47 protein-coding genes (2 of these 47 running past the window's edge) are annotated in these 57,671 nt (G+C 39.3%); 30 read left to right on the forward strand and 17 right to left on the reverse strand.

Features of this window, described 5'->3' with window-relative positions; genetic code table 11:
* Both astD and astA read right to left on the reverse strand, forming a co-directional pair.
* On the reverse strand, positions 1–110 hold the 5' portion of the coding sequence (astD, locus tag ACMZOO_RS18805; RefSeq protein WP_440906424.1) for a succinylglutamate-semialdehyde dehydrogenase. The gene continues 1,375 nt to the left of window position 1, outside the view; 110 of the gene's 1,485 nt are visible here — the first part of the coding sequence; the start codon lies at positions 108–110; its stop codon lies beyond the left edge, outside the window.
* A gap of 34 nt (positions 111–144) precedes the next feature.
* Positions 145–1,185 carry an arginine N-succinyltransferase gene (astA, locus tag ACMZOO_RS18810; RefSeq protein ID WP_440906425.1) on the reverse strand — a complete coding sequence of 347 codons (1,041 nt, stop codon included), beginning with the start codon at positions 1,183–1,185 and terminating at the stop codon, positions 145–147.
* A gap of 306 nt (positions 1,186–1,491) precedes the next feature.
* Between astA and rsgA the strand changes: the two genes are divergently transcribed.
* Positions 1,492–2,535 (forward strand): ribosome small subunit-dependent GTPase A, encoded by a 1,044-nt coding sequence (gene rsgA / locus ACMZOO_RS18815; protein ID WP_440906426.1) that lies wholly within the window; start codon positions 1,492–1,494, stop codon positions 2,533–2,535.
* A 51-nt stretch (positions 2,536–2,586) separates the two neighbouring features.
* On the opposite strand, the gene ACMZOO_RS18820 is transcribed toward rsgA, so the two are convergent.
* Positions 2,587–2,943 carry a DUF2845 domain-containing protein gene (locus ACMZOO_RS18820; protein WP_440906427.1) on the reverse strand — a complete coding sequence of 119 codons (357 nt, stop codon included), beginning with the start codon at positions 2,941–2,943 and terminating at the stop codon, positions 2,587–2,589.
* Between the two features lie 353 nt (positions 2,944–3,296).
* On the opposite strand from ACMZOO_RS18820, the gene nrdD reads away from it, so the two are divergent.
* Positions 3,297–5,120: an anaerobic ribonucleoside-triphosphate reductase gene (nrdD, locus tag ACMZOO_RS18825; protein WP_440906692.1), complete on the forward strand. Its 1,824-nt coding sequence runs from the start codon at positions 3,297–3,299 to the stop codon at positions 5,118–5,120.
* A 2-nt stretch (positions 5,121–5,122) separates the two neighbouring features.
* Here the strand turns inward: nrdD and ACMZOO_RS18830 are convergent, their stop codons facing one another.
* The 4 genes from ACMZOO_RS18830 to pdxH form a co-directional block, all read right to left on the reverse strand.
* On the reverse strand, positions 5,123–5,794 hold the full coding sequence (locus tag ACMZOO_RS18830; protein ID WP_440906428.1) for a penicillin-insensitive murein endopeptidase: 672 nt from the start codon (positions 5,792–5,794) through the stop codon (positions 5,123–5,125).
* Complete coding sequence (locus ACMZOO_RS18835; protein ID WP_440906429.1) at positions 5,791–6,468, reverse strand: alpha/beta fold hydrolase; 678 nt, start codon at positions 6,466–6,468, stop codon at positions 5,791–5,793. The genes ACMZOO_RS18830 and ACMZOO_RS18835 overlap by 4 nt, the downstream gene beginning before the upstream one ends.
* Before the next feature lie 11 nt (positions 6,469–6,479).
* Entirely contained in the window at positions 6,480–7,169 is a 690-nt protein-coding gene (locus tag ACMZOO_RS18840) for a VIT1/CCC1 transporter family protein (RefSeq protein ID WP_440906693.1), read from the reverse strand.
* Between the two features lie 85 nt (positions 7,170–7,254).
* A complete protein-coding gene (pdxH, locus tag ACMZOO_RS18845; protein WP_440906430.1) occupies positions 7,255–7,893 on the reverse strand; it encodes a pyridoxamine 5'-phosphate oxidase in 639 nt (212 codons plus the stop codon).
* Between the two features lie 175 nt (positions 7,894–8,068).
* Between pdxH and nrdG the strand changes: the two genes are divergently transcribed.
* On the forward strand, positions 8,069–8,539 hold the full coding sequence (gene nrdG, locus ACMZOO_RS18850; RefSeq protein WP_440906431.1) for an anaerobic ribonucleoside-triphosphate reductase activating protein: 471 nt from the start codon (positions 8,069–8,071) through the stop codon (positions 8,537–8,539).
* A gap of 204 nt (positions 8,540–8,743) precedes the next feature.
* On the opposite strand, the gene ACMZOO_RS18855 is transcribed toward nrdG, so the two are convergent.
* The gene (locus ACMZOO_RS18855) at positions 8,744–9,964 is read right to left on the reverse strand and encodes an aspartate aminotransferase family protein (protein WP_440906432.1); all 1,221 of its coding nucleotides are present in this window, start codon (positions 9,962–9,964) and stop codon (positions 8,744–8,746) included.
* A 445-nt stretch (positions 9,965–10,409) separates the two neighbouring features.
* On the opposite strand from ACMZOO_RS18855, the gene mfd reads away from it, so the two are divergent.
* From mfd to ACMZOO_RS18885, 6 genes are all read left to right on the forward strand, one after another.
* Positions 10,410–13,883 carry a transcription-repair coupling factor gene (gene mfd, locus ACMZOO_RS18860; protein WP_440906433.1) on the forward strand — a complete coding sequence of 1,158 codons (3,474 nt, stop codon included), beginning with the start codon at positions 10,410–10,412 and terminating at the stop codon, positions 13,881–13,883.
* Positions 13,884–13,909: 26 nt separating this feature from the next.
* The gene (locus tag ACMZOO_RS18865) at positions 13,910–15,367 is read left to right on the forward strand and encodes a CsiV family protein (RefSeq protein ID WP_440906434.1); all 1,458 of its coding nucleotides are present in this window, start codon (positions 13,910–13,912) and stop codon (positions 15,365–15,367) included.
* A 297-nt stretch (positions 15,368–15,664) separates the two neighbouring features.
* Positions 15,665–16,720, forward strand: coding sequence for an AI-2E family transporter (locus tag ACMZOO_RS18870; protein ID WP_440906435.1), 1,056 nt, complete (start codon positions 15,665–15,667; stop codon positions 16,718–16,720).
* On the forward strand, positions 16,720–17,727 hold the full coding sequence (locus tag ACMZOO_RS18875; protein ID WP_440906436.1) for an amidoligase family protein: 1,008 nt from the start codon (positions 16,720–16,722) through the stop codon (positions 17,725–17,727). The genes ACMZOO_RS18870 and ACMZOO_RS18875 overlap by 1 nt, the downstream gene beginning before the upstream one ends.
* Positions 17,679–18,365, forward strand: coding sequence for a gamma-glutamyl-gamma-aminobutyrate hydrolase family protein (locus tag ACMZOO_RS18880; protein WP_440906437.1), 687 nt, complete (start codon positions 17,679–17,681; stop codon positions 18,363–18,365). The genes ACMZOO_RS18875 and ACMZOO_RS18880 overlap by 49 nt, the downstream gene beginning before the upstream one ends.
* Before the next feature lie 9 nt (positions 18,366–18,374).
* The gene (locus ACMZOO_RS18885) at positions 18,375–18,812 is read left to right on the forward strand and encodes a YqaA family protein (protein ID WP_440906438.1); all 438 of its coding nucleotides are present in this window, start codon (positions 18,375–18,377) and stop codon (positions 18,810–18,812) included.
* Positions 18,813–18,980: 168 nt separating this feature from the next.
* On the opposite strand, the gene ACMZOO_RS18890 is transcribed toward ACMZOO_RS18885, so the two are convergent.
* On the reverse strand, positions 18,981–20,942 hold the full coding sequence (locus ACMZOO_RS18890) for a monovalent cation:proton antiporter-2 (CPA2) family protein (RefSeq protein ID WP_440906439.1): 1,962 nt from the start codon (positions 20,940–20,942) through the stop codon (positions 18,981–18,983).
* 266 nt (positions 20,943–21,208) lie between these two features.
* Between ACMZOO_RS18890 and ACMZOO_RS18895 the strand changes: the two genes are divergently transcribed.
* Positions 21,209–22,108: a GGDEF domain-containing protein gene (locus tag ACMZOO_RS18895; RefSeq protein WP_440906440.1), complete on the forward strand. Its 900-nt coding sequence runs from the start codon at positions 21,209–21,211 to the stop codon at positions 22,106–22,108.
* 59 nt (positions 22,109–22,167) lie between these two features.
* Positions 22,168–22,500 carry a hypothetical protein gene (locus ACMZOO_RS18900; RefSeq protein ID WP_440906441.1) on the forward strand — a complete coding sequence of 111 codons (333 nt, stop codon included), beginning with the start codon at positions 22,168–22,170 and terminating at the stop codon, positions 22,498–22,500.
* Here ACMZOO_RS18900 and syd read toward each other — a convergent pair.
* A complete protein-coding gene (syd, locus tag ACMZOO_RS18905; RefSeq protein WP_440906442.1) occupies positions 22,471–22,992 on the reverse strand; it encodes a SecY-interacting protein in 522 nt (173 codons plus the stop codon). The two genes, ACMZOO_RS18900 and syd, sit on opposite strands and share 30 nt — an antisense overlap.
* Positions 22,993–23,042: 50 nt before the next feature.
* Here syd and queF point away from each other — a divergent pair, with 50 nt between their 5' ends.
* From queF to ACMZOO_RS18945, 8 genes are all read left to right on the forward strand, one after another.
* Positions 23,043–23,891: an NADPH-dependent 7-cyano-7-deazaguanine reductase QueF gene (gene queF / locus ACMZOO_RS18910; protein ID WP_440906443.1), complete on the forward strand. Its 849-nt coding sequence runs from the start codon at positions 23,043–23,045 to the stop codon at positions 23,889–23,891.
* Positions 23,892–24,109: 218 nt separating this feature from the next.
* Positions 24,110–25,663: a GGDEF domain-containing protein gene (locus ACMZOO_RS18915; RefSeq protein WP_440906444.1), complete on the forward strand. Its 1,554-nt coding sequence runs from the start codon at positions 24,110–24,112 to the stop codon at positions 25,661–25,663.
* Positions 25,664–25,826: 163 nt separating this feature from the next.
* Positions 25,827–27,185, forward strand: coding sequence for a nucleotide 5'-monophosphate nucleosidase PpnN (gene ppnN, locus ACMZOO_RS18920; protein ID WP_440906445.1), 1,359 nt, complete (start codon positions 25,827–25,829; stop codon positions 27,183–27,185).
* 19 nt (positions 27,186–27,204) lie between these two features.
* A complete protein-coding gene (locus tag ACMZOO_RS18925; RefSeq protein WP_440906446.1) occupies positions 27,205–27,903 on the forward strand; it encodes an SDR family oxidoreductase in 699 nt (232 codons plus the stop codon).
* Positions 27,897–29,618: a hypothetical protein gene (locus tag ACMZOO_RS18930; protein WP_440906447.1), complete on the forward strand. Its 1,722-nt coding sequence runs from the start codon at positions 27,897–27,899 to the stop codon at positions 29,616–29,618. Before ACMZOO_RS18925 ends, ACMZOO_RS18930 begins: the two co-directional genes overlap by 7 nt.
* Before the next feature lie 73 nt (positions 29,619–29,691).
* The gene (locus ACMZOO_RS18935; protein WP_440906448.1) at positions 29,692–30,699 is read left to right on the forward strand and encodes an isocitrate dehydrogenase; all 1,008 of its coding nucleotides are present in this window, start codon (positions 29,692–29,694) and stop codon (positions 30,697–30,699) included.
* 265 nt (positions 30,700–30,964) lie between these two features.
* Positions 30,965–31,501, forward strand: a complete 537-nt coding sequence (locus ACMZOO_RS18940) for a DUF924 family protein (RefSeq protein WP_440906449.1) — start codon at positions 30,965–30,967, stop codon at positions 31,499–31,501.
* Between the two features lie 523 nt (positions 31,502–32,024).
* Positions 32,025–32,609, forward strand: a complete 585-nt coding sequence (locus tag ACMZOO_RS18945; protein ID WP_440906450.1) for a hypothetical protein — start codon at positions 32,025–32,027, stop codon at positions 32,607–32,609.
* A 3-nt stretch (positions 32,610–32,612) separates the two neighbouring features.
* On the opposite strand, the gene ACMZOO_RS18950 is transcribed toward ACMZOO_RS18945, so the two are convergent.
* The 3 genes from ACMZOO_RS18950 to ACMZOO_RS18960 form a co-directional block, all read right to left on the reverse strand.
* Complete coding sequence (locus tag ACMZOO_RS18950; RefSeq protein ID WP_440906451.1) at positions 32,613–33,506, reverse strand: DNA replication terminus site-binding protein; 894 nt, start codon at positions 33,504–33,506, stop codon at positions 32,613–32,615.
* Positions 33,507–33,515: 9 nt separating this feature from the next.
* Entirely contained in the window at positions 33,516–34,883 is a 1,368-nt protein-coding gene (locus ACMZOO_RS18955) for a replication initiation protein (protein ID WP_440906452.1), read from the reverse strand.
* Between the two features lie 897 nt (positions 34,884–35,780).
* Positions 35,781–36,872: a hypothetical protein gene (locus ACMZOO_RS18960; protein ID WP_440906453.1), complete on the reverse strand. Its 1,092-nt coding sequence runs from the start codon at positions 36,870–36,872 to the stop codon at positions 35,781–35,783.
* Positions 36,873–37,149: 277 nt separating this feature from the next.
* Here ACMZOO_RS18960 and ACMZOO_RS18965 point away from each other — a divergent pair, with 277 nt between their 5' ends.
* From ACMZOO_RS18965 to ACMZOO_RS18975, 3 genes are all read left to right on the forward strand, one after another.
* On the forward strand, positions 37,150–38,034 hold the full coding sequence (locus tag ACMZOO_RS18965; protein ID WP_016956689.1) for a ParA family protein: 885 nt from the start codon (positions 37,150–37,152) through the stop codon (positions 38,032–38,034).
* The gene (locus tag ACMZOO_RS18970; protein WP_440906454.1) at positions 38,034–39,266 is read left to right on the forward strand and encodes a hypothetical protein; all 1,233 of its coding nucleotides are present in this window, start codon (positions 38,034–38,036) and stop codon (positions 39,264–39,266) included. Before ACMZOO_RS18965 ends, ACMZOO_RS18970 begins: the two co-directional genes overlap by 1 nt.
* A gap of 1,434 nt (positions 39,267–40,700) precedes the next feature.
* Entirely contained in the window at positions 40,701–41,711 is a 1,011-nt protein-coding gene (locus tag ACMZOO_RS18975; protein WP_440906455.1) for a LacI family DNA-binding transcriptional regulator, read from the forward strand.
* A 55-nt stretch (positions 41,712–41,766) separates the two neighbouring features.
* On the opposite strand, the gene ACMZOO_RS18980 is transcribed toward ACMZOO_RS18975, so the two are convergent.
* Complete coding sequence (locus ACMZOO_RS18980; RefSeq protein WP_440906456.1) at positions 41,767–42,747, reverse strand: carbohydrate kinase family protein; 981 nt, start codon at positions 42,745–42,747, stop codon at positions 41,767–41,769.
* A complete protein-coding gene (locus ACMZOO_RS18985) occupies positions 42,734–43,996 on the reverse strand; it encodes an MFS transporter (protein ID WP_440906457.1) in 1,263 nt (420 codons plus the stop codon). Before ACMZOO_RS18985 ends, ACMZOO_RS18980 begins: the two co-directional genes overlap by 14 nt.
* Positions 43,997–44,290: 294 nt before the next feature.
* Between ACMZOO_RS18985 and ACMZOO_RS18990 the strand changes: the two genes are divergently transcribed.
* The 3 genes from ACMZOO_RS18990 to ACMZOO_RS19000 all read left to right on the forward strand — a co-directional run bounded on the left by ACMZOO_RS18990 (position 44,291) and on the right by ACMZOO_RS19000 (position 48,561).
* Positions 44,291–46,219, forward strand: coding sequence for an alpha-amylase family glycosyl hydrolase (locus ACMZOO_RS18990; protein ID WP_440906458.1), 1,929 nt, complete (start codon positions 44,291–44,293; stop codon positions 46,217–46,219).
* Between the two features lie 106 nt (positions 46,220–46,325).
* On the forward strand, positions 46,326–47,657 hold the full coding sequence (gene argA / locus ACMZOO_RS18995) for an amino-acid N-acetyltransferase (RefSeq protein ID WP_440906459.1): 1,332 nt from the start codon (positions 46,326–46,328) through the stop codon (positions 47,655–47,657).
* Between the two features lie 115 nt (positions 47,658–47,772).
* A complete protein-coding gene (locus ACMZOO_RS19000) occupies positions 47,773–48,561 on the forward strand; it encodes an acyl-homoserine-lactone synthase (protein ID WP_440906460.1) in 789 nt (262 codons plus the stop codon).
* Here the strand turns inward: ACMZOO_RS19000 and coaD are convergent.
* Positions 48,470–48,955, reverse strand: coding sequence for a pantetheine-phosphate adenylyltransferase (coaD, locus tag ACMZOO_RS19005; RefSeq protein ID WP_440906461.1), 486 nt, complete (start codon positions 48,953–48,955; stop codon positions 48,470–48,472). The genes ACMZOO_RS19000 and coaD overlap by 92 nt on opposite strands.
* Positions 48,956–49,177: 222 nt before the next feature.
* On the opposite strand from coaD, the gene ACMZOO_RS19010 reads away from it, so the two are divergent.
* The 4 genes from ACMZOO_RS19010 to ACMZOO_RS19025 all read left to right on the forward strand — a co-directional run bounded on the left by ACMZOO_RS19010 (position 49,178) and on the right by ACMZOO_RS19025 (position 53,530).
* Positions 49,178–49,555, forward strand: a complete 378-nt coding sequence (locus ACMZOO_RS19010; protein WP_440906462.1) for a hypothetical protein — start codon at positions 49,178–49,180, stop codon at positions 49,553–49,555.
* Between the two features lie 91 nt (positions 49,556–49,646).
* Positions 49,647–50,732, forward strand: a complete 1,086-nt coding sequence (locus tag ACMZOO_RS19015) for a transporter (RefSeq protein ID WP_440906463.1) — start codon at positions 49,647–49,649, stop codon at positions 50,730–50,732.
* Between the two features lie 94 nt (positions 50,733–50,826).
* Complete coding sequence (locus ACMZOO_RS19020) at positions 50,827–52,347, forward strand: tryptophan halogenase family protein (protein ID WP_440906464.1); 1,521 nt, start codon at positions 50,827–50,829, stop codon at positions 52,345–52,347.
* A 340-nt stretch (positions 52,348–52,687) separates the two neighbouring features.
* On the forward strand, positions 52,688–53,530 hold the full coding sequence (locus ACMZOO_RS19025; RefSeq protein ID WP_440906465.1) for a TIGR02391 family protein: 843 nt from the start codon (positions 52,688–52,690) through the stop codon (positions 53,528–53,530).
* A 198-nt stretch (positions 53,531–53,728) separates the two neighbouring features.
* Here the strand turns inward: ACMZOO_RS19025 and ACMZOO_RS19030 are convergent, their stop codons facing one another.
* The gene (locus tag ACMZOO_RS19030; protein WP_440906466.1) at positions 53,729–54,748 is read right to left on the reverse strand and encodes a LacI family DNA-binding transcriptional regulator; all 1,020 of its coding nucleotides are present in this window, start codon (positions 54,746–54,748) and stop codon (positions 53,729–53,731) included.
* Between the two features lie 349 nt (positions 54,749–55,097).
* Between ACMZOO_RS19030 and ACMZOO_RS19035 the strand changes: the two genes are divergently transcribed.
* Positions 55,098–57,671: the 5' portion of a TonB-dependent receptor gene (locus ACMZOO_RS19035; RefSeq protein ID WP_440906467.1), read on the forward strand. 117 nt of this gene lie beyond the right edge of the window; the window shows 2,574 of its 2,691 coding nt (coding positions 1–2,574); its start codon is at positions 55,098–55,100; the stop codon falls past the right edge of the window.

Raw genomic sequence — 57,671 nt, forward strand, 5'->3', positions numbered from 1 at the left:
GCGGCACTGCCATACCAAACTTGTTGACCTTTAGTTGGGTCTATTTTCTCAAACGCTCTACCATCACCGACAATCCATTGATGGTTAATACAATGCACTTTGTTTTGCATACCACCTCCGCGATCCACCTCTATCTTGATATTTTTACATTAGTAAAATTCTCACCGACTCATCTTGCTCTACATTCAAAGCTTTGGCTTGTTTAGCGGTTAACATTAACCGATTGGCAATTTCATCCACCCAACAATCAAGTTTTGCCGCGCGAAATTCACTGACTTTAGTATTGCAGACCAAAGCCGATTTAAGCGGCACAGATTCATCATCATTGCGGGTACAAATTGCCACCGATAATTTTTGACTGGCTTTTACACTGCGTATTTGTTTAAGCTCAGCCTCAACAGTAGGCCCAGCATCAAAAATATCGACATAACCTGTGTAGCGAAAACCTTCGCGTTTCAACATAGCAAGCGCTGGCTCTGTATTAGGGTGAACTTGGCCAATTACTTTGCGCGCTTGTTTGTCTAACAAGCATATATAAATTGGGAAGCGCGGCATTAATTCGGCAATAAAACTTTTTTTGCCTATGCCAGTGAGATAGTCGGCAGTGGGAAAGTCGAGCTGGAAAAAGTGTTTTTCTAACCAATGCCAAAACGGCGAATGGCCTTTATCGTCAGTTACCCCACGCATTTCGGCAAATATTCTGTCATTAAACCTATGCCTATTTTCAGCAATAAATAAAAATCTAAACTTGGATAAAATAATGCCAAGACCAGAGCCGCGAGCTTGCTCGGTTAAATACAAACTGCCAACCTCAGTTGCGCCTGTGTAGTCGTTACACAAGGTTAAAACTTCTTGTGGGTTATAAATGCCCAAAGTCGGCGAACTATGCACAACTTTACTGATGCGGTAATGGTAAAAAGAATCGTCTAACCCGACAGCTGATGTGATACCGCTGGTGCCGAGTATCTGTTTGGTCGATAAATCTTCCAATACAAACAAATAACTTTGATTTTGTTGACCAAAATGGTGATCAGCAGGCAATGCCATAGCAGTTATACTATTTTCAATGCGTTGCGTTAACACGGCTTTATTATTGGGCAGTGAGGTAAAACCATGCCCAGATGTTTGTGCTACTATCACCAATGAGTCTAAGTCTTCCATGCGAATTGGCCGAATTACCTGCATATCGCCTCCAGCAAAACCAGCTACTCTTTATATAATAGTTCAGATTATTAAAGTCATAATGTTTATCACTAAGCAATAAAGGTATAAACTGGCATTGTTTACGACATTTAGCAGATATTGAGTAAGGAGAAATTGATGATTGTAATTCACACCCACCCGGTAAAAGCTCAGAACTAAAAAATTACCTCGTTAGTTCTACCCTTTCCAAGCTCTTTACCCGGTGAAATTATCTACCGGGAGTCATGATATTCATTACTCCTGCTTTCTTGCATAACAGCAATGTGCTGTTTTGGTTAGAGAAAAATAATGAATACAAATATTTCTTTGCAACAACTAGGTTGGCAATCGTTTTATCAACAACAACTTTCTTTAGACGAATTTGAACAGTTACAGTGTGGGCGAATTGTTGCTCATCATAGAAGTGAATATCTTGTTCAGCTTGAACAGCAACAAATTAAATTACCGATTACAGCGAGCTTACCAATAATGACAGTCGGCGATTGGTTGCTACTAACGGCTGAGTATAGTTTCAGCCGATTATTAGAACGCAAATCGCTTATCAGCCGTAAAGCTGCGGGAACTAAGGTTAATGAACAATTTATTGCTGCCAATATTGATAGCTTGTTTATTGTTAGTTCACTGAATCAAGATTTTAATTTGAGCCGAATAGAACGTTACTTGGCACTCGCGCATCAAGCACAAATCACCCCAGTTATCATCTTAACTAAAGTGGATTTATGTGACGATGCAGCGCCATTAATTGCTCAAGTTCAAGCTCTAGAGCCTTATTTAGCCGTAGAGGCAGTTAATGGTTTAGATTCTTCTAGTTGTTCAGCACTGCAAACATACTGCCGCTTAGGCAATACAGTTTCTGTTGTTGGCTCATCAGGGGTTGGTAAGTCTAGCTTGATTAACACCTTATTGGGTGAATCAACTCAGGCAACTGCAGGTATTCGTGAAGACGATGCAAAAGGTCGACACACAACAACAGCTCGTTCAATTCATTTTATGCCATCGGGAGCTATATTGCTCGACACTCCAGGTATGCGTGAATTGCAGTTACCAGCGTGTGAAACCGGAGTAAAACAAACTTTTGCTGATATTGAAGAATTTGCCCAGCAGTGTCGATTTAGCAATTGCCAGCATGAGAATGAACCTGGCTGCGCTGTTGTTAAAGCAATAAACCAAGGTGATTTAGATACACGGCGATTGGAAAACTATCGCAAGTTATTACGCGAACAAGCGCACAATGCAGATAGTTTGCAGCAAAAACGCGCTAAAGATAAAGCCTTGAGTAAAATGTATCGACAGGTGCAAACTGGCGCCCGCCAGCAGAAAAAAGGTTTTTAAATTTTATAGCGGGGCTGTTGAAGCCCCGTTTTTTTAACAGCTTAGGACACCTTAGTTGGTTAATTTGATTTCTTCTAGTTGTCCAGATTCAAACGAAAAAATTAACTTCTTATGGGCTGGATATAGCTTAGCGTTATAAACCAGTAACTCCTTTTTATTCTGGCTGTCTCCCGAAATGACCTCGGTATGCAAAGGCTCGCCGCATTTAGCTATTACGTCCCATTTAGAATCACCAATGCGAACAAAATCTTGCCCGCACCCGTGTGCTCTGATTGTTTTCGCTTGAGTGTGAAGTGCTGCAAACAAAATAATTGTTAGCAATGCAAGTTTTCTAAAAGCCATATTATCTCCCTGAATATAGTTTAACCTAGCTTCAAAGTTAGCATGATTTGTTACTTGAGTAATCATAACTGTTTAGTCGAAATGATCTAGTTGTTAACTAGAGCTAAATCAATATAAATTGCGAGTATCAGAGCCATCACAGACAGTTCAATTCAAGGCGTATCATTGCAGGAATGTAGGCACCTTTCAAAATGATACAACACAGAAGTGGGCTGTCTGTGAGGCTCCTGAAAGGCTGGGCTAAAAGCTATTTATATTGATTTAGCTCAAACATGCCAATAAATCCCTAATTTTTATGTGAGAATTCATTAATAAAGTTTTGTTTGATTAGGGTCAACTGGCCGCTTATTTCAAATTGCAGCAACACTATATATGGATACATTAAAGGCTAATTTCACAACATATAGATAACGAGAAAAATAATGCGCCATATACCTACCCAGCTAGTGCAAGAAAAAGTCAGTTTTATTGAAAACTATTTAGCTGCAGATAATGCAGCCGATGGCTCAAAATACGATGCGAACGCAAATGTGTCAGTTAAAAATATTGCTACGCTCGAAAATGAGCTGCATAAAGACATTAATATTGCTGTTAACCGTGAGCTGTTGTGCCACAGTATTAAACAGCATTTTGACCAAACCACAGCAGAGCAATACCTACGAGATTTAAATGAACACTTAATTTACGCGCACGATGAAAGTTCACTTAAACCTTATTGTGTCAGTTTAAATTTGTACCCTTTGCTGCTAAATGGTTTAACTGAATTAGGAGGCGAATCAAAGGCACCACAACATTTAGCCTCCTTTTGTGGCACTTTTATCAACCTAGTATTTGCGGTAAGTGCACAATTTGCAGGGGCAGTCGCAACCGTTGAGTTTTTAACTTATTTTGATTATTTTGCACGTCGTGATTATGGCGACAACTACCTAACCAGCCATCCGCATGTCATTCAAGAACACTTGCAACATGTCGTCTACAGTTTAAATCAACCGGCCGCTGCGCGTGGTTATCAGTCAGTGTTTTGGAACATTAGTTTGTTTTCTGAAAATTTTGGCCAAGCCATGTTTGAAAATTTTGTATTTCCGCATGATGAAAACAAAAGTTATCAAACACAAGATCACTCTCCAAACTGGCCAAGCATTCAAGTACTACAAGCATTTTTTATGGACTGGTTTAATAGCGAGCGCAGCAAAGCCATATTGACCTACCCAGTAGTAACCGCCGCGCTGTTAACTAATAATGGCGAAATTGCCGATACAGAATTTGCCGCGTTTTGCGCAGAACAAAACGCCAAAGGAAACAGCTTTTTTGTCTATATGTCGGATAACCCAGATTCACTTGCTTCTTGTTGCCGATTACGTAATGAAATTAATGACAATACCTTTTCATACTCACTTGGCGCCGGTGGCGTCGCAACTGGCTCAATTAATGTAGTCACCATTAATATCAATCAACTTATTCAAAGAAAGTTAGATTTACACAGCGTGGTTGAACGTGTACATAAATACCAAGTAGCCTATCGAAAACTTATTGAACAATATTTAACTCATGGCCTATTGCCTGTTTACGATGCAGGCTTTATCCAACTAGATAAACAGTTTTTAACCATAGGCATTAACGGCATGGTGGAAGCGGCTGAGTCGTTAGGTTTAACCGCCAGCAATAATGCTGACTATATTGAGTTTGTGCAAAAGCAGCTAAAAATTATTTACCAATCCAATCGCCAAGCATCAACGCATTGGGGTTATAAATTTAATACCGAGTTTGTACCGGCAGAGAACTTAGGGGTTAAAAATTCAAAATGGGATAAAAAAGCAGGTCTGTCAGTTAATCGAGATTGTTACAACTCGTATTTTTATGCAGTTGAAGATAACAGCATAAATATTGCCGATAAGTTTATTTTACACGGCAAAAAGCTTAACCAATTTTTAGATGGAGGCAGTGCCCTACACCTTAATCTTGAAGAGTATCCAGACCAAGCACAATACTACCGAATTTACCAAATGGCCGCCCACGCAGGCTGTAATTATTGGACCACCAATATCAAAATTACCATTTGTAATACCTGCAACCACATAGACAAACGCACCCATCATAATTGCCCTAAATGCCATTCCAACAATGTAGACTGGGCAACACGTGTTATTGGTTATTTAAAACGCGTATCGAGTTTTAGTAGCCCAAGACAACAAGAGCATGCGCTTAGACATTACCATAAACAAGCAAGGGCAAAAGCAAGCTGAACTCAAGATTCACATTTAACCGCAAAGTCGACATGATAATGTTCGTCATGCCGAACCCATGAAGGCTTTGTCGAAAATTGAATATGAGTTTTCAGGTAACCGCCGTACTTAGTTTTGAATAAATTAGGTTGTAACTTGGGGTCGAAGATAACGCGCCAAATATCTACAGCGCGTTTTTTCGATTCTTTGTGTAGTTCCACAATATGCGCAGCTAACGCGACATAATCAATTTCATAATTCGCATAAAAACCGTCTGGGCTGAATTCAATGTTGTACCCAAATTTATTGAATGGATGTGTAGGTAAATGCACAGACTCTTTGTTGTTATTCAAAACTGGTGTCATAAAGTCGACAGACAAACCATTCTGATGTGTTTTGTGCGGCCTAAATTTCCCGCCATCAGCAAAGCCAGTTTCTGCATACTTGTATACTTTCTCTCGCTCTAATTTTTCTAAATTTTTATAAGCATTAACCACTATATCGTAAACCGTGGAATGCACATGTGTTCGGCCAGCTAAACGAGCTATATCACTGTAAACAATAAAATTGTTGCCACTTCGTGGTAGCTGCACTCCAGCTTTTAAACTGCCATTAGCTGTGGTTCCAAAACATACGCTCTGCTTAGCGTGAACCGGCAACACTAACCATAACAACATTGCAATTGTGTATCTCATTTGAATCTCTCTAAAACAGTCAACAAAGCCTCTGCACATCCTACCGGGTTAGATTGAACAATAAAGTGACCACCCGCTAAGTTTATGATTTCAATATTACTACAGTGCGCTGTTAGTTTGGCCACTGCTCGCTTTGAAACCAAAAAGTCACGGCTGGGTTGAATATAAGTGCACGGAATATCTATGTTGTCTTCTGGCACAGGTAAATTTGCCATATTTCGAATTCGTTCTTTTAAAACAGTTTCATTGGTCGTTTGTAACGATCGAGCCAGTAATTTAAATACATTCGCACTAGCTCTATTGGCAAAACACATGTGATTCAGTACTTTCTGCGGGGCCAATCTTAAAATTTGGTTTAAAGGCATGGCTGCTGCAATACTAGCTAATGGGTGTGGCCGCGTGATAAAGCTGGCAGCAAAAATGATATGAACAATATTATTGGGGTTTATGTTTTTGACTAGTTTTGCCAAATAACCTGAGTAAGACTCAGCAAACAAAATTAGCTTTTCATTACCTAGTGCATCCGCAATAAGTTGCGCTTGGGCAGCGTAGTTTTGGTTACCACTTTGTTCAAGCGCTATAACTTGATACGAACACTTACCTTCAATCAAATTTAGCAAGGGCTCATACATCAAGCCTGAGCCATCCATACCAGGCAAAAAAATAACTCGCATAACGTCCCTGGTTAAACCACCACTTCAAATAATTGCCCAACGGCTGCTGTACAGGCCATGGCAATTGCGCCCCAAAAAGCGACACGAAACGCGCCTATTTTAATAGGTGCACCACCAACATAAGCAGCGAGCATACCAAGCACTGCTAAAAATAATACTGAGCTTGCAGAAACGCTGGTTATTAACCAAGACAAAGGCACCAACCATGCCATTAACAGTGGTAAAAAAGCCCCAACCGAAAAAGTAATAGCCGAATAAGCTGCTGCGGCAAATGGCTGGGCACTGGATACTTCTGATATACCAATATCATCACGCGCATGAGCACCAAGTGCGTCGTGTTCCATTAATTGCCGAGCAACTTTTTTTGCTAGTTCAAACTCAACGCCGCGATCTTGATAAATTTTTGCAAGCTCTAACACTTCAAGCTCGTAATTTTCTTCTAATGATTGTTTTTCAATTGCTAAGTCAGCACGTTCAATATCTGATTGAGAACTTACAGAAACGTATTCACCCGCCGCCATTGACAAAGCACCAGCAACTAAGCCAGCAACACCTGCGAGCATAATATTTTCAATACTAGAGCCTGCAGCAGCAACACCAATGATCAAACTTGCGGTTGAAACAATACCGTCATTTGCGCCCATAACCGCCGCGCGCAACCAGCCCGACCTATGCGACCTATGTTCTTCTTCGTGTGGAATGTAATTCGTCATGCATCATCCATTTTTTCTCAAAAATCAAAACTAGCTCTATATATCAGTTATAGCAGATAAAGATTACCCTCGACTACAAAATGCGCTCACGCTGCCAGCTATCTAAATCTTTTTTAAAGTAAATAATGCGGTCGTGCAATCTACCTTTGCCTCCTTGCCAAAACTCAAAATGCTGCGGTTTAACTAGGTAACCGCCCCAACTATCTGGCATGGGTATTTGTTTATTTTTAAATTTTTGTTTAAGCACTTCAAATTGATGCAGCAAAGCTTGTTTAGTGGTAAACCTGCCTGCATCAGCCGTTGCCAACCAAGTGCTGATTTGGCTGTCACGTGGTCGCCCCATATGATAATTTTTTGCAACCTCTGCGGGTAAAGGCTCTGCTATACCCTGAATTTTTACTTGTCTGTCTAACACCAACCAATTAAACAACAAACACACCTTGTTGTTTAATTTAACCTCTTGCGCTTTTTGGCTGGCAAGGCTGGTAAAAAACACTAAACCTTCCGGCTCGATATTTTTTAATAACACGTTGCGCGCATTTGGCTGGCCATTCACATCGACTGTCGATAACACCATGGCTGTGGCATCTTGCGAACCTTGCTCAACGGAAAATTTGAGCCAGTTTTTAAATTGAGCGAGCGGCTCTGTTAGCATATCCGCTTCATTTAGCTCACCGCTGGAATATTCTCGGCGGTAATCAAATATTTTCATAATACAACTCCACTAATGGCCTTAGTTGTTATCCCGAGTTCAGGTTATTTACAGTCAGTGCTTGAGATAAGACATTGTAAAGCTCGCGATCATGGTTTTTATTGATTTAACACAACACTTTTAAAGTCCCAGCCGCTTAATCTTAGCATCACCAATTATTTATAAGTGCATTGTTATGTTTAACTACGTTACCCCACCAGAGATGGTTTTTCAGGAAGTGCCAAAGGAAATAGCTTTGTGTTTTACTATAACAGGCTGCCCACTGAATTGCCCTGGTTGCCATAGTGCCGACACGCACGACCCAACTGCAGGCACGCCATTAACACTAGAAGTATTTAAACAATGGCTGATTGACTACAAACAGTTTATTAGCTGTGTATTGTTTTTTGGTGGCGAATGGGAACAAAAATACCTAATAAAACTGCTGAAACTTGCGCACGAATTACAGTTAAAAACTTGCTTGTACACAGGTAAAAATAACTTACCTAAAACTGTGTTAGAACATTTGGACTATGTGAAATATGGCCCATGGATTGCGAATTTAGGTGGTTTGGAAAGTGAACAGACTAATCAAAAGCTTTGGAATTTACATACAGGTGAGTTGCTGAATCCTTTGATTAGGGCAACGCGACAGTTGGATGATTGAGGTGTGGGGGGGAAATCCGCAATCAACCGAGCATAATTTTCGCAAAAACGCTTTAAATACAATCCCTGTACGCTCGCAAACGTCATCCCAGACGTTTGAAGTTTTGCTCTAAATTATCGCTCGCTTGCTTGCCGATTATCGAGCTGTGGGAGCAACACAAGTTATGTCTAAAGACTTGCGCTGAAACTTAACCCGAAACCCAAATTAATCGCCAGCGATCACTCGCGCAACTGCTTTATCAAAACGTTTAAAACCTTCTTCAATATCTTGTTCTTCAACAATTAAAGATGGCGCAAAACGCACGACATTAGGGCCAGCAACTAAACACATAAAACCTTGTTCGATAGACGCTGCAATAAACTCTTTTGCACGACCTTCGTGCTCTTTATTCATTACTGCACCTAACAACAAACCTTGGCCACGAATGGTTGAGAAAACCTTGTATTTTTCATTAATTTGCTCAAGCTTTTCACGGAACATAGCTTCACGTTTAGCAATACCAGCTAAAACTTCAGGCGAATTAATAATATCAAACGCAGATTCTGCTACCGCACAAGCTAAGGGGTTTCCACCATAAGTTGTGCCATGTGTACCAAATTTTAAATGCTCAGCAATATGGTTTTTAGTTAAAATTGCGCCAATTGGGAAACCACCACCTAATGATTTAGCGGTTGATAAAATATCTGGTTCAACCCCATACGACTGATACATATATAAATAACCAGTACGACCAAAACCAGTTTGCACTTCATCTAAAATCATTAAAGCATTGTGTTTGTCACATAAGGCGCGTACACCTTGCATAAACTCAGGTGTAGCAGGCATCACGCCACCTTCACCTTGCATTGGCTCTAAAATAACCGCACAAGTTTTGTCAGAAATTAACGCTTCAAGCGATGCTAAGTCATTATAATCTGCATGGTCAATTGCCCCCGGTTTAGGGCCGAAACCATTTGAATAAATCTCTTGACCACCCGCAGTAACGGTAAAGAAAGTACGGCCGTGGAACGATTGTTTAAACGAGATAATTTGGTCTTTTTGCTCACCATAAACTTCAAGTGCATAACGACGCGCTAGTTTTAACGCAGCTTCGTTTGCCTCCGCACCTGAGTTACAGAAAAAGACTTTATCGGCAAAAGTGGCATCGACTAACTTAGTGGCTAAACGCAATGCTGGTTCATTCGTCCAAACATTACTAACATGCCATAATCTTTGACCTTGCTCTTGCAAAGCTTGCACTAACGCAGGATGACAATGACCCAAACAGTTCACCGCTATACCACCTGCAAAATCAATATATTCGCGACCATCTTGGTCCCACACATGCGAACCATCGCCACGTACAGGTACCATATTTTGTGGGGCATAGTTTGGTAACATCACTTCGTCAAAAGTAGCTCGATTGACCTGAAGCTGATCTGTCATTGAAATTCTCCATTGAATAATTTTCTTATAAGTATAGTGGCAATAATATTAGCCACAACCGTAAATTCATTGAATTAGAATTAAATTTTGTTTGTTATCAACTTAAGGTTTAGCGTAACAAGCTACAGCTATAAAACGGCTGTTGATCTTCACTTAACTTTATGTCGAAGCGTTGCAAATAATATACGAGATAAAAACGGCGAGAGGAAGATAATGATTCATATAAAATGAATTTTAATTCACCATTATTCCTGTTTTGATTGCTGACAAGTTGTATATTACCCACTAGTTAATTACATTGGCCTTGTTACACTCGTTAATGGCTCGGATTAGGGGGCTACCAATACAGGCAACAAACTTTCCTCCAGCAAATCACCTTTGCCCCTTCACCTCTCCCTGATATTTGATTAAACTTGCCGCAACATAAAACGATTAGTTCAAGTGAATGAATTTCTGCCAAATTACCAAACCTGCATTACCGAAAAATAGTTCAGACCATATTCAATGGGGCAATTTAAAAGGCAGCAGTGCTGCGTTTGCTATTAGCCAATTGAGCCAACAACAAAAGTCGCCTGTGTTGGTGGTTACGCCTGACACTGCGTCTGCGTTAAAAATGCATGCAGAAATTGATTCGCTATTAAAAGAACACAAACAAAACGCGCATTTTTTCCCTGATTGGGAAACTTTAGCCTACGACACCTTTTCACCACACCAAGATATTATTTCGCAGCGTTTGCACACTTTGCATAATTTGCAGCAGCGCAGCGGTGTTTATATTGTGTCTATTAATACGCTGATGATGCGTATGGCGCCAGTTGATTTTATTGGTCAATACAGCCTTATATTAAACCAAGGAGATAAGTTAGATATCGACTCTATGCGTGGTCGACTAGTCCAATCAGGTTATCGTTTGGTTGACCAAGTAATGGAACATGGCGAATTTAGTATTCGGGGTTCATTGCTCGACCTTTACCCTATGGGGAGCAATCAACCCTATCGTATCGACTTTTTTGATGATGAAGTCGACTCAATTCGAGTATTCGATCCAGAAACTCAGCGCAGTGGTGATACCATTAAAACGGTTGATTTATTACCCGCACACGAATTTCCAACTGATGATGCAGGCATAGAAAAGTTCCGCCAAAACTGGCGCGCACAATTTGAACCAAGCACAGATAAAGAATCGATTTATTATCAAGTCAGTAAAAAAATCATGCCGGCCGGCATAGAGTATTATTTACCACTGTTTTTTGAACAAACCAGTAGCTTGTTTGAGCATTTACCAGAGCAAACTACAATTTTGTTTACCGACAAAATACAGGGTGCCGCTACGCATTTTATCGACGAAGTTAATAAAAGATATGAAAATCGCCGCTACGATAAATCGCGTCCGTTATTAGAGCCGAAACAACTATTTTTATCGGTTGACCAATTATTTTCTGGCCTCAAACAATTCGCTCGAATTGAATTCACCAGCCAAAATTTAGATGAAAAATCGGGTCGTTTTAACTTTTTAATTGAAGCAATTGACGATATTGCAGTAGATGCAAAATTGGCAAAACCGTACGACAAGCTCAACCGCTACTTAGCACAAAATGCAGCACGCACTTTATATGTGGTGGAGTCACAAGGTCGTCGCGAAACTTTGTTAGAACTACTCAAACAAAATAAAATAAAACCAACTACCTATCAGTCGGTCAGTAACTTCTTAAAAAATACTGCAGAATCTGGCATTGTTGTTGCCGATTTAGAACACAGCTTTTTAGCCGAAATCGACGGCAAAAAAATTGCTTTTGTTACCGAAACTGAATTACTTGGTAATGTCGTTAGCCAAAGACGTCGCCGCTCAAGTGTACGTGGGCAAACAGGCAGTACAGACTCTGTTGTAAAAAACCTTGCAGAGTTATCCGTCGGCCAGCCAGTTGTGCATTTAGATCATGGTGTTGGTCGCTATTTAGGGTTACAAACAATTGATGCTGCGGGTGTACCAACTGAGTTTGTTACCATTGAATATGCAGATTCAAAACTATATGTACCAGTTTCGTCATTACATCTAATCGCCCGTTATACAGGTGGTGATGTTAACAACGCGCCGCTGAATAAACTCAGCAGTGACGCATGGGAAAAAGCCAAACGCAAAGCGTTAGAAAAAGTCCGCGACGTTGCCGCAGAGCTTTTAGATATCTATGCGCGCCGCAATGCTAAACCTGGTTATCCGTTTAAAATAGATGCAGACCAATACCGTCAATTCTCCGCAGGTTTTCCGTTTGAAGAAACTCAAGATCAATTAGATGCCATTCAAAATGTACTAGCTGACATGCAGCAACCTATAGCTATGGATAGACTAGTCTGTGGTGACGTTGGTTTTGGTAAAACTGAAGTGGCAATGCGTGCGGCTTTTGTTTCGGTAAACGAAGGCAAACAAGTTGCTGTATTAGTACCAACTACCCTACTTGCGCAGCAACATTATGAAAACTTTAAAGACAGATTTGCCGACTGGCCTGTACAGGTAGAAGTATTATCACGCTTTAAAAGTACTAAACAACAAAATGAAGCTTTGGCCAAATTAAAAGACGGTAAAGTCGACATTATTATTGGTACACACAAGTTACTTTCAAAAGACGTACAGTTTGCTGATTTAGGTTTATTAATTGTTGATGAAGAACATAGGTTTGGTGTTAAACAAAAAGAATTGATTAAATCGCGCCGCGCCGATGTGGATATTCTAACCCTTACCGCCACGCCAATTCCGCGAACGCTTAATATGGCCATGAGTGGCATGCGTGATTTATCTATTATCGCCACACCACCGAAAAAACGTTTATCAGTTAAAACCTTTGTGCGCCAGTCAGATGACAGCTTAATAAAAGAAGCGATTTCACGTGAAATTATGCGTGGTGGTCAGGTGTACTTTTTACACAACTCAGTAGAGACGATAGAAAAAACAGCACAAAGTGTACGTGAGCTGATTCCCGAAGCAAATGTAGTTGTGGCACATGGGCAAATGCGTGAACGTGAGCTTGAGCACGTAATGTCTGATTTTTATCACCAAAGATACAATGTGCTTGTCTGTACCACTATTATTGAAACAGGTATCGACATTCCAAGCGCCAATACCATAATTATTGACCGCGCCGACAACTTTGGTTTGGCTCAATTGCATCAATTACGTGGCCGTGTTGGCCGTTCGCACCATCAAGCTTATGCCTATTTAATGACACCACATGTTAAACGCATGACCAAAGATGCACTTAAGCGTTTAGAGGCAATTGAACAATTAGAAGATTTAGGTGCAGGTTTTGCCCTTGCAACACACGATTTAGAAATTCGTGGTGCCGGTGAATTGTTGGGCGAAGACCAAAGTGGTCAAATTACCTCTATTGGTTTCTCATTGTATATGGAAATGTTAGAGCAAGCGGTTAATGCATTAAAAGAAGGCAAAGAGCCATCGCTTGATTCAGTATTACAAAACCAAACTGAAATCGAGCTGCGTATTCCTGCGCTGTTGCCAGATGACTATATTACTGACGTCAATATGCGATTGTCCTTGTATAAACGTCTAGCAAGTTGCCAAAACAATGAAGAGTTAGACGACTTCCAAATTGAGTTAATCGACCGTTTTGGTTTATTGCCAGATGCGGCGAAAAACCTAATAAAAGTGAACCAATTAAAACTACTAGCAGCCAAAGCTGGTATCAAGAAAATTGATGTGGGGCCAAAAGGTGGTTTATTAGAATTTAGCCAGAATACCAAAGTAAGCCCAGCCTTTATTATTGGTTTAATTCAAGCGCAACCTAGGATTTACTCAATGTCAGGTGCAGACAAATTAAGATTCAATATTGAAACTGAAGATACCCGTGACCGCATCAAGCTGGTAGAATCTATGTTAAACGAATTTGCGCAACAATCTAAAGGCTAACAATAAAGATGGACAGGCTGTCTAAATTGAATTCACTCAAATTGAGCTTATTAATTGCAGGCCTTGGATTATTCTGCGGCAATTCGGCAGCCATAGCCGCCGATAATGAACGTTGGTTCGAAATAGAATTATTAATATTCGCCCACAACCCGTCGGACGAAAATATTAATGAAGAATATCAACCGCAGATAAAACCTATATTGGTGAATAAAGCGCGCGATTTAATTAGTCCTGTATTTCAGCCAGATCCACAGCAACTACGCAAATTCTTACCAGAATGTGCGGATGCTCTACCTTATTTATCCCCTTTGCAGTTGCCTGCAACAGCTGATTATCAAGGCCCGGCTGAGTCGTTCGCATCTAGCGAAAATGCTAGTTATTACGCGGGCATTTCGCAAAATGGCGCTAGTTTTTCTGACGACACAGCATTTACGCCGTCGCAAAACCAAACGGAAGAAAGCACAACTGGCAGCGTTAGTAGTGACTTAACAGACACAGCGGAAGGAGAATTAGCAATAGAGCAGCAGCCTAGCGTGCCTACTTTTGCTTTAACAATTGAGCGCCCTGTTGATATTCAGCAACTGACATTTCCTGTTGATGCACCAAGCTGGTTGTATCCGATACATTGTTATCAGCCAACAGCCAGTGTGTTAAACCCTGACAGAGAAATATTAGACGAAGCGGATAACAGTGTGTATTGGTCACAAATGCCAACACGCATTACTCAGCATGTAGACGAATATTCAACCGAGCCTTACTTGTTAAACTCTGAACATTTGGCCTTTACCGAGCTAGCGACTAAGTTTAGATGGCGTAAAGACATTCGCACACTCATGCATATGGCTTGGCGTCAGCCAGTTAAAGCAGAAAACCAAGAAATACCTTGGCGCATATACGCTGGCAACAATTATTCAAAAGAATACAGCTATTATGGCGAACCCATTATTGCTGAGAAGTTTGAAAGCGAACAACAAGTAACTGGCATCCAGCCGATTGAAGTGAATGAAAACGACCCGGTATTAAACTTGTCGTCTGAGCAGTCCCTTAAACACCAAAGCATTTTAAATAATATTCAACAGGTTTTAGATAAAGTCGACTCTAATACTTGGTCAATTGAAAATGCACTCAAAGACAAACAAGCATTGGAATGGCAACAACAGCAACAAATAGCTGGTACGCCCAAACAAACTTGGCAGTTAGATGGTTTATTTAAAATATACCTGCGCCACTATTTGTTTATTGAAACCGAGTTTAACATTAGAAAAGTTGGCCCTCATCCAGAAAAAGTATTGGCGGATGACACAATAAAAGCGACAGATAACCCAGCAGGGTTAGATTTAGCCGACACTTTTTTATACCCGTATTATTTTAAACAGAATAAACGTATTCGCTCGACTGAAATTCATTATTTTGATCACCCACATATGGGTATAGTTTTACAAGTAAGGCGCTATAGCCCACCAAACCAACCACAGGCAGATTAGCTTTTATTGGGGTTGATCCTAATCAAATCATCCCCAGTATTAATAACCTGAACTCGAGATAACAACTTGCTTTCTAGGGGCTATTTATCCTTATAACTGCGTTGAATTTGCTCGTAATAGCCAGCTATTACACACGCAAATTCGCCTTGCTCTAAGCATAAATTTCTCCCTAGAATACCGATAGAGAATATTTGTAAATAGGTACAAAGCTTTAGCTAACTTGTTATCCCGAGTTCAGGTTAATATAAACCAGAAAGGAAGGAGAAAGTTATTTGCCAACGGAATTCACCAACTGATTTGGGTTATGCCCAATATATACAATACCTAGTCCCCTGCCTGATAGTTTTTACGCTTGTCAGCAGCCTAGCGCTTGCTCGTGATTTATTTTTGCCACTGGTGTTGGCTAGTTTGCTGGCGCTATTGTTATCGCCATCCGTCAAATTCTTGCACAATATCGGTTTGCCGAAATTTTTAAGCAGTTTGATCATGACTCTTTTTTCAGCACTTGCGATGTTTTCAAGTGTTTGGGTGGCCGTACCGGCAATGGCTAAATGGATGCAAACCGCCCCTGAAAAAATAAAAGCAGCGATAGAAGCAGACAAACAAATTCAGTCAACTATAGATAAACTGCAAGAAACCTCTGAAAAAGTAGACGAAATGGTGGCTGATTTAGTCGAAAACTCAGCCGAAACCAGCATAGTGATAGATAATCAAGCTGGCTGGGTAGACCAAATATTTACTGGGTTACAAACAAGTTTTGGTGTACTCATTATTGTGTTAACACTCACCTTATTTATGCTCAATAACGGTGGTGAATTACTGCACAACTTAACCAAACTGTCGAACAACCGGCAAACTCGCCGCCGTGCAATCAAATTATTTAGAAGGTTACGCACAGAAGTTGGCCGCTATCTCGCTACGGTTTTAATAATCAATTTAATCTGTGGTTTGTTAACTAGTTTAATTGTGTGGTATTTCGATTTACCCATGCCTTGGGTTTGGCTAGTACTGGTTACTTTATTGCGTTTTATTCCCTACATAGGTGTCGCTGTAATTTGTGCGCTTATGTTTGCAATTAGTGTCAGCCAAATGCAGGCCGTGTTGCCTGCGCTCATGCCGGTTGGGGCATTTTTGTTATTAACCAATATTACTGGCATGTTAATCGACCCATATGTTCATGGTATTCGCTTGCGTATAAACCCAATTATTGTATTTGCAGCAGTTTTGTTTTGGGCTTGGTTATGGGGCATTGCTGGCGCGATTGTGGCAGTACCCATGTTAACCATATTGTCGGTAACCGCGAGAACACTTGAATGGCAATCAGTTAATCAAATTATGGAGGGACGTAAATAATGAATAACTCATATATTCAACCAGACAGATTAACCACGGAGCAACACGAGCGCCGAGTTGGTTTTGAACTTGAGTTTGCCAGTGTCACTATAGCTGAAGTCGCCAGTGCTATTGCCAATGTATTTCACAGCAAAACAGAATATGTAACGGATACTGATTACAAAATTAATGTTGAACAGCTTGGTAAATTCACCGTTGAACTCGACTGGCAATATGCACAAATTAAGGCGCAACAACGCGCATCTAACACCAATCACAACAAATCTGAATTAGATGTGGCGGGCGAAAAAATTCAACAATGGATCACAGAATTATCGACCAGTGTTGTTCCAACAGAAGTTGTTTGCCCACCTATACAGATTAGCCAATTACATCAGTTAAACAAAATGGTCAATGTACTACGCAAACTAGGCGCAAGTGGTACCAATGAATCGGCCATTTATGCGTTTGGCGTACATATCAACCCTGAGCTGCCAGACCTTTCAGCAAAAACAATTATTGCTTATCTGCAAGCTTTTTGTATTGCGCAAGATTGGTTAATTAAACAACATCAGGTGGACTTAAGCCGCAGGGTCATGCCGTATATTGAAAAATACAGCAAAAGTTATATCGACACAGTATTGCGATACAGCAGCGAAACGCCGTATCAAACACTTGTAGAGGATTATTTAACCTTTAATCCTAGCCGCAATAGAGCACTCGACTTACTGCCGCTATTTAAGCACATTGATGCGCAGCCTATTGATGCGAAATTACCACACGAAAAAATTAATACGCGGCCAACCTTTCATTATCGTTTGCCGAATTGCCAAATAAATGAAACTGATTGGCAACTATCTCGTTGCTGGAATATTTGGTGTGTTGTCGAGAAAATTGCTTCCACACCCGAGCTGTTACAGAGTTTAATCAACGAATATCAACAACAATCTGTCATTGATAAAGCAATAGGAAATAATCCATGTTTTGCACAGCTAAATCAAATTTATCAAGACCTGTTATCGGCGTAACAGGCAATGCCAAGCGTATTTCGCCATCGTGGCAGTGTATTCGCTTGTCGATATTTTTGGCTGGCGGCCGCGCGAAACGTATCAGCATTAAAACACCGCAAAAGCAGCGCAATTTTGCCGCTTTGGTGATCAGTGGCGGGGATGATATTCACCCCTCTTTATACGGCGGCGAAGTGATGGAAAAAGCCAGCTATGATCGCAAACGCGATGCGCTCGAAATGCATTACATTGAGTATGCTTTAAAAAACAATAAGCCTCTACTGGGTATTTGCCGCGGGTATCAACTTATAAATGTTGTTTGTGGTGGCAGCTTATATCCTGATATTAGGCCTATGCGTAGAAAAACGTCCAATAAAAGTATGTTATTAGCACGCAAACCGGTCAGACTTAAAGCGGATTCTAAACTGGCAAAAATTGTTGGTAAAACCCATCTAAAAGTAAATAGTTTGCATCATCAAGCAATTAATAACCTAGGTAACAATTTGGTCGCAACTGCTTTTGATGCGGATAACTTTATTCAAGCAATTGAAGCAGCCAACAATCAAGCTATATTGGGTGTACAATGGCATCCTGAATATTTGCTCTACAAAAAAAGCCAGCGCAGACTATTTCGTTGGTTGGTTAACACATCCAAATAAACTTAATTTATGCTTAGTTACCTCACTCTATTTTTTAGCTCATTTTTAGCCGCCACTATTTTGCCTTTCTATTCGGAAGTGTTTTTGTTTGCCATGGTGCAACAGGGGCTGCCAGGTTGGAGTTTAGTTGCCACTGCGTCTATAGGAAATACCTTAGGCTCAGTCGTTAACTGGTATTTAGGCCGCTATCTACTTAAATATCAGCATAAAAAGTGGTTTTATTTTAAGCAGTCTCAAATAGAAAAATCACAAAAGTGGTTTGAGCGTTATGGAAAATGGAGCTTATTATTCGCTTGGCTACCAGTCGGTGGAGACGTGTTAACTTTAATTGCCGGTATGCTTAGAATTCGCTTAAGCACTTTTATTATATTGGTTGGAATTGGCAAAACTTTGCGTTACATCAGCGTGCTGTATTTTGCGCAACTAGCACAATACATATTGAATTAACTTTCCCTAATTAAAAAAATGAAATCCCTTTCCAAATACATACAAACGAACTTAAACAAACAATAGATAATTTAGCTTGGTAGGCTTAAGTTATCTAAAGTTACCTGTCACAAGGCAGAAACAATATAACAACATTTAAATAGTAATACAATACCACTTTAGTGTTTTTTAAGCGCCTTCTAACAAAAACCTTTCTGCCCGTTCAACTCTGCGTGGTACACCCAATACAATCAACACATCTTGTGGTATTAATTCCATATCTGGCTCTGGGTTGTAATACTCTTTACCGTCGCGTCTAAGCGCTGTAACTTCAACACCTCTGAGTGGTAAATCCAATTCATTTAAATGTAAACCAACGGCAAAAGCATTATCAGTTAAGGTTACCGCATGTAAGTACTCAACTTCTCTTTCGTCCTGCTTGTACGAATCACCGCGGTAGAAACCATGTAAACCATTGTAGTGATTTTTGCGCTCGCGTCTTACCCGGCCAAATATGCGTTTAACAGGTACACCCGAATGAAGCATGACATGCGAAACTAGCATGAGGCTTCCTTCTAAAGTTTCGGGAATAACTTCGTCGGCTCCCGCTTCGATTAATGCTTCCAAATTATCGTCGTTACCGGTCCGAACCAGTATTTTTGCGTTCTCCGCGTATTTTTTGATTAAATCAATAACAGCTAAAGATTTATGTAAATCATCAAATGCAATGATGACTAATTTAGCTTTGTTGATACCGACTGCTTTGAGTACTTCGGTTTTACGCGCATCGCCAAAATGTACTGGCTCATAGGCGGCTTTAGCTTCATGCACACGTGTTGGATCTACATCTAACGCGACATATGGGATAGATTCTAACTTTAGAAAGCGGCTAACAATTTGCCCTACTCGACCAAAACCACAAATGATCACATGGTCATTTAGCTCTTCTTGTTGTGATTCAGTTGCGTCTTGTTCTTCCTCTTGGGTCTGTTTTGCTAAAAATTGCGCAAAACGAGACGAGTGATTTATTAAATAAGGGGTTATTCCCATGCTGATAACACCAACACCCACCAACATAGATGCAAGATGTTTACTTATTAAACCTTGATCAAGCGCAAGTGCGGCAATAACAAAACCAAACTCGCCCATCTGGCATAACATAATGCCACTTGCCCAAGCATCGGCTTTAGTCTGTTTAAACAAACGCGCTATCACTTGAATAATTAAAACTTTAATTGCCAAAACAATTGCGACAAACAGCAATAACCAATGGAGCGATTCAGCCAGAATAAATATGTCGAGCTGCATGCCAACACTGATAAAAAACAAACCCATTAATATATCGCGAAAGGGCCGTATATCTGCTTCTAATTGATGTTTATATTGGCTTTCACCTAACATCATGCCAGCTAAAAATGCGCCCAATGCCATGGATAAACCAAATAAATGCGTGATAGCGCCCGTAAGCAAAGCGACCAAAATGGTGGTCAAAACAAATAATTCGTCCGAACGTGCTTGGGCGATTTCATTAAATAAACGCGGTAACAACCATTTACCAACCGATATCAACAATACAAACACCAGCGCGCCGTTTAGTAACGCCATTAGCAGGCTTGAAGCCAAATCGGCCTGACTCGCCCCTGCAATTATTGGAATAACAATTAACATCGGCACTACAGCAAGGTCTTGAAATAACAAAATAGATACGGCTAATTGCCCACGTTTATTTTGTAACTTGCCGTTTTCAGTCAACTGTTTAATCACGATTGCGGTTGAAGATAAAGCCAAAGCACATGCGACTACTAAAGCAGACTGCCAGTTATAACCACTGACTAAACAAACAATTAAAATGATCAGCAGGGTCGCGACAACTTGGACTAAACCAACGCCAAATACCAACTGGCGCATGGCAATCAGTCGAGGGAAAGAAAATTCTAAGCCCAACGAGAACAGTAAAAAGACAATTCCAAGTTCACCAACAAAGGCAATTTCTTTGGTTTCGGATAAAAAATTGAATAATGAGGGGCCAACTAAGATGCCTGCGACCAGATATGCCAGTATTGGCGCTAGCTTTAGCCGACGAAAAATCGCCACCAAGCTCACGGAAATGGCTAGTAATAATAAAATTTCTGAAAAAAGCGTCAATTCCATCGTATGGTTATAATTCTATTAAGGAAAACTAAGACTATGTATTAATAATAGGTGAACATTTTAGCTCTGCCGAAAATTTATAAAAAAATAACCAACTGCAAAGGAATTAAGACGTGGTCAATTTATTGACCTCTAAGTTTATCTCTTGTTAAGAAACGTCAAAAAAGCAAACCAATACCATTAACCTTATGACTTTATTAGTTATTTTAAAGTTGGCATTAAATTGGCTTTAACTCATCTATCAATAGCCAAAACAGAGGTGTAAGGTGGATATATTACAAAGTTACCTGTCATCTGACCAAAACACATTAAATCCCTTGCCAAGCCAGTTCTTAGCGCAAGACCAGCAATCCGACTTTTCATCGTTTGCTAGTTTGACTGAGCGCTTGCACTCTTCGCTAGATTTACAACGAATTGTGCAAATTTTTGCCGATGAAGTGGCAAAATACGTGCAAATTAGCGGCATTAGAATTCAAACCGAAGCGACAAGTGTGCAAACTGAACGATTTGTTGAAGGGATTTACGAACATATTACGGAACTACATATAAATCAAAAGTCAGTGGCTATTTTGACTTATGCTTCATATCGTGAATTTGAAAACCAAGATCTAAGGTTGTTACAAAGTCTGCAAAACAAATTAACTATGCCGGTTTACAACGGTCTGCAGTATTTTTTGTTGCAACAACAAACGGTTAAAGATCACCTAACTCAGTTGGGTAATAGAGCCGGTTTTGATGAACAGTTTGAAATGGCGATTGCGCGCACACAAAGAGATGAACAACCTTTAACTTTATTGGTTATTGACTTAGACAACTTTAAGCGTGCAAACGACACTTATGGCCATGAAATGGGTGATGAAGTATTAAAAACCTTTGCAAAAATATTACGCCGCTGTATTCGTCGCAGTGATTTAGCCTTTCGGTTTGGCGGAGACGAGTTTGCGATATTGCTCAATAATGCTGAAGAAGACATCGCAATGCGTGTTGCTTCGCGAATTCAATCTTTGGTTACACAGTCAGCAATTATGCATCAGTGCCAAGTTTCTAGCTCGATTGGCTGCGCGGCTTGGGAATATAGCGAAACGAGCAAACAATTGTTTAGACGTGCTGACAGCGCACTTTATCACGCAAAAGACTGTGGCAAAAATCAGTTAAAATGTGCTTAATAAAGTGAAAGTAACTTGCTAGAATCCGAGCTTTGTTAAGCTCGGTTAACCTACTAAAGATGTCTAAAATTGAACAGGCTATTCAAGCCGCTCTCGAAATAATCTGCCAACTTCACAATGAAGAAAAAACAGTCAGCGTTGCTGCTGTACGTAATCGCGCTTTGTTACCTCTTCCATTACCTGCTATTACTAAAGCTGTTTCAGCTTTTAAAGAAAACCCAGAAACTTATTTAAAAGCTTGGCAACAGAACAACTCTCAAGCAATTGCAGTGGAAGAGCCTGAAGCAGAACAAACAAGCGAACTTACCATGGAGCAAAGAGTTGTCCAACTAGAGCGACAAGTCGAACAACTCCAGCAAGCATTAGACAAGCTGGTTAATAAAGTCGGTTAAGTTATCTGCGAGTTGGCGTTTAGGCTCCTTGCCAACCATTTCTAACATAACTGCCCCACTCGCATTATCTAATGAAATAATATATTGGTCATCATCGGTTGCAGCGATAAAAACGGTTGGCGCTTGTTTTAGCTTTTTTTTCATCAAGAGGTGGCCAATGATATTCTCTTGCAAAATGGTGAAATCTTCATCGTTCCACGCTTGAATTAAACTCAAGTTATTACCATCAAACTCAGCTTCCAAGGTGGGTGCATAAAAACTACAATAAAACGCTATGATATCAGGATGTAATTCAAGCTCTAACGCATTATTGATATTTGATAAATCGGACGAGCCGTCACGTTGTACTGCATGCCAACTACAATTTTGTTGTTTGTCGTCAACTTCATCGATACACGGGCTTAACCAATTGTCATAATATTCTATCCAAGTTTGCGCTTGTTGCTTTTTATAAAAAAAATTAGTGAGTGCGTCGTGAATCAAGGTCGACATAAGGTACAATAAAGCCTATTAAAGTTAAGTTAAGACAGTTATTAGGCCTTATGTCACAACAGAACACAAGTATTTTACCCGAGCTCAAACTTGGCAAATCGACAGAGTACGTAGACCAGTACGACGCTAAACAATTACAAGCTGTACCACGCAAACTAATGCGGGACTCTTTGCCAAATAAAAACCAAGCGTTTTTGGGGGTGGATATTTGGACAGGGTACGAAATTTCTTGGTTGTTACCGTCTGGCAAGCCGGTTGTGTATATAGGAGAGTTTGTATTTAGTGCTAACTCAACAAACTTGGTTGAATCTAAGTCGTTTAAACTTTATTTAAATAGCTTTAACCAAAGTAAATTTGATTCGGTCGAGCAAGTAACAGCTTTGATGCAACAAGATTTATCTGCATGCAGCGGTGCAGCAGTTGAAGTCACACTTTATCCATTAGGCCAGTTTGCCAAACGCCGTGTTACCTATTTATCTGGTAATTGTATCGACGAGATTGACCTAGAGGTTAATTGTTATAATTACAATCCAGATGTATTAAAGTTGGATAGTAATAACAATGAATTGGTAGAAGAAACTTTGGTTTCACATCTGCTTAAATCTAACTGTTTAGTTACCGGCCAACCCGATTGGGCAAGTATAGAAATTTGTTACCAAGGCCAAGCTTTTGACAAAGCTTCTGTGTTGCAATATTTAATTGGTTTTAGAAATCACAACGAATTTCACGAACATTGTGTCGAAAGAATTTTTCGTGACTTAGAAAGCAAACTCAAACCGCAAAAACTCAGTGTTTATGCAAGGTATACTCGCAGAGGTGGCTTAGATATCAATCCATTACGTGTTTCACATATGAGTTTGTTGAAAGATAAAACTGCGCATAGATTGGTTCGTCAATAAAAAATGTTTCATTTTTGCCAACAAATTCCTGTGATCGGACTAGGCGAATCCCTTGGTTTATGGTTAAATCACAAAGTTTTGTGCGCCCTGTCTAAAAATTTTAACCTTGATGTTCGAGATTTTCAGCTACAATCAGGTAACGGATGAAACACTGGTCTTAACCAGAAGTTATGAAGTTGGTGTTGTAGCGGCCAAATAATTGACCGGGATTTAATTGAGTGTCTGAAGAGCAATTAGAGTTACTGAAAAAGAAGCTAGTCGTTTCTGTACGTTCGCGGCAAAGCCTAGAGCGAACTTATGAACAACAATTTGCAACTTTAACCGGATTTATCAGCCGTCTAACAAACGTTTGTAAAGGAATAGACGTCGAGCTAGACAATCGCTTGGCTAAACTCCGTGCATATTTGGCTAAAAACCCAGATATGCAAAATTTATCGCCATTATTAAGTCATATCGAACAACTGCTTTCGCAGCACAGCACCCGATTAGCGTTAAATCTAAAACAAACCAGCAGTACGCTTAAAGCCGCCGGTAAACAACTCCAGCAAGTTAAAAACTTAGATCCAGAATTCCGCCGCGAATTGCGTAGCTATATGCAAGCGTTAGAAGAGCCTAAATCTTCCTTGTTGCATTATTTACCTTGCATTGAAAACCTCGCAAGCCTCTATCACAAGTGCCTTGCTATTCAATCTGGCAACAAAGGGCCAGAAATTGATGCGAAAGCGCTTAAAGGTTTACAAAGTGACATTAGCGCAGAGTTAGTTAATATTTTAAGCAATATTGCGTTTTCTGGTGAAAATGCTGAAAAAATTGATGCGCTGCGAGAAATTTTATCCGCAACTGTTACACCTGAAATATTGGTAAATAGCTGTGTTGAAATTATTCGTATCGTTATCAACAGTATTGCCGAAGAACGTCAATCTGCCCAAAGTTTCTTATTTAGTTTAAATGATGCGCTGAACTCAGTGCACACAGCCGTTGCAAGCTCTATCAATGGCAGCACAGAGATTAACCAATCTAAACAAGAACTAAACGATAAACTTAAAAAAGATTTAGCCGGTATGTCTGCCGAAATTGAAAAAGCTAAGTCGTTAGATGTTCTCAAAAAACAAATAAACGGCAGAATTGCCGACATAGTAGACGCTTTAACCAAAAAAGAAGAGTTAGAAGTTCAAGAACACGACTTATTAATAAACAGTTTAAGTCAAATGGAAGAACGTTTATTTGAGCTTGAAAAAGAAGCAGAAGAATATAAAAAGAAACTGTCTGAACAAAGGTTTAAATCATTGCAGGATGCTCTGACTAAATTACCGAACCGTGCTTCTATGGACGAGCGCATGGAATTAGAATATCGCCGTTGGATGCGCTACAACCACGACTTGTGCATCGCAGTTGCCGATATTGATCACTTCAAATCAATTAACGATACCTTTGGCCACTCAGTTGGTGACAGAGTATTGCAGATTGTTGCCGCATGTTTGCAAAAGGGTTTACGCGAAACCGACTTTATCGCCCGTTACGGTGGCGAAGAGTTTGTCATGTTATTCCCTGAGTCTAAACTTAAAGATATTGAAAAACGCCTAGAGCATATTCGAGCGGAAGTTAAAAAAATTCCATTTAAGTTTAAAAATGCAGATTTAGTTGTGACTATTTCTATGGGCTTAACCCAATTTAAAGCCATAGACCAACCCCAAAGTGCATTTGATAGAGCTGACCAAGCTTTATATGACGCCAAATCAGGTGGACGAGACAAGATAGTGCTTAAAAGATAAGCTATTATTTTTCTTCACTTTTTCAAAAAATGAGTAATACTTAAACTACACTGTTGTTTAAAGTGTTATAGCAGCAACGGCGCTGTTAATGTTTCTATCATCAACTGCATGATAACTAGAATATTAACGCGTTGGGCATGCGTTCATCATGAAGGAGTGAAGTATGATAGTAGAAATTAATCCACTTGGCAGCATGGATTTATTGTCACAACTGGAAGTCGACAAATTAAAACAATCTTCAACCAGCGAGTTATATCGCTTATACCGCAATTGTTCACTTGCTGTGCTTAATGTTGGCAGTCACACCGACAGCAGCGCTGAAATTTACGACCAGTTTCAAGATTTTGATATTGATGTTATTCGTCGTGAGCGTGGAGTCAAAATTAAATTAATTAATCCGCCCAGCCATGCTTTTGTTGACGGCGAATTAATTGTTGGCATTAAAGAGTTATTGTTTGCGGTATTGCGTGACATTTTGTACACAGGTGTGCGCCTGCGCGATTTAAGTAAAATTGATTTACACGATCCTAGCCATGTTACTCACTATGTTTTTGATATTTTGCGCAATGCTGGCGCAATAAAAACTCAAACTGATCCAAACATGGTGGTATGTTGGGGCGGTCACTCAATACGTGAACATGAATATCAATATACCAAAGATGTTGGTTATCAAATGGGTTTACGTGGGCTAAATATTTGTACTGGCTGTGGTCCAGGTGCAATGAAAGGCCCAATGAAAGGTGCAACCATTGGTCATTTGAAACAAAGGGTTAAAGGTGCTCGCTACTTAGGTTTAACTGAACCTTCTATTATTGCTGCTGAACCACCTAACCCTATTGTTAATGAATTAGTTATATTGCCAGACATAGAAAAACGCTTAGAAGCGTTTTTGCGTGCTGCACATGGCATAGTGATATTTCCAGGTGGTGCAGGTACAGCAGAAGAGTTGTTATATCTGCTAGGTATAATGTTACATCCAGCAAATAATAAACAGTGTTTGCCCATTGTGTTAACAGGCCCAAGGGAAAGCGCTAATTATTTTGAAGAATTAGACAAATTTGTCCGCGCAACTTTAGGTGACGAAGCGGCTAACTTGTATACGATAATTGTTGATGACCCAACAAAAGTTGCGCAGCATATTAAGAGTTACATGACTGAAGTTCGCAACAACCGAAAACACAGTGGCGATGCATATCATTTTAATTGGTCATTAAAAATTGATCCTGCGTTCCAGCAACCTTTTATTCCGAATCATAAAAATGTAGCTGAATTAGACTTACATTTTGATCAAGAAAAATCAGTACTCGCGGCTAATTTGCGTCGAACCTTTTCGGCTATCGTAGCTGGTAATGTGAAAGAAGAAGGCATTTTAGAAATTGCACGCAATGGTCCATTTCAAATCAATGGTGATAAAAAATTGATGTTGATGATAGATAAGCTGCTGAAAGCCTTTGTTGAACAAGGTAGAATGAAATTACCAGGCACTAAATACGAACCTTGTTACCAAATCGTTCAAACATAAAGAAAATACTTAAAATATTATGAAAACCGTCTTAATAACTGGGGCCAATCGTGGAATTGGCCTTGAATTCACCAAACAATACGCAGAAGCTGGTTACACAGTTTTTGCAACTACCCGAACACCATTGGAATCAGCTGAGTTAAATGCATTAGCTAAAAAACTTGGCAATATTAAAATTTTATCGCTCGATATAACCGATGAAAAACAAATCGCTGGCATTAAAAGCATGTTAAATGGTCAAGCAATTGATATTTTAATCGCTAACGCTGGTTATTATGGGCCGAAAGACGAACGTAGTCAGTTCGGTCAAATAGACCAAGTTGAATGGCTGAAAACGCTAGAAATTAATACCATAGCGCCGTTAAAATTTGCTGAAGCTATGATAGATAATGTCTTGCTTGGGCAAGAGCGAAAAATTGCATTTTTAAGCAGTAAAATGGGCAGCATGGCAGACAATGGCTCTGGTGGTAGTTATATTTACCGTAGTTCAAAAGCTGCACTAAATGCTGTTAGCAAAAGTTTAGCGGTAGATTTAGCTGAATACGACGTTAAAGTTGTTGCCCTACACCCAGGCTGGGTACAAACAGATATGGGTGGCCCTAACGCATTAATTAATACCACGGCATCAGTAACTGGTTTACGTAAAGTCGTTGATAAGTTAACTGCCAAAACAAGCGGCGGGTTTTACGCTTATGATGGCCAGTCTATCCCTTGGTAACAGAAATTAAACCTCGGCCGTTTGCCGGTTTAGTTGTTGTAAAAAGTTTATTTGCTATATGCAAACAACATCAACAACTTATGCAAATGGCCGCTGATGGGGCTAGTGATACCGAACAATTAAAAAGCTTAGCAAATAAGCTTGCGCAAACTTGGTTAGCACCGTCGATTTTAAACAGTTGTTTTACCACTGCTTTTATCAACTTACCGCTTGTTTTACCTAGAGCGCAAAAACGTTATTTATCCAGCTGTTTGTTGCTGATAGCTTTTGCTGATATTTATAAACTCCATCCCAAGTTACTGCACAAATTGCTCATTGCTGCGAGTTTACGCGACATTTCAATACTCAAGCTGTTACAGCAACCAAAGTTAGACAAAAAACACTTGTTGGCAAGTGCAATGCAGTCAGCGCAACAAGTGCAACAAAGGCAATTTGGCGCCTTGGCTCAGTTAATTGCTTGGCAGTATACAAACGCGGCAAATACTTTGTTTAGCCAGCAAGTTTTTAGTCTAGTATGTTTGATTGTTCATCAGCAAAGCTTAAATCCAACAGCGAATTGGCTGCAATTATTAAAAACATTGGTTTGCCAAGATGGCAGTAAAATCCAATTCTCACTACTAGAAAGTTTGTTCAAATACCTAACGGACTTACCTGCTGGTAGTTTGGTTGTTGAGCAAAAACAGCAACAAATGCATTATTTAATGCATTCATCAGAACATGAACAAGATGCAATATGTTTCTCTTTAACTGGTGTTTGGCATCATTTTAATAGAGATAATCTAGCGCTTGCAGCTACAACTAGCACGGCAGAACAGGTTAACAAACTCACTTTTAAACAAGTACTTGAATGGTGCCAACATAAAAGCTGTGAATTTATTAAACAAAATGAAAAACCAGCGAATGTATCGCAGCATTTATCATTAACTGCATTAAAAACTTTATTAGCGCATTTTCATCAAAGTGCGAATGATCCTGTAGATTTGTTAAATCAAGATATACAGGCCTTACCCTATTTACACAATGCATTGTGCACTTATGCCAGTGAGCTAGCTGAATCTAATAGTCAAATAAATAAAACGCGCCACGCAATTATGATGTTAGGCTTGAACCGAGTTTATTATTGGTTGATCCGCTACCAAATAGAGTCTTTTTACATTCAGTATCAATACGATCATCAAAACTTACATCAGTTGTACTTATTACAAGCTCAGTCAGTGGCGGAAAACCTCGCTAACGAGTTTAAAATAATTGATAAAGAACAAGCTAAACTCATGGTTAGCTTGGCTTTTATGCCTTACTTAAACGCACCGCAAATTCAAACCTATCAGCAAGCACCTGAGTTTTATTCTCACAGTCCAGAATTAATTTTTAAGCACAAAAAACTCTACCCTCAAGCTTTGTTGGAAACGTTGAAAAATGATCTTAGACTAGAAGGCTGGTGTTTAGACGCCTTGATTGCTTTACAAGCCCCTAGCAAACTGCATAACTTTAATCGTAAAACCCAGCAAACATTTGCACTGTTAGTTTGTGCCTGCACATCTGTTGGTTTAAGTTTTGTGGTGGATGATCGCGAAAAAACGCCAGAGGCATTGCCTCAGCCTTTGCAACAAGCGCTAACTTTGCTGAACCTTGATTTCACAAGTTTCCAACAAATTCAGCAAGAGAATAGTCAAGATAACAACTTATACAGCCCGCTGCCCCGCCTTATTCGCTAAAATGAAATTCGAGTTCACTAAACTAGTTTATTGAACTCCACACACAGGCGACTACTACAAGAGGTTAATACCTATGACAACTCAAAAAATTACAGTCATCCCAGGTGACGGCATTGGACCAAGTATTATTGAATCGGCAGTACAAATTTTACAAAAATTAGACTGTGGATTTGAATTTGATTACGCAGATGCAGGCTTAGTTGCGTATGAAAAAACTGGCGAATTATTACCACAAGCAACCTTGGATTTAATTGAAAAAAACAAGGTTACGCTAAAAGGCCCGCTTACAACCCCAGTGGGTGAAGGTTTTACTTCAATTAACGTAACTTTACGCAAGAAATTTGCTTTATACGCAAACTTACGCCCAGTTATTTCGTTTAAAGGCACACGTGCTCGTTACGAAAACATCGACATTATTACCATACGTGAAAACACTCAAGGTATGTATTCTGGTTTAGGTCAAACTTTATCGGATGACGGCGCAACCGCTGAAGCAAAAAGCCAAATTACTCGTGAAGGTGCAGAAGCTATCGTAACTTTTGCTTACGAACTTGCAAAAAAAGAGGGTCGTAAAAAAGTAACAGCTGTACACAAAGCGAATATTCTAAAATCAACTTCGGGTTTATTTTTAAAAGTTGCGCGCGAAGTAGGCGAACGTTATCCAGAAATTGAATCAACAGAAATGATAGTTGATAACACCTGTATGCAATTGGTGATGAACCCTGAACAATTTGATGTAATTGTTACAACTAACTTATTCGGTGACATTATCTCTGATTTATGTGCAGGTTTAGTTGGTGGTTTAGGTATGGCACCAGGCGCAAATATTGGTAAAGATTGTGCTATTTTTGAAGCTGTTCATGGTAGCGCGCCCGATATTGCTGGTAAAAACTTGGCAAATCCAACTTCTGTAATTTTAGCTTCGGTACAAATGCTTGAATATTTAGGTATGAAAGACAAAGCCGACAGATTACGTAATGCAGTTCGCGAAGTTATTGAAACTGGCGATCGTACAACGCGTGATTTAGGTGGTACAGCTGGTACAAGTGAATTTACCCAAGCTGTATTAGAGCGTTTATAAAATTCTACGGCTAAAAAATTGTGGCTAGCGCTTAATAGGCTGGCCATTTATCCTGTCTCTGTGTGGCAAAATTGCAGGCTCATATGTGTTTATTTGTCGCAAACTAATACGTTTTTTTCTCATAACTCCCGCGTTGGCTTTCTAGTGTACATTAATAAATAGTCAGCTGAACGTTGAGCCAGACGCTTTTTAAAATTCGATAGATTTATGCTTAATCTATTACTATGGTAAGGTTTTAGTGTTTATTGATCCCAAGGAATAAACAATGCACCAGCAAGTTTTAGACTTTTGGTTTAGCGAATTAGAGCCAAGCCAGTGGTGGGTGAAAGATCTTAAGTTAGACGCGTTGATCGAGAGCCGCTTTGGCGATTTACACCAACAAGCTGCGGCCGGAAAATTAGTAGACTGGCGTGACAACCCTAAAGCCAGCTTGGCGGAAATTATTGTCCTCGACCAATTTTCACGTAATATTTATCGTGATAAAGCGGATTCATTCGCCCACGATGCACTCGCTTTGGCACTTGCACAACTAGCGATTGCTAAAGGTTTTGATCGTAAACTCAATGATACCGAATGCAGTTTTTTATATTTGCCTTATATGCACAGTGAGTCGGCCGCTGTTCATATTACAGCTGTAGAACTCTACCAAGCACTGGGTTTAGCAAATAACCTAGATTTTGAACTTAAACACAAAGCTATTATCGATAAGTTTGGCCGCTATCCGCACAGGAATACTATTCTTGGCCGAGTTTCCACTGACGAAGAAATTGAATTTTTGAAGCAGCTAAATTCAGGATTTTAGGCTGATGCGAGTCATTGTTTAAACTCTAAGAGTTACTTAGTCGTAAACTCGGCCACTTTATCAGCAGCCGAGTTATAACTTTAGTCGATTTGGAATTCTTGTACTTCTTCTGGCCCAGGATATTTAAAACGTTTGTCTTTAACGTTGATTTGCGTCTTTATATATGTCTACAGGCGCTAATATAGCGCCTGTTGGTGTCATGGTATAGGCATCATCATGCTGATTTTGTTGCATTAGCTTATCGTAGGGGGAGTGTGTAATAAGCACTCCCTAATGATTAACAACCTCGGAGTTCGTTCCCAACATGCAATATACTATAAAACAAAACTGCAACACTCAATTTCTGAGTAAAAAGATTAAACAGAATAATACGCCAACAACACCTATAATAAATGAAGTTATTGCATGTTGGGAATTATAGTGTTGGAACTCGGTATTGAGTTTTTTATTGATTGTCGGGTTGTTGCATGCCATTTCACCTTAAATTATAATGTTACAGGTAACAAATTTAAGGAAGTGTAACTTGGCAAAAACAATAAATGAAAAAGACCAACACTGGTTATCTTTTATTCGAAAAGACAGAATATTTTCTGATACCACAGCAGAAACACAAAATCAGCTAACGCAACTTCCATACTTAGATGCTCAAAGTTATTTAAAAACTCAAATTGACGCAGCTTCCTTTAAAAAACTAAATGGCCGCTTTCGTGCTTATCTGCATAGACTAAAGTCAGGTAAATCTACATTAACTGTCGATTCATATATTTTGCATAAATTAGATGCTATGAAAAATGCGGTCAGTGCGGATGACTATTCAGATTTGTTAGAATATCTATTAAAACCAGATGGAGCTTACACTAAAGAACTAGGTCAATTTCACGCTAATTACACAAAAACCCAGCCTAAAATAAATTCAACACAAGACGAGTTTTCTCAGCTGTTCAAAGCTTTATATCCGCATCACCAAACTTTAATTAAAGCAGTGCTTGAAGCTACTTTTTTACAAGGTGTTTCTGTATCACGCTCTACCCGCTCTATGGATAAAATTGAGCAAGTATGCAGTGAACACATAGAGTCGCTGATTTTTAATTTAGAAAAAGATAGCTAAGGCTTAAAAACAAGCATAAATGTAAAAGTGTTTTGACAACCTTTTATATTCGTTACCCCTGCCCTTTTTAATTTCTAATGGATGTATAGGCGGAGGCGTTAAAGTTTTTTTACAAGAAAAATTTCCAGCCGCTCGCACTAGCATTGGCAACTTAGCTTTGACCCGCTTTTTCGAACCCGCAAAAAACACCATGGGTTCAACAGGTTTAGGATCAATAATTTTTAACGTTATGCCTTGTTGTACATGCTGTTCAATTTTATCAATCAAATTTTCAATTTCACTTTGCCAAAAATTTTGTGATAGCCCATGCTCTGGTTGGCCAATTCGATTAATTAAACTATTTATCAAACTTGTGTGCTCTGCAATTTTTCGATGAATAAAATCAATGTTCCAACTGAAACTGACGGATGATTGTTTTTCATCTTCGATCTCTATGTGGCGAGTTAACATCAAATGGTTTTTCATCGGTAATGAAGAAAACAGCAGATCGTTTTTTACGTAAGTAGATTTTTTGTTTTCATCTACTATATATGTCGGTTTGCCATGTTGAGTAATATAGTCGTGCAGAGATTTTTTAATGTTATTAATCGAAATGATATGCGAAGTTAAACTTTCAAAAATACTGTCGTTGCGCACAGCAACGACACCTGGATAACGGTGAACAAATTTTCCATTCTCACCGGCTTCAATATCAAAGTGACTATAGGCACGAAAAACCTCTGATAAATTTTCTAGTTCAGTAAAAGAACTAGGCGACTTGTTTAGTAGAGATAATGGACCAAGCTGATAAGCAAAAGTCGTAATAGATTGCTGATGTTTAGTTAATTCAGATTGAAAAGAAGTAATTTCAGCTGTCAGTTCATTAAACATTGCGCGGACAAAATTAACGTGTTCCACTTAACAAACCTAATGATTAACCGTCAGTCTTTGTTGGTTCACTTTAAAATCTTGTTCAACTGCAGCGTCTGCATTTTTCAGCAAACGTTTCAATCTGGCTTGGTCTATCATGTCATCCACTAAACCGCTATTTAAAACGTACTGTCTAACAATGGCATTTTTTGCTGCTTGTGGAAGTCTATCGTAAAGTCTTGATGGGTTACTTTTGTTTTGTGCTTTGGCCGCTCGTTCAATTAAACTTTGTCGCGCTGATTCAGATAACTCATCCATATATTCAGCAACAACACTCGCATTATATGCACCTTTAACTTCAGCTCTTTTGGCTTTTTTCGCTTCGTTCAATTGCTGTTCGTATACTATTTTTTCTTGTTTTTGTTTTTTCAGCTCTTGTTCTAATGAATCTTGAATTTTCGCCCAAACAGGTTCAAAGCCTTCTTCATTTCTTTCAAGACAAGTTGTTAAATAACGGGATTCATTTCCAGGTCGAATAGTACCGATTTTTTCTATATATTTTTCTAAGCAATATTGAACGTAATGATATTCTTTCGACGACAGTTTATGTAACGAATTGCTATGGCCATATTTTTTATCAAAGAAGTTTTCTGCCGCTTGTTTTAATCCAAGTTCGAGTAACTGATTAAGTACTTGTTTGGCCACTCTTTCATTCAGCGTATTGTCTAACGAATCTTTTAAACTTAAACCAACAAAAATTGTGTGGACCGGTTTGCCTATGGTTTTTACTTGAACATCAAAATCGATAAAGTTTGATTCGTTAATGTTTTTAACTGCTTTGGCTAATACACGTTTGTTGAAATCTCTAAACTCAGCATTTGCCCAAACCTTTTCTCCGTTGACAATTTCGTATGGGCAATCAACAGCTTCGCGAATGCCATCAACTGAATAACGTGTTGAATTTTTACCATCGCGCCAATTACGTAAGCAGAGTTCATAAAACCTTGGGGTATATTTATCGCTCCAAGCTGAATTGATCAAGCTCACATCATAAGCAATACTGGCTAGTCCACGTAGGTTTAACAGTTCACGACGAACTAAGGGATCAATACGTACCGACAAAACGCCATTGTCAATTTTTGCTCCACTAATGATATGCAAATAACCGGCACTACCTGTATCGTATTCGCCAAGTCCCCATTCAACTTGAACTTGCCTAAGTGTTTTTACTGTTTTTTTCGCACTATCTCTATTAGTAGATTTCCACCCCATAGTCTGACAAAACTCAACCCATGGAACTTCAAATTCTAAAACGCTTTCACCTAAAACATCTTCAGCTGTGTCTACACATGTGTAGTGTTCAACAACAAAATTTTGTAAGCTAACTTGTATTGCGTTGAAACATTTAAGCATGGTAGCCGTCATAATTCCGCCTTCCGACGTCATTAGCGATACACGGTCACTTTTATATATCTCGTTTTTTTCTTTTAATGTGAGCTGCTTTTTGTTCATCTAGGCTAGCGTTTTGCAAATGCTGATAAAGTGGCATAGAACATACACTAAGGCCACTTTAAGTGCAATAGCTAGTTATCCACAGGTCATGTATTAATGTGGCCTTTTTTACGCGTATTGAGGCCACTTTTACTGCTATAGTGGCCATATTTACGAGCCTCGAGTTTTGACATTCGTATAATCGGCCACAATAAATCGTATTTGTTGCCACATACACAAGTAAAGTTGGCCACCTAATACGTATATTGTGCCACGTTAAGTCGTATTTGCTGCCACCTTCTATTATTTTCGGCCACTTTATAGTCCTAAGTCTTTGTTTTTATTTAGCCGGAAACAGATCGATCAGATCCATTTATTTATATATATAAATAGATCTATCTATCTTAAGTGATTGATAAAATTTTTATTTTTTATAAAAGATTTATCAATTGGTTATTATTTAAACTAATTTGTAGTCGTTGAATTTAAATGTGGCCGTATTTACGAGAGCAAGCGCAAGTAAGTCGTATTTGTGGCCACATTTATGAGTTACGTGGCCTTTTTTACGACCTCTTACATTCAGCTATTTCAATTTGTGTAGCACTATGGGTCAAAAGTGGCCGTTTTTACGAAATAATTCATCTTCAGATCGTAAAATTGGCCTCATTAGAGCTAAAGCCGAGATTGATTTTGGTAGAAAAGCGCTCAAGGTGCGGAATAATCGTATTTTAGGCCACCTTATACTAAGTAAAAGCTGGTTTATTACGTTTTTATGAAAATCGGTGGCATAAAAAACGAAGTTATTTAGAACTAGTCGCTTTTTAGGCCACGTTAGTAAGACCAAATTACAATGTCTTGTTCTAATTTTACTTTTAATCCCTGCGACATTGTTATATTTAGTTCATGCATCAGTTTTGATGACAGGCTATCTGATGGCACTTCTATTTCAATGCCCTTATTTAGTGTTTGGTTAAAAAATTCGACATCGTCTTTTGAAATATCTTGCAGTAATGAATCTACATGAGCTTGCTTGATAACAAATACTTGGGTGTCGTTAATACATACATTTAAAGCAATTAAAGTGTATAACCTCTTGAGCGCTGGATTCTCTTCTTGTTTGATTAGTTCTAGTAACTTGGGTAATAGAATGACTAACGACGAATCTAATATGTTGTAAATTAGTTCAATTGGAAATTCTACGACAAATTCTATATTTGTCTTGTTTAAAACCTTAGTTACTAGTTTCAGAAAATAACTGTTCGCCTGACTATTATCTGCTTTAATACAAAATGAATATTCAGCTAGGCGCGTTAATTTTTCGTCTAAGTCTTTTTGGGTAATATGTTGAAACTGGTTGGTTGTTAGCTTTAATTGGTTATTGTATAGATCAGCTGATGATAATTCTCTATCAGCCATCATTTCTGCTTGAAGAGTTTTTAGTGAGTAGAGTTCATTCAATATTTCTACATATAAATAGACATCATTTAGATAAACCAACATATTTGTAGAAAAGTGCATTTGCTCTAATTCAAATTGGTTTGTTGATTGCAAAAATAGTGAAAACCAGTTGGAGGCAAAATTTTGTCTTTGTGATTTTATACTCGTGTCTTGGTCTTTTGACTGCTGAACATAACTAAAAAAATCTGCTGGTTTATTTCCTCTGCCCTTGCCTTTTTCTCTTTTCAAAATACCTAGCGAAACTAACGATTTTGCAATGTGCCTAACTGTAACTGGCTTTCTCGAAATTTTAATTGCGAGTTCTTCACAACTTAATATTGCCTGTTTTTCACCTTTAATTGTTAGCGCCGCCAATAGCTGTATTTGCGAACTATTTAGTAATTTGTCCAGTCCATTGAGATTACTTGTTGTTGTATAAAAGTATGGAGGCTTTCCTAGTTCTGGGAGTTCAATTTCTGATGTCATGTTTGTTTCTTGAATTTTAAAAATAGGATTATTCTTTTGTAAATAGGATATCTCCTATTTTAGGTTCATTCAATATATCCTTGGTCTCGTACGAGACTATAAACATGCTTTGTTTGTTCTTTAACCAACTCTATCTAATAACAGGTTCTAAATTGATTGCTCGATGATGTGTATATAAAAATTTTGGTAAGTCTCGTACGAGACTTACCAAAAATTGATGTACAGCATTACAAATAGGCGTTATCATTTACAAATAGCGTAAGTTGAGGAAACTATTATGAAAGTAATCGCTGTAGCAGCAAGAAAAGGCGGGGTAGGCAAAACATTTTCTGCAACTACCTTAGCTGTACATTTGGCTAGAGGAATAGACGATATTGCACCACTACGCGTCTTGTATGTGGATGGTGATAGCCAACAAAACTCGACCTATTATTTCTTAAAATACTTATCACCCGATACCAAATATCAGACAGCAGAACAATGGCCACTGCCCTCTAATCCTTTGTGCGAACACGGTGGAACTTACAGTATCTCTGACATTTTTGCCGGTCATGATTTTATTGAATATCCAACTATTATCGAGAATTTAAATGTAGTTCCTTCTGACGGTGGAATCGATACTTTTAATGGACGCTTCAAGAGTGATGAAATTTCTGAAGAACCTTTATCTGCGGTAATTCAACAATTCAAAGGTCTTGTACGATTAGTTGAAGAGGACTATGACGTTATGATCATAGATACCCCTCCCTCTCGTACATATGCTGCACATGCGGCTATCGCAATTGCCGATCAAGTTATCGTGCCAGTTAATTTAGACATATGGAATGTCGAACAAGGTGTGCCTGCCGTTTTAGGCGATATTCAAAATATTGCGCGTCAATACAGAAATCATGATCACGACTTTGTTGGCTTATTCCTTAATAAAGTGAGTAAACGCTTTAACAGAAAAGAGAGCACTTGTTACGATTTACTCAAAGCAATTCCTGGTGCAGCGCCGCTCATTCAAGAGGAAGCTTTTACCAAACGTACTGCATTTGAACTTGAATCATTGCCAGATGATCCAGAAAATTTTGAATATATGAAGCAAGAAGATACATTCAAAATGGTTAAAGATTTTGTCGCGAAAATTTACAACAAACTAGAAATTGAAGAGGTTGTATAGTGAAAAGGGCAATAACTAGAAGGTCTTTTGACTCAATCGGTAAAGAGCCTGTCGTTGCCGATACTACTCGTCGCCGTTTTAAAAATAATAAATCTACTACGACTGTATTGAACAATGTACTGTTCAATCCGTTAAATAGTCGAATTGCAACTTCACTTATTAGACGTGTAAATGATTCGGTTGTTAGTAAGTACAACTTGGACGCTATTTCACAGCAGCAAGCTATCGATTCTTTAGATACATGGGTTAGTGAAGTTCCACAAAATGAAGTTCTTTCATTCATTGAGGGCCACTCTTCTGAAGACTATTCAGCATTTGGTGTTGATAGAAGTCTCGTACAAGACATTCGAGTACTCTACCCTCTCACTGAAAATGAAGGTGTGTTCGTCGGCAAAGGTTTTGCTTTAGTTAACATTGCGGATGAAAAACTAAATGAAATTGCATCAAGTTTTTTAGAGTCAGTGTTTAGAGTTGCTGAAAATATAAATGCCGGTGCCCTACTCCAAGATAAAATTAAAACCATGCATATCCGTGGTCAAAAATATTTGATTACAGGTGGTGGTCATCGTCGTGCTGTTGCATTAGGTTATGTAGATGGTTGGCAATCTTCACAAGATATAGAGGTAGAAGTAACAGCTGAAACTTCACTTTTAGACCTATATACAGAAAACAATAGTAAAGAATCTGAGACTAAGTTTGAGCGTTTATTAGCGCAGCACCGCTTGTATATTTTCTTAAAAGATAAAAATACCTCTGCCGATGATATGCGTGCAAAACTACAACTTTCACGCTCTTGGTATTTTAAATTAATCAAAATTTTAAAACGCCCTGCTGTTATTGATTTAATAAAATCCAACCCCGCAATTTTAGACTCAGTTGGTTTAGAAACTATCTCTAAACTAATTGATGGTTTGGCTGAATATGAATCAGACGAAGCGCGTTTTATCAACGCATTAGAGCAAGCACTGAACGAATATGGCTCGTCAAATAATAGCGAAGAAGACAAAGTCTCGCACGAGACTAAAACTTCAAGTAGTAAAATTGATGCTGTGGCGTATTCAAAATCAGTGAAAACAACCAATAAAATGCTATCAAAAATTGTAAAAGAACCCGCCTCTTTTACTGGTTTGTTTAAACTGATTTTTCCAGAAACTGAACATGAGCAGATTGAACCGGAAAAGCAGCATCAAATGCTGCATGAAAAACTTAAATCTATCATGACAGATGCATAAACAAAAAAGGCCTCATTTGAGGCCTTTTTTATCCTTTCCTTCCGCTTAGCGACTCTACCCACCTAGTTGGTAACCAAACTCTAAAACTGTCTAATACGGAACTATAGTTCCGGTCTCGCGCGAGATTATTAAACTCATGTGGGTATTTACTACTTGCTGAAAACATTCGTTCACCAAAGGTCGTAATTGACGGACGCGCTAAATCAGATATCTGTGAATTCAATAATGGTGACAGGTCTATTCCATCTAATTCATGTGTGTGTTGGCGAATGCTTGATAAAGTAAATCGGGCAGGGGACTAGTCAGAGCAACTAATTGGTGTTCTATTAATTTTCGATTTTTTAGTGGCCTGATATTGGAAAAGGAGCGGCTAGCAAAATCTGCCAAAAATGTTATATGCTTTAAATTGAGCTTTTTTGCAATGAGAAATCTATTATCAGAAAATATCAACACTGTTGTATTGTCTTTATGCTAAGTCACTTATCGATAATCTGTTTGGTATTAGCTAGCGCTTATCCGCACTGGCGGTTACTTTTTATAACTTAATGTTTTGCAGTGTAATTGTTACCAAGTAATCAGATTTATTGCCTTGTACAAGCTGGATTATGTCAGTCGCGTACAATTCTAAAATGTTTTGCGTGAGGACGCAGTGAATGGAGGCATAAACAGTACATATATAAAAAATAGCTGGTGATGTGGCTTATGCAAAAAATTAATAATGTTATTCGGATTCTTACGTCAGAAAAGTCGGTACCAGCTTAAGTCTATGCTGTTACTACTCGAATTTTATATCTTTATCTTGCGTTAGCTCTGTCGCCTGATCTTGTGTTAATAAGTGATGGTAAAATCGTCTTTTAATGTGTTGAACATAACTGTATGACTCAAGCTAGTGTTGTAGCTGTTTATGATTTACTCTAGCAAATGAGAAAAAGGACTACTAATAAACATACTAAGTATTTAAGTCGTTGTGGATATATTGCTATATGAAAATTCGTATAATTTTAACGTTAATATAATAGGTTCATTATTTGGAGGCAGGGGCAATTAAAATAAGGCATGTTGATATCTAATAGCGATAGGAGATATGTCCAACTTGAATATCAAGAGCTATCATTTTTTAGAACGATAACAACAATACAGACGAATCTGTTTGTGTTTTAGGTTGACCTTATATGGATATGAATAGGGTGACTTTGAATATAGGTAAATGTTACAGGTAACAAACTGGCCGTTGTCGAGCATCCGCTTGATGTTACAATTACAGTTAGGCTACTTTGATTGCAAAGAAGATAATCGAAAGTTCATTTTAGTGGCTATCCGTTATTTAGTATTATATCTCAATTGACCAACAAGATATTTGTACAATCGATTGCAACCGTAACTCGTTAGTTATAAGCTTAGTGACCATAGAAAACTGTTAGAAAAAGGTTTGGTGTGAGCTCAATTGATATGCAGCATATTGCTGATTTAGCAGGGGTTTCGCGTGCTACTGTCTCGCGGGCGTTAAATGACAGTCCTTTGGTTAACGAACGAACCAAAAATAAAGTTAAACAAATCGCGCAAGAGCATAACTATGTCATTAACGAAGCTGCACGTAATTTTAGGTTGAATCAATCGCAAACTGTTACTGTAGTCATGATGACAGACCCACTGGTTAACCAACAATCGTTCGATCCATTTTTTATGGAGATGATCGCCAGTTTGTTGGAAGCTTTAGCCAAATCTGAGCTTGATATGTTAGTGAGTCATGAGCCTATCACAGATGCTGCGAGCTTTCGCAACAGCCGCATTTATCGTCAATCTTTAGGGCTGATTGTTATCGGTCAAGGCCAAGGCCATGAGCAGTTAAATGCGTTGGCAAACGACAAATTACCTATGGTGGTTTGGGGCGTACCAACTCAAGGGCAAGCGTATCACCTTGTATCGACTGATGATAAACAAGGTGGCAAACAAGCGACTCAGCATTTAATTAAAAAGGGCTGTCGAAACATTGCCTTTTTTGGTGATAAATCTTCAGCTGATTCAGAACTACGCTACCAAGGTTATTGTGCTGCGCTCAACGAAGCAGAGCTTGCGGTAAATCCAGATCTTGATGTCACAGTACCTTTTGTCACTGAGCAGGCTAAAAACGTCATTCATCAGTTTTTAGACGCAAAACCTCAGGTTGATGGCATTGTTTGCTGTAGTGATTTAATTGCCATGAGTGCAATTTCATGTTTACAAGAGCACAACTTAAAAGTGCCAAATGATGTGGCTGTTATTGGTTACGATGGTTTGTCGTTTACTGAACGCACATCTCCGCCATTATCAACTGTCAACCAGGATATTCGCCAATGTGCTTATAAGTTAGTTGATTGTTTGGTGAGTTTGATAAACGGTAAACAAGTAGAAAATGCTTTAGCTGACGTACAATTGATTGAACGTAAATCAACACAACGAAACTAGAAAAAAGCGCCTATGTTTGCGGAGCGCAGTTAACATAGGCGCGAAAGAAACATGCTTAAACAGGCATGTTTTGGCGCTGGGCAAACTCTGTTACTTCGGCAAAATTTGGTGGGTTGCAGCCGTGGCGAGAAACATTGATTGACGCGGCGATTGCGGCAAAACTATTAATTTTAGTTAATTGCACTTGAGTAAATTCGCTGGCATCAACTGAGATTAATTGGTTGTGCACAAGGTAGGCCAGCATAGCGGCAAAAAAGGTATCTCCAGCACCAACTGTATCTGCAAGTTGGGCAGGAGGGATCGCGGGTAAAAAGCAGCTTTGTTTAGCGGTTAATAAAGTTGCGCCGTCAGCTCCTTGGGTAAAGGCGATTAGTTTTATGCTGCCTTGTTGCAGTAGTTGTTGGCAATACGCTAAATATTCACCATTTGCTCCAAGTGCATCTAAATCTTCATCACTCACTTTTAAATAGTTTGCATGTAGCATAAGTTGTTTAACGCTGGTTATGTATGCGGCTTTTTGTTCTGGAATGCATTTACGCATATTAATATCTATGCTGATGTTGATATTTTTATGGGTTAAATAACCAAAAACTTCCGTCAGGATTGTTGTCATTTCTGGTACTAGTGCCAGTGAGCCAGTGTGGAAAACTTGCAGATCGCTGGGTAAATTGGCCGTTAGCTTTTGTGCTGAAATGTCTAAATCAGCAACTAAATTGCGATACAAACTATAGTCAGGTTGGCCATTGGCATCTTTGTAAACCAGAGCTAATGAAGTATTGCGGTTTGAGCTCATATTTGTTGGCAAGATAACTTGTTCTTTTTGTGCGTAAGCTTTTATGCGCTGACCCATTTCATCGGTCGAAATTGGCGCAAGGTAATGGCTAGCTAAACCAAACCTAGCCATTGCTAACGCAACATTAAAGGGTGAACCACCAATAAAAGGTTTAAATTGGCCATCTGCTTGTTCAATTAAGTCGATTAATGCTTCGCCAAATACAGCGACATTTTGTTGTGAAGGCACTTTATGCTGCTCCATATTGAGATTTTTCAATTTTGGCTAGTTGTTTTTCAGTTGGATTAAATAGGTAGTTTAATAACATGCCAACAAACAAAATACTGGTAAATACAGTTGCAACAATAAAGCCGTACTGAGCATCGCCGCCGTACATATCACTGACTATGCCCATAACGAGTGGACCAACTGCAGCGCCCAAGGCGGTAAAAAATAAGATAAACCCAGCAACCGTGCCGTGTTCATGTTTGGCAAAACAGCTAATGCCTTTTGAATTAATGGTTGGGTATATCACAGACATAAAAATGCCTGTAAGTGGGAAGGTGTAAAGAGCTATCTCTCTGCCACCCACTATGCCTGCGATAAAACAAACAGCGATAATTAAACTAAACAACATCAAAACCATGGCCCAGTTAAAGTGTTGCATCATCCAAATACCAACAAAACGACCTAACGCGCGCAAAGCAAAAAAGATAGATACAGAGTAAATTGCTAGGGTTTTTGCGCTGTCAGATGAATAACAGCTGTAGTCAGTTGAGCCGTCACATAGGAGATAAGTTGGCATCCATACATAAATAGCGCTCTCGGCTGCTACATATAAAAATGCAGCAATCGAAAAGCCCATTGCATACGGGTCTTTAACTAATTTTAAGCTGTTAGAAAAGCTCGATTTGTTATTGCTTGCCGCTGGTTTTTGATACGCTGGATAATTTACTTTCCACGCAAGCAACATTAATAAAGTACAGAGCACACCTGCTAGTACATATAACCAAATCCAAGGCGCGCCGTTATGAATTAAATAGGCGACGATTAATGGGCCTATGATTGCACCTACACCAAAAAAGGCTTCTGCACCATTCATAGTGCCTGTGTGTTCTTTGGTTGAATTAGATATATCGCCAATTAACGCCAGAGCTGCGGTTTTAAATACCCCAACTGATAAGCCAGATAGGGTGATCAGCGCCAAAATAAAATGGAAGGTATCGCCAATTAAAAACAAGTAACAAGACAGAGCAAAACCGCCCAAACCTAAAATAATGGCTTGTTTGCGGCCAAATTTGTCGGCTAAAAACCCTAAAAATAAACCTGACACCGCAATGCCTACCATAAATAAAGTGTGCATTAAGCTCGCTTGGGTATTATTAATGTCGAATTCAATTTTGACTTCTTTAATAATTTCGCCGACTGAATCAGATGTCATGGCAAACATCATAAACATTAAGTAAGTTAACCAGCGAATTAGTGTGAGGTTGTGAGTATTGGTTTGAGTCATGCTCGGCTCCACTTGATCAGTAATTTTGAATGTAAGAAAAAGCTACATTGTTTTGCACACTGACTGTGTCTTGTAAACTTTAGACCCAGTTTGGCTAAAGTTCACTTAACAAAGACATTTTTTCAACATTATTGCAATCGATTGTAGGTTGTTGTTGCAACCGATTGCAAGCGTTTTTAGCAAAAAGTTTATATTTTGTGCAATCGGTTGTAATAATCGGTACAATCGATTACATTTTGTAAGGCAAGTTGGCCATTAACTTATTTATTACTTGGGTGTTATTGGAAAGTTACTATGAATCATCAACAAGAAAGTAAACTATGTTTAGCTCGCATTTTCGAGCAAGTGAGTTTGCAAGGTATTGCAAAAACGCAGCAACAAGCTTTTAAGGATAGATTAGAAAGGTACTTCCCTGAATTATTTAGCCAAATGCTGCAGGTATACGATCAGCGTTATGACTTGCATTACCATTTGCAAGCTTTAGTTGAATTACTGGTTGAGCAGTTTAAACAGCGTAGCCTAACGTTAAAACGCAAAGACAAAAAGCGTTTAGATAATCCACATTGGTTTAAATCGGAAAAGATGTTGGGTATGGCTTGTTATGTTGATTTAGTTGCTGAAGATTTAGCCGACTTGCAGACAAAAATTCCGTATTTCCAAAAGTTAGGTATTACTTATTTGCATTTAATGCCTTTGTATAAATCGCCGCAAGGAGATAACGACGGTGGTTATGCTGTGTCTGATTATCGGCAAGTGTCGCCGAATTTAGGCACTATGCAGCAATTGAAAAAACTCGCGACCGCGTTAGACAAAGCGAGTATGAGTTTAGTGTTAGATTTTGTTTTTAACCATACGGCAGACGATCATGAGTGGGCGTTGGCGGCTAAACAAGGTGATGAAATGTATCAGCAGTATTACTACATGTTTGATGACAGAACGACGCCAAATCAATACGAACAAACCATTCGTGAAATTTTTCCCCAAGTTCGCCGTGGTAGTTTTACCTTTAATGAAGACACGCAAAAATGGGTATGGACTACATTTAATAGTTTTCAGTGGGATCTAAATTATTCTAATCCATCCGTATTTCGTGGAATTGTGGGTGAAATGCTCTTTTTAGCCAATATAGGGTGTGATGTTTTACGCTTAGACGCATTGGCATTTATCTGGAAACAAATGGGAACCAGCTGTGAAAGTCAGCCAAAAGCACATTTGTTGATTCAAGCTTTTAATAGCTGTTTAAAAATTGCTGCACCGGGTGTGTTGTTTAAATCTGAAGCCATTGTTCACCCTGACGAAGTGGCGCAATATATAGACAAAGACGAATGCCAACTTTCATACAATCCATTATTGATGGCCTTGTTGTGGAATAGTTTAGCCACACGTAAAACTCGCCTATTAACTCAATCTTTATCACATAGGTTTAAAATTAGCCCTGATTGCAGTTGGGTGAATTATGCGCGATGTCACGATGATATTGGCTGGACTTTTGATGATGGTGATGCAGGTTATTTAGGCATAAATGGTTATGATCATCGACAATTTTTAAATCAATTTTATACAGGTCGATTCCAAGGTTCGTTTGCTACGGGCGTGCCATTTCAAGAAAATCCACAAACGGGAGATTGCCGTGTGTGTGGCTCGCTTGCTTCACTTGTTGGTTTAGAACAAGCGCTACAACAAAATAATCAAGCGGCAGTCGAAGAAGCGATTAAACGTATTATGCTGCTGCATAGTGTTTTGCTCAGTATTGGTGGTATTCCTTTGTTGTACCAAGGAGACGAACTCGCTGCATTAAATGACTATAGCTATTTAAATGATGAACATAAAAAACATGATGCGCGCTGGGTTAATCGTCCTAAAATTACTCAAGTTATGCTAGATGCGGTTGAGCAAAAAGGTACAGTTGAACAGCAAGTATATGAAGGGTTAGCTCAGCTTATTCAAATTAGAAAACAGCATGCTGTATTTGGCGATGCTTCAACCGAAATTATTTATACGAATAATCAACATGTTTTTGCCTTCAAACGTCTGCATAAAAACGGCCAAACATTATTGGTGTTAGTTAATTTCACCGAGCGTGAACAAGCTATCAATAATCAATTTATCCAAGATGTTGCTATGCGTCCGCTAGATTTAATTGAACAACAAACAATGGATTTAGCTCATTCACAAGTAACAGTGTTAAAACCTTATCAATTTCGCTGGTTGCTAAGTGAATAATTCCTGCGAATGATATTTGCTTAATCGTTGATTTATCGCCGTTAGTGTATATTTTTAGCGTCATTTTAGGTATAACAGGGGCAAGTTTTACAACGCCCTGAGACAAATGGAAAGATACGTACGTACTACTGAGCTAGTTGATGGCTTTCGCCAATCCGCGCCTTATGTTAACAGCCACCGCGGCAAAGTATTTGTGGTTATGTTAAGTGGTGAGGCGATAGGTCAGCCTGGCTTTAAAGACATAATCAATGATATTGCTTTGCTCAACAGTTTAGGCATTAAAGTAGTGTTGGTTTATGGAGCTCGCCCTCAAAACAACCAAGCGGTAGATAGTGCGGGTTTGATAAGTAAATATCATAAACGCATACGCATTACGGATGACTCGGTATTACGGACTATTAAACAAGTTGCTGGCGAATTGATGTTGGATATTACGGCGCGTCTTTCTATGAGTTTAGGTAATACACCTATGCAAGGCGCACAAATAAACGTAATCAGCGGTAACTTTGTAATAGCGCAACCTTTAGGCGTAGACGAAGGGGTGGATTATCACCATACGGGTAAAGTTCGCCGTATTGACGTGCAAGGTATAAAACGACAGTTAGATAGTAATGGTATTGTACTCTTAGGGCCGATAGCTGCATCTGTAACTGGTGAAAGTTTTAACCTAACGGCTGAAGAAATTGCCACCCAAGTAGCGATTAAGCTTAAAGCCGACAAAATGATCGGCTTTGCCGAAGGCAATGGTATTCAAGACGAAAACGGTGAAATCATAGCTGAGTTATTACCAAACGATGCTGAGCAAATTATGCTGCAACTTAGTGAAGATGCCGATGCCTGTTCTGGTGAAATTGCATTTTTAAATGCAGCCATCACAGCCGCAAGGGCCGGTGTACCGCGTTGTCACTTGGTCAGTTACCAAATTAACGGTTCATTGCTGCAAGAGCTTTTCTCACGTGATGGTATAGGTACACAAATTGTTACTGAACCTGCCGAGCGTTTGCGTAGTGCAACTATTAGCGATATTGGCGGTATTTTAGATTTAATTCGCCCACTTGAAGAACAAGGCCTATTGGTTCGTCGTTCACGCGAACAGTTAGAAATGGAAATTGACCACTTTGTATTAATTGAACGCGATGGTTTGGTCATAGGTTGTGCGGCACTTTACCCATTTGAATCTGAACAAATGGGCGAGTTTGCTTGCTTAGCTGTTCATCCAGATTACCGTGATGCGGACCGTGGTCAGGCAATGTTACGCCATATTATGCTTAAAGCACGGCAGCGAAATTACAAACAAATTTTTGCATTAACTACGCGCAGTATTCATTGGTTTATGGAGCTAGGTTTTAGAATTGGCCAAGTTGATGAATTGCCAAGTAAAAAACAAGCTTTATACAATTATCAAAGAAATTCGAAAATTTTGGTATTTGACTTGTAGTCCTATAAGCGGTTAAATCGTCATCTTTGTATCCATTTTTGTAATTTTAAATGGGTTTAAATGTTAAGTTTAAAGTGTTGACGGATTAACGCGGTATTTATAGGGAACTTACTAAATGCTTGAAATAGATCATTCCGAAGTTATCACTGCTCCTCAAATTTCACCGGGAGCTTTGTTTTTTCAATTTTTCAAAATTCGTTTTGCGAATACAAACGATATGCCGCAGATATTCAAGCTGCGCTATCAAATATATTGTGAAGAACTAGGCTATTTCCCAAACTTAGCAAAAAAGCGTTTAGAAACAGATGAATACGATAGTGATGCGATTCACTGTGTAATTGAACACAAGCTGACCGGCAAGATTGTTGGTTGTATGCGGGTGGTTAAAAGCAACTTGTCGCGACTTCCTTTGTCGACTTATTTACCGCATGTAAAACTCAAAGAACGAGATATTGAAATTTCCCGAGTTGCGGTTGACCCACAATACCGTCAAGAAGTTAAAGGTTATAAAGTACCTGGGCTTTTGTTCAATGCTTTGTTATTAGCAATTAACCACATTATTGAACAGAATTCATTTGATGATGTGTACATTTTTATCGAAAACTCAATGCGTTCTGCATTAACTCGAATGGGCTTAAAGTTAGAACAAACACCACATATGGCCTCTGTTGCGTGTGGCAATGGTAAGGTGTCGAACAAATATTTGTATAGAGTAGACACCTATACGCGCAAACAAACTCGACCGCTACGTATGTCGCAATTTGTTAATCAAATCGGTTTGTATTTATACCCAGACAAATTTGAACGTAGAGCTAACCCTGATTCAGTTTGTCCTGCAATTGTGCGGCAACCCAGCCGTCAACAAAGTGAGCAACAGTGCCCCCGTGGCGAGCGACCTCTTTAACGATAGATGAAGAAATGTAGCTGTTTTTCTCGCTAGGCGCGAGAAATATGGTTTCTAATGCTGGGTACAAACTACGGTTAACGTTGGCAAGTTGAAACTCGTATTCAAAATCACCGACTGTTCTTACCCCTCTAACTAATACACTGGCTTTTTGGCTTTTGGCTAAGTCAACCAATAAGCCACTAAAACCTATCACAGTTACATTTCTCAAGTGGCTGGTAACGTGCTCGGTTAATGCCACTCGTTCAGTTAAATCGAACAAAGGTTGTTTGCTCGGGCTGTTGGCTACTCCGACGATAATTTTGTCGAACATTCGGCTGGCGCGTTCAATTAAATCTAAATGACCATTGGTAATAGGGTCAAATGTGCCTGGGTAAATTGCGGTAATAGACATGCTCTGCTCTTAGTTTAGCTAAATTAGCGGTAGTTAGGTTGATCTTGGCTAAGGCGCGATCAAAGGTCAACCTTTGATTAAGTTATTGTGATAAACCAAAACTCGGCTAAACTATCAATTAACACTTCTAAATAACCAGATACCCGTTTGCTAAAACACTTTTTGGGCACATTGTTAGCGCTTTTACACAGCAAATCAGCAATCTTGTTTGCGATGACTTGTATGTTATTGCACGCTAATTTTGCCGCTAACCATGCAAATACAATTTGGCAGCAACAAAACCAACAGTTAGTTGAGCAAGATACTGTACTGATTTGTACTGGTGGTGAACTGCAGCTGGTATCCTTATCCGCTTGGCAACAAACGGGTCAATTGATAATTGTAGAAAGTCAATCACATCAAACTGATTCAAACGGCAAGCAAGCCAAATGTCCAAATATATTTTTAGACCAACAATCGCCAGTTGTATTGGTTGACGCAACCAGTCTTTACCCAATATACCTTGCGTTAAAGGCTCAACATAACTTATACAACCAGCAGTTGAACGCGGTTGTTTTCCACGCGTTTTCCGCCCGAGCTCCTCCAATCTACCCAGTTTAATCTTTGCACTAAATAGCACATTTCCATTTTTATAAGATTAATAGACAGAGCCACTTAGCTATTGTTTAGCTCAGTGCTTATCGAGGTAGATATGAAAAAATTATTATTAGCTTTAACAGGTGTCGCTGCAGCCATTACTTTGCCCCTAACTGTTCATTGTAACGAATCTAACCAACACAACCACAAACACCCTACACCAGATTCTCACGCACCAATCGGTGTTATGGGCGACCATATGCATAAACAAGGTGAGTGGATGGTGTCTTATCGCTTTATGCAAATGACTATGACGGGTAATCAGCAAGGTGCCAATTCAATCACTGATTCAGAGTTGGTGACCACAGTGCCAAACCGTTTTGCTGGCATGCCATCTATGCCGCCGACCTTGCGTATAGCGCCACAAAAAATGACTACAGATATGCATATGTTGGGGCTTATGTATGCACCTTCTGATTCGGTAACTCTGATGTTGATGCTCAATTATTTAGATAAAAAAATGGATTTAACCACTTACCAAGGTGGTATGGGCACAAATGTTTTAGGTAACTTTTCAACCCAAAGTTCTGGTATTGGTGATACTAAATTTGCGGCATTAGTTTCGCTATGGGACGCCGGCGCTCACTCGCTGCATGCAACTGTAGGGCTGAGTATTCCAACCGGTGATATTAAAAACACTGATACTGCATTAACCCCAATGAATATGCGTCCAGAAATGCGTTTACCCTATGCAATGCAGCTAGGCACTGGCACTTACGATTTTGAGCCCGCGATTACTTACAATGGCCGTGATGACAAATTATCTTGGGGTGCACAAGTTAAATACACCACATCAATTGAAGGTAAAAACGATCAAGGATATCAACATGGCGACAAACTCGATTTCAGCGCTTGGGCTGCCTATCGTGTTGCGCAGTCGGTGAGTTTATCGGCTCGTTATTTGTTTAAAGACCAAGATGCAATTGAAGGAATCGACAGCAATATTATGGCGCCAGTGCAATCAGCTAACCCTGATTATTACGGTGGCCGCCAGTCCGATTTAGCCCTAGGCTTAAATTGGGTTAATTCGCAAGGGCATAGGTTAGCTTTGGAGTATCAAACGACTTTAGAGCAAGACGCCAACGGCGTGCAAATGCAGATGGATGATATGGTCACTTTGGGTTATCAATTCGCTTTCTAGAGTATAATTCAGTAAATGATAGCGTTGTCATTTTTGCTGTGGCCAGTTACACTGCTTAAAAGTTAAGCCGTTTTGACTAATATGCGAGGCAAGAATGCAATCCATTCTAATATGTGGTGGTGGCACTGCTGGCTGGATGACAGCGCTTTATTTAAGCCATTTGTACAACCGAGTGGAGCACAGAGTTGATATTCAACTTATTGAAAGCTCTGCTCAACCACCTGTTGGTGTTGGCGAAGCAACTGTGCATGGCATACGGCATTTTTTGCAGCTGTTATCCATTAACGAAGCAGAGTTTATGCAGGCAACTGACGCAACTTTTAAACTTGGCATTGAGTTTATTAATTGGAAAAAAGCGCAAAACGGTCAAACGCACAGTTATTGGCATCCATTCGATTTTCAAACACCTGAAGTAAATGGCATGGACTTAGCTCATTGTTGGTTAAGCCAAACTCATAAGGTGCAAGATTACGCGCATAGTGTGTCTATTTCACCGTTTTTAGCCAAACGAGGCAAAGCGCCTAAATTTGTCGAAATGGCCGATTATCAAGCGCCTATTCCTTATGCCTATCATTTTGATGCGGGCAAATTAGCTGAATATCTAAAAAAACTCGCTGTGCGACGAGGGGTTAAACATCAAGTTGCCGATATTACCCATGTGCAAGTAAGCACTGATGCGACGGTTAAAAAAATTACTGGGATAGACACAAGTATCGGCCGTTTAACTGCGGATATGTATTTTGACTGCACAGGTTTTCGCGGCATGTTAATGCAAGCTCTGGAGTCAAATAATCAAGATAACGCTGAAAATGAATGGGTTGATTGGTCGAGTGAACTGCTGTGTGATCGTGCTTTGGCAGTACAAACCCAATATCCACAAGGTCAAGCACCTGCGTTGCATACTCAAGCGATAGCTATGAATAATGGTTGGCGTTGGCGCATTGGTTTGCAAAACCGTATTGGCAACGGTTATGTATATAGCAGCCAGTTTTGCACCGAAGAGCAAGCAGCAGAGGAACTCAGCCAAGCTCTTAACTTGCCAGACAACACTGAGTTTAAAAGTTTAAAAATGCGTATTGGCCATAGAAAACAAAGTTGGCTAGGAAATTGTTGTGCAATTGGTTTGTCGTCAGGCTTTATTGAACCTTTGGAGTCGACTGGCATTTATTTAATTGAAGCCGGTTTGCGTTTATTTGGTGAGTATGCACAGTCGGGCAATTTGCCGCTGATACAGCAACACTACAATAGGATCTTGAACGATATTTATGCTGATCTTAAATCCTTTATTGTATTGCACTATATTTTGAGTGATAGAGACGACAGTAAATTTTGGCGCTTTTGGCAAACGCAGCGGTATAGAGATCCTCAGTTAGATGCATGGTTGGACTTGTGGCAACACAAGGTGATTGAAAGCAGTGATTTTTTAGCACAGAAAAGTGTGCTGTTTAATCAGATTAATTACCGATTTGTTGTATATGGTATGGGGCATTTACCGCAGCAACCCTTTGTTGGGGTAAACCCGCCAGCTCAACAACAGCTATTAGCGCAAATGGCTGCCTTTTGTCAGCAGCAACCTGATAGGCATCCGAGTCAGATGCAATTGTTGGGGCTCTGATTATTGTGTTGTTGGTGGAGAAAGCTGCTCGTTTGGAGCGAGCAAGCCCACCCGAAGCATAATTTGCTAAAAACACTTTAAACCATCCTTGGGCCGCTCGCACAAGATGTCCCTATCTTGTGAAGTTTTAGCAAATCAGCATTCTGGTGGACTTTTGATTTGCAATTCTTTTGCGGTAAAAATACTTTAAAGATAATTTTCAACTTCAGTTCTCATGAATAAATAATTTTTCATTGTTTTACTTATTGTTTATGCTTAATTTTTAACTCTGCAGTCTAGATTTTAGTCGTCAGCAGAATTATGGCCTTGTAAAGTTGTATTAATATTAATAGAAGGGTTTATGGCACGAATTGAAAAGTTGGACTTAGGGATTATTGAATCTATCAGTAAAATTCTTGGTGATACTTCTAATGGCTTTACAGGATCTCAGATACAAAAGTTATTGTATGAAGCTAACATAGAAGATATCGATGCTCTAAACACTAAATGGAAACGTTTGAATTCCGCACTCGCTAATAAGCAAGAGCAAGATGGTTGTGCTAATTACGTGTTCCATTTTTTACAGTTGGCAATGGCTCCAGTTAGGCATTACAGTGATATTGAATGGTTTAACGACACCCGTTTCAAGTTAAACCGAGTCTTGAGTTTTGCTGGATATACGTTGGAAGAAAATGGAAAAATTGCAAAGACAGAAAAAGCCGCTACGATTCGAGAGTCTTCAGCTAGGGCGAGTAAATTGAGAGAGCATTTGCTCTCAAGGAGTGTGCACCCTGATGTACTTTATTATTGCAAAGAGGAGTTATTGGTCGACAATTATTTCCATGCAGTATTTGAAGCAACTAAAAGTATTGCTGATAAAATTCGCAGTAAGACTGGGCTAACCTCTGATGGAGCTAATTTAGTGAATGAGGCTTTTTCTTTTAAAACCCCACCGATACCACACTTGGCTTTAAACTCACTTCAAACTGAGAGTGAAAAGAGTGAACAGAAAGGTTTTATCAACTTGCTCGTCGGATTATTTGGAACGTTCAGAAATACTACTGCTCACGCACCAAAAATAACATGGACAATCGATGAACTAGATGCGTTGGACATATTATCGATGGTTTCATTAGTTCACCGGCGCTTAGATAAGGCTGTTGAAGCTAAAAAGCTTTATGAAAACTTGAATAAAATAATCTAATTAGAAATGAAAAAGATGCAGCGCGAATGATAAAAAGTATTAGAGCAATAACTTAGAGCAAAATTTCTTTTTCAGGGATGAAAAAGCGAAGCGTACAAGGATGTATTCACAGCGGTTTTGCGAAAGTTATGCTCTAGTACTTTTGTGCATAGAGCACACATCTGCAGCGCCTAATACAGAGCTGATGCCTATATAAAACTATCGACTCTGTGTCGACTCCCTTACTACCAACTCAGGTTCAAACATACAATTCTCGATAGCTTGCTCTTTTTTCGCCGGTAAACGCAAATGTTTAAACAACAACTCAGCAGCTTGACTAGCGATAGTTTTGGTCGGCTGTGCCGCAGTGGTTAACTTCGGCCAAGTTTGGCGCGAGAAAGGGTTATCCTCAAAACCGGCAATAGCTAAATCGGCTGGCACATCTAATCCTTGTAAACGTGCAGCAAACAAAGTGCCCGCAGCAATTTCATCATTACAAGCAAAAACCGCAGTCGGTTTATCCGTTAACTCAACTAGCTTTTTACCATTTTCAACACCCGATTCAAATGAGTACTCACCGGCAAAAATCCACTCATCACGAGAGTCTAAATTATGTGCTTTTAACGCATCTAAATATCCAGCTAAACGTTCACCTGTCGAGTGGTGAACTTCTTCACCGCTAAAAAAGGCTATTTTATTATGGCCTTGCTCAATCAAATGTTCAGTGATGTTAAACGCAGCAGTTCTATCGTCGATAAATACACAAGGGGTTGATAAGGTTTGGTTTTTACCAGAAATAACACGGACAAACTTAACGCCTGTTTCGGTGAGCATATCTGTTACTTCGGTCATTTCTGACAAAGGCGGGGTGAGAACTAACCCAGATACACGTGATTGACGCAGCATGTCTTTCAATTCATTTAATAAGTTATCCGATTTACTATCAACCGGATGGATCAAGAGTTCAAAATGATGTTTTTTACACGCGTCTAAAATACCGTGCTGCATATCAATAATGTAATAAGCATTCGGGTTATCGTATACAAAACCGACAACATACGACTTATTACCTGCCAAGCTACGAGCCGACTGATTTGGCTGGTAATTTAACTCAGTTACCGCTGCAGTTACTTTATCTATGGTATTTTGGCGAACACCTGGCTCGTTATTAATTACACGAGATACAGTTTTAATTGAAACACCAGCAAGTTTGGCAACGTCGTTAATCGTAGCTTTCATAGGCTTTTAGCAATTCCATTATTCCGGACTATAGTTAAACCTGAACTCAGGTTCGTAATATCAGTGTGAAAATAAAGCAGTTTGCACTAGTAAACAAATTTTTTTCAACGCCGATGGGTGAATTTTAATCTTAACCAAAACAGATATCTTTGATTTCTATTAAAAAATGGCAAATTTTATGATGCGATTGCTGCAAATACAGCCAAAACTCGAATAAAAAATGACAGATTTATTATAAAATAGTTTGACAGCGTTGTCATTTGTTTGGTATTAATATGACAACGCTGTCATATTGTCATCGAATAATTTGATTGCGAGCACTTAAGACTAAACTAACAAGGCAACAAACATGAACAAGCTAACTTTCAAACCAATTACCCTGGCAGTAAGCACAGCTTTACTCGCTAGTCTTTCTCAACCTGTTATGGCTGAAGAATCAGAAACAGAGGTTATCTCAGTTAAAGGTATTCGTGCCAGCGCTAAAGCTAACTTAAACGCCAAACGTTTTTCAGACACAATTGTTGATGCAATTACCGCAGAAGACATAGGTAAATTCCCAGACAAAAACGTCGCAGAATCGCTACAGCGTATCGCTGGTGTATCGATTACCCGTGATTTTGGTGAAGGTGAAAAAGTGTCAATTCGTGGTACAGCACCACAGTTAAACAACACCTTATTAAACGGCCAGGCGGTTGCTACTACAAAATGGTGGGCATTGGAGCCTTCATCGCGTAGCTTTAACTTTAGTTTGTTGCCATCAGAATTAGTATCTGCATTAGAAGTTTACAAATCACCAGAAGCTAAAATTGATGAAGGTGCTGTTGGTGGTACAGTTATTTTACGTACCCGCAAACCATTAGATTTAGACGCTAACACAGTATACGGCTCAGCTGGTGTGCGTTATAACGACAAAACAGAAAGTTCAGATCCGCAAATCTCTGCTTTATATAGCTGGAAAAACGACAACGAAACTTTTGGTGTACTTGCTTCATTAATTTACCAAGGTCGTGAACAGCGCCGTGATGGTATGGAAGCTTTCGGTTGGTTTGATGCAACCCGTGCCGACACTGCAAGCTCAGTGGGTAAATCAATTCCAGGTTGGGATTATGAAAATAATACAGGTAAAACTGCCTCTTGGAACTGGGGCATGGGTTCTGCCTACTTCCAGCAAGAGCGTGATCGTTTAGGTTTGAATGTTACAGCGCAAATTCGTCCGACTGACGACTTAGAATTCACGTTAAACGTTGTTGATTCTGAGCTTAAACAAACCAATACTAACCACAACTATATTTCTTCACATGGTTGGGCGGCATACATGCCTTGTACACCATGGAATACAGAATCAGACTATGATTTATGTGCGAAAATTGAAGACTATCAAATTACTGACCCAGACGGTGTTGCAGCGTTAACTGAATATACCATTGGCGCAAATGGTCATGGTGATTATCAGTTAAATCAAATGAATGAATCTTTATCGCGTGTATCAACATTGAAAACCCGAGTAATAGATTTAGATATGAATTACCACGGCGACAACTTTTTACTACACGCTCAACTAGGTACAACTAAAGCAAGTGGTGGTTACGACCGCGAAGATTTAGTTAACTTTGGCCATGCGTCGGGTTCAAAAATTAAAATTCACGACAATGGTGTAATTGATTTTTCATTCCCTGAAGAACTAAATGGTAAACCAACTGACTCTTATGATGGTTTTGTATTCCGTGATTATCGCTGGAACTCTCGTCCTGAAGAAGATAAAGAAACTTATGCGCAAGCAGACTTAAAACTTGAACTCGACACTGATTTTATCCGTTCGGTAGAGGTGGGTGTTAAAGTACGTGATAAAGATCATTCGCAAGATGGTGTGACCACCGAGGGGTTAAATTACGATTCGTTAAAAGCACAAAATCCAGGTGATTTTGATGGTGCTATGACCCCTGAATTACACAGTAGCGTAGCAACGGGTGGGACGTTAACGCAATATGCAATGATAGATATTGCCAAAATTCGCAAAGCTGCGGATGCTATTTCAGGGATTGAACCTGTATTAGACATAGGTAATATTTACGAATTGTCTGAAGATATTAGAGCTGCATATGTGCAAGCGAATATCGAAATGGGCGATTTAAAAGGTAATGTTGGTTTACGTGCGGTGAATACCGATGTTAGTTCTTCATCGTATAACACCGCTAGCGGCGAATGGGTAACTGATAAATCGAGCTACAGTAATGTATTACCATCACTAAACTTATCTTATAGTTTCGCTGATGATTTGGTCGTGCGTGCTGCAGCATCAAAAACTATGTCGCGGGCTAACTACGCTGATATGGCTGGTACTCGAAGTATTAGTCCTAACTTCACTGCAACTTTTGGTAACCCGGGGTTAAAACCTTATGATGCGACCAATGCAGATTTATCATTTGAATGGTACTTTACAGAAGAAAGTTTGCTGTCGTTAGCTGTGTTCCATAAAAAGATTGATTCATTTATCTTTAATGCGACTAACGATGTTGAATTAAGTTTTGATTGTGACGACAGCGGAGTTGTTGAAGCAAACGAAATGTGCGATTTTTCGGTTACTCAACCTGAAAACGGTGCTGACGCTAAAAACAAAGGTATTGAATTAAGCTTCCAAACACCAATTGGTGAAAACTTTGGTGTGATTGCTAACTTCACCTACTCTGATGCTGAAGGCAAAAATGCCGATGGCGAAACCATTGCATTGGCAGGTAACTCAAAACGTACCTACAACTTAACTGGTTACTACGAAGACGATAAATTATCGGCACGTGTTGCTTACAACCAACGCAGCAGTTACTTAACAGGCTTCACTTTTGGTAGTGCAAATACTGCAGATGCTTACTCTCAGTTAGATGCTTCTGTAAGCTACAACTTAAATGATAACTGGAGTGTAACCTTA

Source organism: Catenovulum sp. SX2 (assembly GCF_052056295.1).
GTDB lineage: Bacteria > Pseudomonadota > Gammaproteobacteria > Enterobacterales > Alteromonadaceae > Catenovulum.

Excerpts from the sequence above, each read along its gene's own strand:
- ppnN (WP_440906445.1), top strand. The coding sequence starts at position 25,827 with ATGATAGTAGAAATTAATCCACTTGGCAGCATGGATTTATTGTCACAA.
- pdxH (WP_440906430.1), bottom strand. The coding sequence starts at position 7,893 with ATGAAAATATTTGATTACCGCCGAGAATATTCCAGCGGTGAGCTAAAT.
- ACMZOO_RS18875 (WP_440906436.1), top strand. The coding sequence starts at position 16,720 with ATGAATAACTCATATATTCAACCAGACAGATTAACCACGGAGCAACAC.
- ACMZOO_RS18985 (WP_440906457.1), bottom strand. The coding sequence starts at position 43,996 with ATGACTCAAACCAATACTCACAACCTCACACTAATTCGCTGGTTAACT.
- ACMZOO_RS18890 (WP_440906439.1), bottom strand. The coding sequence starts at position 20,942 with ATGGAATTGACGCTTTTTTCAGAAATTTTATTATTACTAGCCATTTCC.
- ACMZOO_RS18925 (WP_440906446.1), top strand. The coding sequence starts at position 27,205 with ATGAAAACCGTCTTAATAACTGGGGCCAATCGTGGAATTGGCCTTGAA.
- ACMZOO_RS18835 (WP_440906429.1), bottom strand. The coding sequence starts at position 6,468 with ATGCGAGTTATTTTTTTGCCTGGTATGGATGGCTCAGGCTTGATGTAT.
- ACMZOO_RS18965 (WP_016956689.1), top strand. The coding sequence starts at position 37,150 with ATGAAAGTAATCGCTGTAGCAGCAAGAAAAGGCGGGGTAGGCAAAACA.
- ACMZOO_RS18990 (WP_440906458.1), top strand. The coding sequence starts at position 44,291 with ATGAATCATCAACAAGAAAGTAAACTATGTTTAGCTCGCATTTTCGAG.
- ACMZOO_RS19025 (WP_440906465.1), top strand. The coding sequence starts at position 52,688 with ATGGCACGAATTGAAAAGTTGGACTTAGGGATTATTGAATCTATCAGT.
- coaD (WP_440906461.1), bottom strand. The coding sequence starts at position 48,955 with ATGTCTATTACCGCAATTTACCCAGGCACATTTGACCCTATTACCAAT.
- ACMZOO_RS18855 (WP_440906432.1), bottom strand. The coding sequence starts at position 9,964 with ATGACAGATCAGCTTCAGGTCAATCGAGCTACTTTTGACGAAGTGATG.
- ACMZOO_RS19020 (WP_440906464.1), top strand. The coding sequence starts at position 50,827 with ATGCAATCCATTCTAATATGTGGTGGTGGCACTGCTGGCTGGATGACA.
- ACMZOO_RS18980 (WP_440906456.1), bottom strand. The coding sequence starts at position 42,747 with ATGGAGCAGCATAAAGTGCCTTCACAACAAAATGTCGCTGTATTTGGC.
- syd (WP_440906442.1), bottom strand. The coding sequence starts at position 22,992 with ATGTCGACCTTGATTCACGACGCACTCACTAATTTTTTTTATAAAAAG.
- astA (WP_440906425.1), bottom strand. The coding sequence starts at position 1,185 with ATGCAGGTAATTCGGCCAATTCGCATGGAAGACTTAGACTCATTGGTG.
- mfd (WP_440906433.1), top strand. The coding sequence starts at position 10,410 with ATGAATTTCTGCCAAATTACCAAACCTGCATTACCGAAAAATAGTTCA.
- ACMZOO_RS19030 (WP_440906466.1), bottom strand. The coding sequence starts at position 54,748 with ATGAAAGCTACGATTAACGACGTTGCCAAACTTGCTGGTGTTTCAATT.
- ACMZOO_RS18940 (WP_440906449.1), top strand. The coding sequence starts at position 30,965 with ATGCACCAGCAAGTTTTAGACTTTTGGTTTAGCGAATTAGAGCCAAGC.
- ACMZOO_RS18820 (WP_440906427.1), bottom strand. The coding sequence starts at position 2,943 with ATGATTACTCAAGTAACAAATCATGCTAACTTTGAAGCTAGGTTAAAC.
- ACMZOO_RS18885 (WP_440906438.1), top strand. The coding sequence starts at position 18,375 with ATGCTTAGTTACCTCACTCTATTTTTTAGCTCATTTTTAGCCGCCACT.
- ACMZOO_RS18960 (WP_440906453.1), bottom strand. The coding sequence starts at position 36,872 with ATGACATCAGAAATTGAACTCCCAGAACTAGGAAAGCCTCCATACTTT.
- nrdG (WP_440906431.1), top strand. The coding sequence starts at position 8,069 with ATGTTTAACTACGTTACCCCACCAGAGATGGTTTTTCAGGAAGTGCCA.
- ACMZOO_RS19000 (WP_440906460.1), top strand. The coding sequence starts at position 47,773 with ATGCTTGAAATAGATCATTCCGAAGTTATCACTGCTCCTCAAATTTCA.
- ACMZOO_RS19010 (WP_440906462.1), top strand. The coding sequence starts at position 49,178 with ATGTTATTGCACGCTAATTTTGCCGCTAACCATGCAAATACAATTTGG.
- ACMZOO_RS19015 (WP_440906463.1), top strand. The coding sequence starts at position 49,647 with ATGAAAAAATTATTATTAGCTTTAACAGGTGTCGCTGCAGCCATTACT.
- ACMZOO_RS18955 (WP_440906452.1), bottom strand. The coding sequence starts at position 34,883 with ATGACGGCTACCATGCTTAAATGTTTCAACGCAATACAAGTTAGCTTA.
- ACMZOO_RS18935 (WP_440906448.1), top strand. The coding sequence starts at position 29,692 with ATGACAACTCAAAAAATTACAGTCATCCCAGGTGACGGCATTGGACCA.
- queF (WP_440906443.1), top strand. The coding sequence starts at position 23,043 with ATGTCACAACAGAACACAAGTATTTTACCCGAGCTCAAACTTGGCAAA.
- rsgA (WP_440906426.1), top strand. The coding sequence starts at position 1,492 with ATGAATACAAATATTTCTTTGCAACAACTAGGTTGGCAATCGTTTTAT.
- ACMZOO_RS18880 (WP_440906437.1), top strand. The coding sequence starts at position 17,679 with ATGTTTTGCACAGCTAAATCAAATTTATCAAGACCTGTTATCGGCGTA.
- argA (WP_440906459.1), top strand. The coding sequence starts at position 46,326 with ATGGAAAGATACGTACGTACTACTGAGCTAGTTGATGGCTTTCGCCAA.
- ACMZOO_RS18900 (WP_440906441.1), top strand. The coding sequence starts at position 22,168 with ATGTCTAAAATTGAACAGGCTATTCAAGCCGCTCTCGAAATAATCTGC.
- ACMZOO_RS18830 (WP_440906428.1), bottom strand. The coding sequence starts at position 5,794 with ATGAGATACACAATTGCAATGTTGTTATGGTTAGTGTTGCCGGTTCAC.